Here is a 57,147-nt window from a genome sequence, read left to right as displayed (position 1 = left end):
GCACGGTCCACTCGGCGCGACCCTCGGTGATGAGCAGCAGCTTCGAACTGCGGGCGTCGCCGCCGGTGAGGATCTCGTCGTGCTCGGCGAAGTACGCGTCCAGGGCGGCATCCCAGGCGTCGGCGCCGAACTCCGGATCCAGCTCGGCGAGACCATCCACGTCTTCGCGGGCGGCGAGCTGGATCCTGCGGAACAGCTCGTTGCGCACGAGGATGCGGAAGGCGCGCACGTTCGAGGTGAGACGCTTGGGCGCAGGCGGGACGATGGGCTCGTCGTCCGGGCGATGCAGATCGACGATGCCGTTGTCCGTGCCGGCGCGCAGTTCCTCCCACTCGTCGAGCAGGCTCGAGTCGACCTGGCGGACGAGCTCCCCGAGCCACTCGATGAGATCCCGCAGATCCTCGGTCTTGAGGTCCTCGGGGATGGTCTGGGATGCCGCGCGATACGCATCAGAGAGGTAGCGCAGGACGACGCCCTCGGATCGGGCGATCTTGTACTGGGCGACGTACTCCCCGAACGACATGGCTCGCTCGTACATGTCGCGGACGACGGACTTGGGGCGCAGCTCGAAATCGCGGATCCACGGCTGTGCGGCGCTGAACGTCTTGAATGCGGCGTCCAGGAGCTCCTCGAGGGGCTTCGGGTACGTGATCTGCTCGAGCAGCTCCATGCGCTCGTCGTACTCGATGCCCTCGGCCTTCATGCTCGCCACAGCCTCGCCGCGGGCGAGGAACTCCTGCTGGCTGAGGATCGCCCGCGGATCGTCCAGCGTGGACTCGACGATCGAGATCATGTCGAGCGCGAACGTCGCGGATTCGGGGTCCAGCAGCTCGAACGCCGCGAGGGCGAAGGGTGAGAGCGGCTGGTTGAGGGCGAAGTTCGGCTGCAGGTCGACGGTCAGACGGATGCCGTCGGCGTCGTCCTCGACGATGCCGGATTCGCGCAGCGTCCGGTAGATCCCGAGAGCGCGGATCGCGAGGACCCGCTGCTTCGCCCGGGGCTCGTGATTGTCGAAGACGAGCGAGCGCACATTCGCGAACACGTCTCCGCCGCGGCCGATCACGTTGAGCATCATGGCGCTCGTGATCTGCATGTGCGAGGTCAGCGTCTCCGGTTCGGCGGCGACGAGCTTGAGGAACGACGGCTCACCCCAGGAGACGAAGCCATCCGGCGCCTTCTTGCGCACGATCTTGCGCTTCTTCTTCGGGTCGTCGCCGGCCTTCTTCACCGCGGCGACGTTCTCGGACTCGTGCTCCGGGGCCTGCGCGACGACCGTCCCCGCGGTGTCGTAGCCCGCGCGACCGGCCCGACCGGCGATCTGATGGAACTCGCGGGCGTTGAGCTGACGCATCCGCGTGCCGTCGAACTTCGTCAGCGCCGTGAGCAGTACCGTCCGGATCGGCACGTTGATGCCGACGCCGAGCGTGTCGGTGCCGCAGATGACCCGCAGGAGTCCGCGTTGGGCGAGCTGCTCGACCAGGCGGCGGTACTTCGGCAGCATCCCTGCGTGGTGCACGCCGATGCCGGCCCGCAGGAACCGGGACAGGGTCTTGCCGAACGAGGTCGTGAAACGGAACCCACCGATCAGATCGGCGATCTCGTCGCGCTGCTCGCGGGTCGCGATCTTGGTGCTCGACAGCGCCTGGGCGCGCTCCATCGCGGCGGCCTGCGAGAAGTGCACGACGTAGATCGGTGCCTGACCCGTCGACAGCAGCTCCTCGACGGTCTCGTGGATGGGTGTCGTCTCGTAGTAGAAGTGCAGCGGAACAGGGCGCTCCACACCCGTGACCGTCGCCGTCTGGCGGGAGGTGCGCCGCGTGAGGTCCTCGGCGAGCGAGGTGACATCGCCGAGCGTCGCCGACATCAGGATGAACTGCGCCTGCGGCAGCTCGAGCAGCGGCACCTGCCACGCCCAGCCCCGGTCGGGGTCGCCGTAGAAGTGGAACTCGTCCATCACGACCTGTCCGACGTCTGCGGAAGACCCTTGGCGCAGCGAGAGATTGGCGAGGATCTCCGCGGTGCAGCAGATGATCGGCGCGTCGGCGTTCACGGCCGAATCGCCGGTGACCATGCCGACGTTGTCGGGCCCGAAGATGTCGACGAGTGCGAAGAACTTCTCGCTCACGAGGGCCTTGATGGGGGCGGTGTAATAGCTGCGGCGCCCGTCGACGAGCGCGGCGAAATGCGCGCCGATCGCGACCAGGGACTTCCCTGTTCCGGTCGGCGTCGACAGGATCAGGTTGTTTCCGGACACGATCTCGATGACCGCTTCGTCCTGCGCGGGGTAGAGCGTGATGCCCGTGGACTCCGCCCATTCGACGAACGCCAGGTACACGGCATCCGCATCGGAGCCGTCCGGGAGGACGGCGGGGTTGAGCCGCGCAGAGGAAGTCATGGTCCTTCGATCATCCCCTACCCTGGCGCTGCGCTATCACGGAGCCGCGCGTGATTCAACGGCCTGTGCGCCTTCGGGATGCCGCGCGAGAGTCGCCTCATGACCACCAACGACACCTTCACCCCGGCCGCGACCACCGACGGACAGGCGATCTGCGAGCGCCTCGACGCCATCCACGCCGACCTGCAGGCACTGCTCGCACAGCAGGGCAATCAGGGCCTCGGCTGGAACGGCGCCCCGACGAGCACCGACCCGGAGCGCCGCCCGGACGGCACCCCGGTCTGACCCGCTCAGCCCTCGCGCCGTCGCACGATCTCGTCGATCCAGATCGGCGCGAACGGCGAGGTGCATCCCGGCGCGGTCGGATAGTCGGCGAGGACCTGCAGCTTCTCGCCGATGCCGCGTGCGCGTGCGCGCAGGTCCGGATGGAAGATGCCGATCTGTGCGAGGGTCTCGTTCATGGCCCACTGCAGGCGTGACGGGGCATCCCTCATGTCGCGCTCGATGATGTCGAGCAGATACTCGAGGTCGAGCCCTTCGGGGTCCTTCGCGACCCGAACGGCGGTCAGCGACCAGGCGGCCGCGGCGACGGTCGGATCGGAGTCGTCGAACCAGCGCAGCCGCAGCTCTTCGGCGTGCGGTGACTTCTTCGCGAGGTAGTTGACGAACCAGTCGTTGACCTTCGGCACCTCGGTCTCGCGCACCATCGCGTCGAGCTGGTCGACCGAGAAGTCCTTCACGCGGCCGATGAGCATGGCCAGCAGGCGCGGCGCCGTCTCGCCGGTTGCCCACAGCTCGAGAGCGAGGTCGTGGTCGGTCTTGATCTTCTTCGCGAGGGCGCGCATCTGCGACAGGTTGATCCCGTGATCGTCGCCGCGCTTCTCGTTCGCTGCGCGCATCTTCGGGTCCTCGAGAGCGGCGAGATCCGCCAGCGCCTGGTCCAGTCGGGTCATGGTCCCAGGGTACGTCGAAGCTCGGGGCGCCGTCGCAGGATGCGCGTCGGCGCCGCGCGTATGGCAGGGTGTGAGGCAGTGATCGAGGCCGGAGGGGGCGCTTGTGAACAGGATCTTCCAGCGAACGGTCGGGCTGGCCGTGATCGTCATCGTGCTGCTCGCGGCGGGGCTGCTGTGGTGGGGGATCGCGGCGACCGATCCGCCGACCCTGTGGGACCCGGCTCATCTGACGCTCGCCGGCGTGTGGCAGGTGATGTACAGCACCGAGCTTCCGAACCTCGCCGTGCTCGCGACAGCGCTCGGTATCGCGCTGCTGCTCGTCCTGTTCGTCGTGGTCAGCGAGCGCATCGTGGCGAGTCGGTACCGCCGCGCCGGAGCCGAGGTGACCAGACTCACGCTCGCACCCCGCGCCGTCATGGATCGCACCCGCGGGGTGTTCGCCGGAGAGGTGACCGTCACCGTCCTCATCCCGGCGCACAACGAGGAGGCCTCGCTTCCGGAGACACTGCGTTCCCTGCAACGCCAGACGACTCGGCCCACGCGCGTGATCGTCGTCGCCGACAACTGCACCGACGGCACCGTCGACGTCGCGCATGCGCACGGCGCCGACGTCTTCGAGACGGTCGGGAACACGCACAAGAAGGGTGGCGCGCTCAACCAGGCACTCGCCGATCTGCTGCCGCTTCTCGGCGACAACGACACCGTCATGGTGATGGACGCGGACAGTCAGATCGGCGTCGGCTACCTCACCGAGGCGGTCCGCCGCTTCACGGCCGACCGTGCGCTCATGTCGGTCGGCGGGCTCTTCGAGGGCGAGGAGGGTCACGGGCTGCTCGGACAGTTCCAGCGCAACGAGTACTTCCGATACCAGCGCGAGATCCAGCGCCGGGACGGTCGCGTGTTCGTGCTCACCGGCACCGCTTCGGTGTTCCGCGCGTCGGCATTGCGGGCCGTCGCCGAGGCGAGGGGCACCGAGCTGCCCGGCCGAACAGGCGACGTCTACGACACCTTCGCTCTCACGGAGGACAACGAGCTCACGATCGCGATCAAGTCGCTGGGCGGCTTGACGATCTCGCCGCGAGAGTGCAGCGTCGTCACCGAGCTCATGCCCTCGTGGCGGATGCTGTGGGCTCAGCGCCTGCGCTGGCAACGCGGCGCACTCGAGAACCTCGGGGCGTACGGCGTCACACCGCAGACGCTGCGCTATTGGGCGCAGCAGATCGGCATCGGATACGGTGTGCTCGCGCTGTTCTCCTACTTCGTCCTCATCGTGCTGATGATCGTGTCGATGGACACCTGGGTGTGGTTCCCGTTCTGGCTCGGCATCGGAGCGCTGTTCGCCGTCGAACGGGTCATCACGGTGTGGCGGGGCGGGTGGCGTGCCCGGATGGTCGCGGCTCTGGTGTTTCCCGAGCTCGTCTACGACTGCTTCCTCAACCTCGCGTTCCTGAGGGGCGTGTTCGAGATCGCGTTCGGTCGCAGTGCGACGTGGAAGCACGTCGAACACGGCTCGGCGAACGGGGCGATCGCATGATCGCTCAGACGACGGATGCCGTGCGCACCGGATTCCTGCTCCCCGAGTCCATCCTGTACACCGATTGGTTCAGCGTCTTCGCGACGTTCGTCGCGATCAACACCGTGATCTATGTCGTGCTCGGAGTCATCAAGGTGCTGCCGAAGGTGCGGCGGCAGAGCAAGGGGGGCGCGAGCCGGAGGTCAGAGACCCGGAGCATCCACCCCGACGCTCCGGCGTAGCGCGCGCAGCGCCTCAGCCATCTCGGTCGCGGGCACGGGCATGCCGAGGTGGAAGCCCTGGGCGAGATCCGCCCCGATCTCACGGGCGAGATCGACGTGATCGGGCTCGGACACGCCTTCCACGAGCAGGCTGGCCCGCGCGTCTCTCGCCGCGGCGACGAGCGGGCGGAGCCGTTCGCGAGCGCCCGGATCCGAGCGCAGCTCCCAGAAGAGCGCGCGGTCGATCTTGACGACGTCCGGTCGGAGAGTCGCGATGCGGGCTTCGTCGGCCTGGGCTGCCCCGGCATCGTCGACGAGCAGCTGGCCGCCCAGCCGCGTGATGAGTTCGCGGATCACGGTCAGATCTGCCGGTGTCTCGCCCTCGAACAGCTCCATCCCCCACGGGCGGTCGGAGGCGGCGAGCAGGGGCGGAAGCTGGGCGTGCAGCATCGTCGTCCCCGAGGCGTTCAGCGTGATGAACAATCCGTCCGGCAGGGGCGCGGCTTCGGCGACGGCGAGCTCGATGAGATGCAGTTCCAGCCATTCCCGACGTCCGGCGGCTTCGGCGTCGGCCAGCCGCACGAGGGGTGCCGTTCCGTCCCGGAACCGGGCCAGGGCCTCGAAGCCGACGACAGACCAGGATTCGAGATCCACGATGGGCTGGAAGACGATCTGCGCGGTCGGATCGTTCTGGGGGGACAGCGGTCTGGTCACGGTTCAGTGTAGCCCCGCGGAAAAGCCGTACTCTAGTGGGGGGAGGGGCTCTGGGGAGGGTCCTGTGAGAGGACGCCGTCATGGTCGTACAGGGCATCAAGGCCTCGGACGCCGAGGAGCTCCGCTGGTTGCGGACCGGCTGGCTGAAGCACGCACGTGAACGCACGTCGATCTATTCGGTCGTCACGGCGGGGCTCGCGCTGCTGTTCTCGCTGCTGGGCGCGCTCGAGCTCTTCGAGACGGACCTCACCGTGTTCGAGGTCGGGCTGTCGATCGGCATCCTCGTCGCCGGACTGGGTGTCACTGCGATGGTCGGCATCGGCGGGGTCGAACTGCCGAGTTGGCTCGGTCTCGCACTGGTCGGGCTCCACGCGATCGTGTCCGTCTACTATCTCGGCTTCTCCGATGAGCGGCAGAATGCGATCGCCGCATTGCAGGAGCTCCCGATCATGGCGATGTACTTCTCCTGGTTCTATGGAGCCCGCGTCGCCCGAATCGGCGAGCTCGCGATTCTCCTCGCCGTCGGCGCGGCGGCCGTGTCCGGACCGTTCACCGGTGAGATCGGCGGTCCACCAGGCCCGATCGGACCCGCGAACCTCATCGGGGCGGCCTGCTTCACCTGGCTGTGCCTCGAAGCCGGACTCTACGTCCGCCACCGCATCCGCCTGGAGTCGAACACCGACGAACTGACGGGTGTGCTCAACCGCCGTGGGTTCATGGCGAAGGCGCAGATGGAGTTCCGTCGTGCCGCGCGGCACGCGCGACCGGTGGCGATCGCGGTGCTCGATCTCGACAAGTTCAAGGAAGTGAATGACCAAGCCGGCCATGCGGCGGGCGATGACGTGCTCAGGGTGCTGACCGCGCAGTGGATGTCGCTGTCGCGGAGCACAGACATCGTCGGCCGACTCGGCGGCGACGAGTTCGCGATGGTGCTGCCGGAGACGGATGCCGAAGAGGCCGCCGCGGTGATGCGCCGCTTGCGGTCGTACGCCACTCACCCGTGGTCGTGGGGCGTGATCCTGGTCGAACCGGATGAGACCGTCGAGGCGGCGCTGCATCGGGCAGACGCCGCGATGTATGACGACAAGCGCCGCTGAGCGCTGGTCAGTCCTGCCCGACAAGCTCTCCGCGGATGCGGCGGAGATCCTCGAGCAGCGAACCGATGAGGATCCAGTGCGCGGATGCCGGAGGCGCGACCTCCAGCGGCGCCGTCAGCGCGGGAATCGCCGAGGTCAGGGCGTCCGGTTCCGTCGCGACGTCCGCGATCTGCACGGCCAGGCGCACGTCGTGGCCCGCCCTGCGCAGCTGTTCGGCGATCGCGTGCACGATCGGCTCGTCGCCCAGTGAATCGTCGTAGTGGTCGAAGTACGCCCGCGTCATCCCGATCGCCTGCGTCACGATCGGCGACAGACGGGTCAGCAGCTCACGCATCTCACGCAGTTCGTCGCGGTGCGATGACCGCCGCGGATTGAGCGTGAGCGATTCCTCGCCCGCGGTGATGGATGCCTCGGCGGACACCTGCATCGGACGCAGCAGGCGAGCCTGCACCATGAGCTCCTGCAACTGCGCGGGTGTCCGCGGTGTCGCGAGAGCATCGGCGAGTCGGTCGAGGCTCGCGGCGAGCTCGCCGCCGAGCAGTCCGAGATCGCGTCGCGCCGGGGCAACGAGCACCGGGGGGACGATCAGTGCGTTCACGATGATGCCGATCGCCACTCCGATGAGCGTCTCGACGATCCGGTCCAGCGCGTACTCCGGGCTGTCTGCGCCGAGCGCCAGCACGAGCATCGCCGAGATCGCGACCTGATTGCCCGTGCCGGGCGTCGCACGGAATGCCCAGGCGACCAGCATCGCGACCACGATCGCGAGCAGTACGACCCAGCTCTGCGGTCCCAGCAGGAGCGTGAGCGCGACCGCGATGAGCACCCCGGCGATGACTCCGATGCTGCGTTCGAGCGCCTTCGCCAAGGACTGATTGACGCTCGGCTGCACGACCAGCAGTGCGGCGATCGCGGCGAACACGGGCAGGGGTCCGGGGATCAGCCAGCCGGCGATGAGCCAGGCGGCGATCGTCGCCACGGCCGACTTCACGACCTGCAGCAGGGGTCCGCGCTTCGCGCTGCGCACCGCCGCCGTCATCCGCATGGCTCCACGCTAGTCCGCCCGGTCTGTGACATCTCGAACTGAGGCGACCCTAACCGTCTGTTAGATTAGGGCAGGCTTACCAAAGCATCCGCTTCCGAAGCCGCCACCCCGACCCGACCCGAAAGGGATACCCGTGCGCACTTCTCGACTCCTCGGCCTCGGCGCCGCAGCAGTGCTGGCCGTCGGCCTCGCCGCCTGCTCGTCCTCCGCGCCCAGCAGCACCGACGCGGATGCCGCCGCGGCATCCGACGGCACGTTCCCCGTCACGATCGAGCACGTCTACGGCGAGACGACCATCACCGAGAAGCCGGAGCGCGTCGCGACCGTCGCGTGGGCCAACCACGAGGTTCCGCTCGCCCTGGGCATCATCCCGGTCGGCATGAGCAAGGCCACCTGGGGCGACGACGACGGCGACGGCGTCCTGCCGTGGGTCGAGGACAAGCTCGAGGAGCTGGATGCCGAGACACCGGTGCTCTTCGACGAGACGGACGGGATCGACTACGAGGCCGTGGCCGACACGAAGCCCGACGTCATCCTCGCCTCGTACTCGGGCCTGACGCAGGAGCAGTACGACACGCTCTCCAAGATCGCTCCGGTGATCGCGCAGCCCGGCATCGCGTGGGGAACGTCGGTCGAGGACATGATCACCCTCAACTCCACCGCGCTCGGACTGCAAGGCGAGGGCGAGGCGCTCATCGAGGATCTGCACGCGCAGACGGATGCCGCGCTCGAGGCGCACCCCGCACTGAAGGATGCGACGCTGCTGTTCGCGTACATCGACCCGAGCGATCTCAGCCAGATCAGCTATTACACCGCCGCCGACACGCGTCCCGGCTTCCTGCACTCGCTCGGACTGCCGCTCCCGGCGATCGTCGAGGAGAACGCGGACAGCACCGAGTTCTCGCTGGACGTGAGCTCGGAGGAGGCCGATTCCTTCGCCGACGTCGATGTCTTCGTCAGCTACGGCGACGAGTCGATCATCCCCGTGCTGCAGGCCGACCCGCTGCTGTCCAAGATCCCGGCGATCGCCGCCGGTCACATCGCGGTCCTCGGTGACGCCACTCCGCTCGCCGCATCGGCCAACCCGTCGCCGCTGTCCATCCCGTGGGGCATCGACGAGTACTTCGCCGTCCTCGAGGCCCCGCTCGTCTCCGAGTGAGCTCAGCAGCCGTCACCTCGTCACCGGGCGCCGTCGATCTTCGGCGCCCGGTGGTGGTGCGCGTGCTCTGGCTGCTGGCTGGCCTCGGCGTCATCGTCGTCCTGAGCGTCCTGTCGCTCTCCTTCGGCATCCGGACCGTGACGATCGACGACCTCGCAGCGGCCCTCTCCGGCCAGGACGACACGGTCGCTCAGGCCGCGATCATCAAGCGCATGCCGCGCACGGTGCTCGCGATCCTCGTCGGCGCCGCGCTCGCGCTGTCCGGCGCCACGATGCAGGCGATCACCCGCAACCCGATCGCGGACCCCGGCATCCTCGGCGTCACCACTGGGGCCTCGCTGGCGGTCGTGATCGGGATCGCGTTCCTCGGGCTCTCGGACGCGAACGGCTACCTGATCGTCGCGATCGTCGGTGCCGCGATCGCCGCGACTTTCGTGTACACGGTCGGTTCTCTCGGACGCGGCGGCGCCACCCCGCTCAAACTCGCCCTCGCCGGAGCCGCGACGTCTGCGGCCTTCGCGTCGCTGATCAGCGCGATCATGCTGCCCCGCGTCGACCTGCTCCAGTCATTCCAGTCCTGGCAGGTCGGCGGCGTCGGCGGCGCCGAATGGCCGCGCATCGCCGTGACGGCGCCTGCTCTCGCGATCGGCGCGCTCATCTGTTTCGCCTCCGCACGCGGCATGAACTCGCTCGCGCTCGGCGACGACATGGCCGCGGGGCTCGGCGAGCACGTCTTCCGGACGCGGTTGATCTCGGCCGTCGGCGCCGTCATCCTCGCCGGAGCCGCGACGGCCATCGCCGGACCGATCGGCTTCGTCGGCCTCGTCATCCCGCACTTCTGCCGCATGCTGCTGGGCACCGACCACCGCTGGCTGCTGCCCTTCTCCGCGGTCGCCGGAGCCGTGCTGCTGCTCGCCAGCGACATCATCGGCCGGGTGATCGCACCCTCGTCGGAGGAGATCCAGGTCGGCATCATCACCGCGCTCGTCGGCGCCCCGTTCTTCATCTGGATCGTCCGCCGACAGAAGGTGCGCGAACTGTGAGCACCATGGACACCATCGTGGAGACCCCGCGGGCGGACGTCGCCGCCGTCATCGCCGGCCGCCGCGCCCGCCATCGCCGCCACGCGACGGCGACCAGCGTCCTGGCCGTGCTGCTGTTCGCGCTGGCTGCGATCGCGCTCATGGTCGGCGACACCTTCTACACGCCGAGCGAGATCATCCGCGTCATGCTCGGCGAGACGGTGCCCGGAGCATCCTTCACGGTCGGAGAACTGCGCCTGCCTCGCACGGCGCTCGCGATCCTGGCGGGTGTCGCGTTCGGCATCGCCGGTGTCTCGTTCCAGACGCTGCTGCGCAATCCGCTGGCATCCCCCGACATCATCGGCATCACCGACGGGGCCAGCGTCGCCGCCGTCATCGGCATCATCGTGCTCTCGCTCGACGGCCCCGTCGTCTCGGTGTTCGCGCTCGCCGGAGCGCTCGTCACCGCGATCGCGATCTACCTGCTCTCGAACAAGGGCGGCTTCGCCGGCACGCGCCTGATCCTCATCGGCATCGGCGTCGCCGCCATGCTGCAGAGCATCATCTCGTACCTGCTCTCCCGCGCCGCGCAGTGGGACATCCAGACCGCGATGCAGTGGCTCGCCGGCAGTCTGAACAACGCCTCGTGGGAGCGCGTGACCCCGCTCGCGATCGCGAGTCTCGTCATCCTGCCGCTGATGTTCGCACAGGCACGCTCGCTCGGGATGCTGCGGCTCGGCGACGACTCGGCCGCCGGGCTCGGCGTGCGCGTGACGGGCACGCGGATGCTCGTCATCGTCTGCGCCGTCGCGCTGCTCGCGTTCGCCACGGCCGCCACCGGACCGATCGCGTTCGTCGCCTTCATGGCCGGCCCCATCGCCGCGCGCATCACCGGCCCGGGGGCGAACCTGATGCTGCCCTCTGCGCTGATCGGCGCCCTGCTCGTGCTCGGCGGAGACCTGATCGGCCAGTTCGCGCTGCCCGGCCGCTACCCGGTCGGCGTGATCACCGGCATCCTCGGAGCGCCGTACCTCATCTATCTGCTCATCCGCACGAACCGACAGGGGGCATCGCTGTGACCGCGACCCACCAGCTGAGCGCCGAGGGCGTCACCCTCGCCTACGGCGACCGCACGATCATCGACGGGCTGGATCTGGCGGTCGCGCCGGGGAAGATCACGACGATCGTCGGCGCGAACGGATGCGGCAAATCGACGCTGCTGCGTTCGCTGGCGCGGCTGCTGTCGCCGAAGGCCGGACAGGTCGTGCTGGACGGCAGGTCCGTGCACGCCCGCCCGACCAAGGAGGTCGCCCGCGTCCTCGGTCTGCTTCCGCAGTCGCCCGTCGCGCCTGAGGGCATCGCGGTCGCCGACCTCGTCGGCCGCGGCCGGCATCCGCACCAGAAGGTGCTCGCGCGCTGGAGCGCCCGTGACTACGAGGCCGTCGCCGACGCGCTCGCCGCCACCGGAACGGCCGACCTCGCCGACCGCAGCGTGGACGAGCTCTCCGGCGGTCAGCGTCAGCGGGTCTGGATCGCGATGGCGCTCGCGCAGGAGACCGACATCCTGCTGCTGGACGAGCCGACGACCTTCCTCGATGTCGCGCACCAGGTCGAGGTGCTCGACCTGCTCACCGACCTCAGCGTCTCGCGCGGCACCACGATCGTCATGGTGCTGCACGACCTCAATCTCGCCGCCCGCTACTCCGACGAGCTCGTCGCGATGAAGAGCGGGCGCGTGCACGCCACCGGCGCGCCGGCGGACGTCGTCACCAGCGACCTCGTCGAATCCGTGTTCGGCATGGCGAACCACATCACCATCGACCCGGTCTCCGGGAAACCGATGGTCACACCGATCGGGAGGCATCATGTCCGCTGAGACCACCACCAAGCCCAAGTCGTCGTACGTCCTCGGACGCGCGGAGGTGCGTGCGGTCGAACGGGTGTCGCCGAACTTCGTCCGCATCACGTTCGGCGGCGACGAGATCGCCGAGTTCGGAACGCCGGGGGAGGTCTATGACGCGCGCATCAAGCTGATCTTCCCGCCGGCCTCCGGCATCCTGCCGCCGCTGGATCGCGACACCGACGACTGGTGGGGGTCGTACCTGGCCGTCCCGGAGGAGGAACGAGGGTCGATGCGCACCTACTCGATCCGGGAGCTGCGGGTGTCGGATGCCGGAGACACCGAGGTCGTGATCGACTTCGTGCTGCATCTGGCGCCGGGGCTCACCGGGCCGGCATCGCTGTGGGCGTCTTCGGCCGAACCGGGCAAGGAACTGTTCCTCATCGGTCCGCGCCGAGGACGAGAGGACCGCGGCGGCATCGAGTACGCACCGGGGGGCGCGTCCTCGGTGCTGTTGGCGGGGGATGAGACGGCGGCGCCGGCGATCGCACGCATTCTGGAGGACGCTCCGCGGAACCTGCGCGGGCACGCGTTCATCGAGGTGCCCGCGGCCGAGGACATCCTCGCGATCGGTGCTCCGGAGGGCGTCGAGGTGCACTGGCTGCCCCGTGGGGAGGCGCAGCACGGCCTGCGCCTGATCCCGACGGTGCTCGACTATCTCGGCGACGACGACACCGACGAGATCGTCGTCACCGACATCGACGGCGAGGACCTCGTGTGGGAGACGCCGGCGTACTCGGGCCTGGGGGAGGACGTCGAGAACGCCGGCGCATCCGCGGAGCGCTACTTCTGGATCGCCGGTGAGAGCGGCGTCGTCACCACGCTGCGTCGTCACCTCGTGAAGGACCTCGGGATCGACCGCTCGCAGGTCGCCTTCATGGGGTACTGGCGCCGCGGCGTCGCCATGCGCGGCTGACCTTCCCAGCCCTCCACCGGGTACAGATGCACGACTCGGGAACACCTGCACGATTCAATCGGTGAATCGGTCGCGCATCTGTAACCGGGTCGTGCATCTGTACCGATGGGAGCGGTCGGCTCCGCCGTCGTCGCTCGCCGCACGAGGAGGAAGTGGCGTCGGCGGGCCATGGTTCGATGGAGGCATGGACGAGGGAGAGCCGATGCTGCAGGAGACCCGCGCGATCTGGGCCACCGCCATCAGTTTCCTCGTCGGCGCGGTCGTCGGCACGATCGTGCTGTGGGGCAATCCCCGCCCGATCGCGGGCGACGGTTCTGTCGGCATCCCCGCGGCGATCATCGCGGGGCTCGTCGCGGCGGCGGCCTTCGTCGTCAGCACGTTCCTGCACCGACGGGGCGAGACGATGCCGATGCCGCGCTGGCAGGCGATCGTGTCCGATGTCTCGGCCGTCGCGCTGATGATCGCGTTCGCGGGGGTCACCGCACTCGGCGTGCTGCTCGCGGGGGAGATCCTCGGCGTCGGGCTTCAGGGGTTGGAGCTGCCGGCGATCGGCGGAGGCATCCTCACCGGAGTCGCGTCCGCCGTCAGCGGGCGGCTGGCCTTCGGGGCGGGGATCGGCCTGGACACCGGTGACCTGTCCGGCCTGCTGTTCACGTACCTGGTCATCGGGACGCTCTTCGCGATGCTGACCGCGGCGGATCCGGCGTGGTGGGAGCTGAACTTCTCGCAGCTCGGGATCGGCGCCGGCTCCTGGGCGTTCAACGGGACGCTCGTGGTCGCGGGGCTGCTCGTCGCGACCGTCGGCTCGTACATCGGACGGGATCTGCACCGCATCCTCGGCGACGACCGGCTCGGATGGATCGGGTGGGTCGTGGTGCTCTGGGCCGGGACCGGCGTCGCTCTGGCGTGCGTCGGGCTCTTCCCGATCCATCGCATCGTCGTCGCGCACAACATCGCGGCGACCGCGACGCTGGTGCTGTTCGTCGCGGCCGCCGTGGTGACGACGATCGTGATGCCCGGACCGCCTGCCCCGCTGGTGCTGACGACGGTCGTCGTCGGGGTGCTGGTCGCCGTCGCGGTCATCCTGTGCATCCCGTTCGAGCTCTATTCGGTCACGGTGCTCGAGGCGATCGTGGTGGGACTCGGGCTGCTCTGGATGACGACGCTCGTCCGGGTGCTCGCTGTGCTTTCGCCCGAGCAGTCGCGACCGTCGGCGCGTCCGCGACTGCTGAGCCGGTAGTCCCGGCATCCGGATTCCGCATCGGATGCCGGGACTCGCCTCACTTCGCGAGGAACGCGGTCAGCGCGGCGTTGACCTCGTCGGCGTGCGTCCAGAGCAGGCCGTGCGGTGCACCCTCGACCTCCACGTACTCGGCCGCCGGGACCGCCTGGTGGAAGCGGCGAGCGGTGGCGTCGATCGGAAGAATGTTGTCCTTCGTGCCGTGCAGGATCAGCGTGGGCTTGCCGGCGTCGCGGACGGCATCCACGTCGGCGCGGAAGTCCTCGATCCACGCCGGAACCACCGCGTACGCGGCGACGGGGGCGCTGGTGACCGAGAGGTTCCAGTTGGCGGTGACGACTTCCTGGCTGATGCGGCTGCCGAGGTTCTCCTCGAGGTTGTAGAAGTCGTTGTAGAACTGCGTGAACCAGGCGTAGCGGTCGCCCTTGGCCGCGGCGGCGATGCCGTCGAAGACCTCCTGCGGCACGCCCTCAGGGTTATCGTCGCGGGCGACGAGGAACGGCTCGAGCGAGGCGAGGAAGGCGAGCTTGGCGACGCGCTCGTGCCCGTAGCGGGAGACGTAGCGGGCGAGCTCGCCGGTTCCCATCGAGAAGCCGACGAGGACGACGTCGCGCAGGTCGAGCGTCTCGAGGACCGTGTTCAGGTCGGTCGCGAAGGTGTCGTAGTCGTAGCCGGTGCCGACCTTGGACGACTGCCCGAAGCCGCGGCGATCGTAGGTGATCACGCGGTAACCGGCATCCAGCAGCTCGCGGGTCTGGCGCTCCCAGCTGTGCCCGTTGAGCGGGTAGCCGTGGATGAGCACGACCGGCTGTCCGGCGCCCTGGTCCTCGTAGTACAGCTCGATCGACGTGCTGTTCTCCTGGCCGACGGTGATGTAGCCCATGATGTCTCCTCTGTCTCGGTGAGAACGATCGTTCTCGCTGCTGATGACGACATTAGAGAACGATCGTTCTCATGTCAAGTAGAATGTCGTCATGGACGAGAACGAAGCGCGCGAACGCATCCTCTCCGCTGCGGAGGAGCTGTACTACCGCAAGGGCTACGCCGCCGTCGGCATGGATGAGCTCCGCACAGCGGCCGGCGTGTCGCTGCGGCGTCTGTACGCGCTGTATCCGTCCAAGAACGAGATCGTGTCCGCCGTGCTGGAGCGCAAGCACGGCGAGTGGGAGTCGGCGCTGTCCGGAGCGGTCGCGTCCGCGGGTGCGGATCCACGCGACCGACTGCTCGCCGTGTACGGCTACCTCGAGGACTGGTTCTGCGCCGACGGGTTCCGCGGGTGCGCCTTCATCAACGCGTTCGGCGAGCTGGGAGGTACGAACCCCGAGGTCGCGCGCATCGTCCGCGAGCACAAGGCCTCGTTCCAGCGTTCGATGGCGGCGCTCGTGGCCGACGCCGGCGGGTCCGACGCGCTCGCCGCGCAGCTGTCGATCCTCGCCGAGGGCGCGCAGAGCACCGCGGCGATCTCCGGAGATCCGCAGGCCGCCGTCCAGGCCCGCCGCGCGGCCGAGGTGCTGATCGGCGCCGCCGTGGCCTGAACGCGAAACTCCCGGGCCGCATATCGGGTGGCCCTCGGCATCCCGTGCTGACAGGATCGGAAGCACTCGCCGCACAACGGAAGGGACGATGATGTCCGACCAGGTGTTCATCTACATCGCATTGGGGCTGTACTTCGCAACCATGCTCCTGATCGGGTGGGTGGCGTTCCGACGCACCACCGACCACGAGGACTACATGCTGGGCGGGCGGGATCTGCCGCCGTGGGTGGCGGCGCTCAGCGCCGGGGCATCCGACATGTCCGGTTGGCTCGTCATGGGACTGCCGGGGGCGATCTACCTCTCCGGACTCATCGAGGCGTGGATCGCCGTCGGCCTGACCGTCGGCGCCTATCTGAACTGGCTGCTCGTGGCGCCGAGGCTTCGGGCGTACACGCAGGTGTCGCGCAACTCGATCACAGTGCCGAGCTTCTTCGAGAACCGCCTGCGCGATTCGTCGCGGCTGCTGCGGATCCTCGCCGGCGTCGTGATCCTGGTGTTCTTCACGCTGTACATCTCCTCCGGGATGGTTGCCGGCGGCGTCTTCTTCGAGAGCTCGTTCAACTCGGACTACCTGCTCGGGATGGCGCTCGTCGCCGGCGTCACGCTGCTCTACACGCTGTTCGGCGGCTTCCTCGGGGCATCCTTCACCGACGTCGTGCAGGGATTGATGATGGTCGTGGCACTGATCGTCGTCCCGGTCTCGGCGGTCGTCGCCGTCGGCGGCTTCGGCGAGGTCGGCGCGTACGTCGAGGAGCTCGCCCCCGACCACATGTCGCTCCTGGGCGGCACGGCGCTGACCGGCGGCACGCTGCTCGCGATCATCTCGTCGCTCGCGTGGGGGCTCGGATACTTCGGTCAGCCGCACATCATCGTGCGCTTCATGGCTCTGCGCAGTCCTCGCGAGGCCAAGAGCGCTCGCCGGATCGGGATGACGTGGATGATCATCTCGCTGATCGGGGCCGTGTTCTCGGGCTTCGTCGGCATCGCCTACATGGCCTCGCAGGGCATCGACCTGGCGAACCCCGAAACGGTGGTGCTGGTGATGTCGCAGACACTGCTGCATCCGTTCGTCGCTGGCCTCGTGCTGGCGGCCGTCCTCGCGGCCATCATGTCGACCATCTCGAGCCAGCTGATCGTATGCTCCTCAGCGCTCGTGGAGGACCTCTACAAGGTCATGCGCAAGACGCCGCCGGACGGCAAGCGGATGGTGCTGCTCGGGCGCATGGCCGTGCTGGCCGTCGCGATCGTCGCGGCGGTCCTGGCGCTCGTGCCGGATGACACGATCCTCGGCCTCGTGTCCTTCGCGTGGGCCGGATTCGGTGCGGCGTTCGGTCCGCTGATCCTGCTGAGCCTCTTCTGGCGCAAGCTGACCAACTGGGGCGCGCTCGCCGGGATGTTCGTCGGCGCAGCGGGCGTGTTCATCTGGGATGCCGCGTGGCCGGAGATGTACGAGTTGCTGCCGGCCTTCGTCTGCGCGACCGTCGCCGCCGTCGGGGTCAGTCTGCTGACGCACCGAGCGGGATCGGAGCGTCAGCAGGAGATCCTGCAGGAGTTCAGCGACACCGGCGCGCTGCTCGTCGTCAACGGCGTCGGCCGAGGCGCAAGGGGCGACCGCATGACGCCGTGACACGGCATCCGTCCGGCTGAGCGTTCCGGGTCGCACTTTCGGCCGTCAGGCCCGCGAGCCGGGTCGTTCGGGTCGCGAATTCTGCTGTTTCGTCGCGGTCTTTCCGACGGAAAGTGCGACCCAGGATGCCTGGCCGCGGTCTTTCCGGCGGAAAGTGCGACCCAGGATGCCTGGCCGCGTCGGGCCTGGTCAGTGCACGAGTGCGCCGCCGCGGGCCGGCAGGTCGCCGTCGCGGCGCTCGATCGCCCGCAAGGATGCCGCGACGAACGCGGCGATCTTGCGTGCGCCCTCGACACGGAAGTGCGTGTCGTCGGTGAGGCCGTCCGGCCACGCCTGTGTCTCGCCGGGGGCGTAGTGCGAGAGCAGGCGAGCCGACCCCTCGTCGCCGAGGTCCTCGTACAGCCAGGTGGTGAAGACGGAGAGGTCGATCAGCGGCACGTCGAGCTCATGCGCGAGGTCGCGGACCGCGTTGGGGTAGTCGCCGTGGGTCGGGATGACGCGCCCGCCGTCGAACCAGCGCCGCGCGCACGAGGTGCACAGCACGGGGGTGGCGGCCCTGGCACGGACGTCCGCGACGAAGCGGCGCAGGCGATCCTGATAGCCGCCCCGTGAGGCCAGCAGCTCCGGCTGCTTCTGGTCGTTGTGCCCGAACTGGATGATGACCGTATCGCCGGGCTGGACATCGGCGAGCAGCGTCTCCCACGAGCCGGTCTCGAGGAACGACTCGGTGGTCGCGCCGCCGAACGCGTGGTTGCGGGTCGGGACGCCGGATGCCTCTTCGAGGAAGTGCCCCCAACCGCTCATGGGTGATTCGGCCGGCTTCATGGGGGCGACAGTCGAGTCGCCCGCGAGGTGATAGGTCGCAGAGGTCACGAAGCCAGTGTGGCATGGGAAACGTTTTCTCGCGAGTGCACCTGAGGTGGGCGGCGGCGAAGATAGGGCATTCGCCCGATGCCGCGCGGGGGCCTTAGAGCGGAGTGTGGAGACATCCCAACCGAGGAGTCACCATGTACGAGCACCCGTCCCTCACCATCAGCGCCATGCTCCACGAGCAGGAGATGCTCAACCGCGCGGTGGAACGGCGACGCGCGATCCTGGAGCGCCTCGAGACGCGCTCGGTGCCGCGTCGCAGCTGGTTCGAACGCGTCACGGCGGCGTTCCGGGGAACACGGGCGACGGCCGCCGGACATCCGGGCACGGTCGCGGAAGCATCGGAGGGCCCGGCGGCGATGCCGTCGGCCACGGCATCCGATCGCGTCGTAAGCGGAATCCTGGACGATCGCGCGCCCGTCGACGCGAGCGTCCTCCTCGTGCCGACCCGGTGACGTCTTCACCGGCCCTCTTTCCGACGTCCGCGCCGGATGTCCCTGGGCAGTGGCACGATGAAGGCATGTCACTCGCGGCGCCCACGTCGACGATGGTCGGCCGCGACGCCGATCTCGCCGACCTGGTGCGTGCCTTCGAACGGGCCGACGCCGGAGAGCCGTCCGCCGTGCTCATCGAAGGCGAGGCAGGCATCGGCAAGTCCCGGCTCGTGCGCGAGTTCGAGACATCGGTGTCGGAGAAGGCCGACGTCCATGCCGGATGGTTCCTCGACCTCGGTGCCGCCCGCACCCCGTTCGGGCCGCTGATCGGAATCCTGCGTTCGCTGGTCGCGGTGCTCGGCCCTGATGAGGCGCTGGCAGCGGTCGGAGCCGGGGGCGAAGCGCTGCGCGTGCTGCTTCCGGAACTGGCGACCGAGGCCGTGCGTCGTGATCGCACCAGCCCAGAGGCCCTGCGCGACGCGATAGCGACCCTCATCGAGGCGGCCGCCGGGAATCGTCCGCAGATCATCCTCGTCGAAGACCTGCACTGGGCCGACGACTCCACGCTCGCGCTGCTCGCCTTCCTGCTGCGCACGATCGATCACGGCCGCGTCCTCATCCTGCTCACCTGCCGGTCGGAGGACGTCCGCCGGGGCGACGCGACCAGCCGATTCATCGCGGACGTCCGCCGTGCGCGGCTGGTCGAGCGGATCGTGCTCAGCCGTCTGGATGCCGCGGGCACCCGTGCCCTCGCCGAGCAGCTGTCCGGTCGCGAGCTGAGCGACACGGCGCTGGAGCGCATGCACGAGCGCGCCGAGGGCGTGCCGTTCTTCATCGAGGAGCTCGCGTGCTGCTCGGATGCACCGCTGCCGGAGAGCCTCACCGGGCTGCTGCTCACCCGCTTCGACCGGCTCGGAGACGACGCCCGCGCGGTCGTTCGGATCGCGGCCGGCGCCGAGAGAGCCCTCTCGCATCCGCTGCTGACGCGGCTGACCGGATACGACGACGAACGGCTCGACGCCGCCATCCGTGAGGCGACGATCAGCGGCATCCTCGTGGTCGACGACGAGCACTACCGGTTCCGCCATGCGCTGCTGCGCGAGGCCGTGCACGATGACCTGCTTCCGGGGGAGCGGGCGCGCCTTCACCGCTCGTACGCGGAGGCGCTCGAAGAGCACGGGTCGCGCAACCACGCCTCGCTGGCCTATCACTGGCGGCTCGCACAGGATCGGGAACGTGCCCTATCCTCAGCGGTCGCGGCGATGTGGCAGGCGAAGGCCGGCTATGCCTTCGCGAGTGCCGCCCGCTTCGGCGAGCTTGTGCTGGAGCTGTGGGAGCAGGTTCCGGATGCCGAGGCTTCCGCCGGCATCGACCGGATCGCTCTGCTCATCACGCTCGGATCCGTTCTGCGCAACGCCGGCGACGACGAGCGCGCTCTCGCCGTCGCCCGGCTCGGACTCGACGAGCTCGACGAGCAGCGGGTCGACCCGGTGCTGCACGTCCGGCTGCTCCGTGATCACGCGCAGTTCCTGTCCAACCTCGGCAGGCCTGGGCCGCTGGAGGGGTACGAGAAGGCGCTCGCGCTGCTCGACGCGCACTCCATCGTCGACGGTCATCTGCGCGCCACTGTGCTCAACGGCATCGCCAGCCGCCACATGCTCGCCGGACGGTCCGTCGCCTCGATCCTCGCCGCGACGGCCGCTGAGCACGCCGCGCGGTCGGCCGGCGACGACGGAGAGCGTTCGATCGCCCTCAATCTGAGAGCGTGCTCGCTCATGCTGCTCGGCGAGATCGACCATGCCCAGCGCGCGTTCGACGAGGCCGAACAGCTCGCGCAGGCGGGGCGGGCGGGAGTGCAGTTCCGCGTGAACTACTCCGATTCGCTGACGCTGCGCGGCCACTATCGGGAGGCGCTTCGGGTCGCCGAAGAAGGACTGCAACGTGTGCGCGAACTCGGCGTGCTGCGCAGCTCGGGCGGTGCGCTCACGCAGAACATGATCGAGCCGCTGCTCGCTCTCGGTGAGATCGACGAGGTCGAGCGCCTGCTGGACACCGTGCCGGATCGTCACGTGGTCCAGCGATCGGGGCTGTATTTGTCCACGTCGCGCATCCGCGCGCTCGCGTGGCGCGGTCGCGTGGACGACGGCGAGCAGGTGCGCAGCGAGTGGATCCCCGCACTGACGCGGGCCGCGCCTCTCGAACGCCAGGTCTGGTACTACATCGTCGAAGCCGACTTCGCACTCGCGATCGCGCGCGGCGATTGGACGGGCGCCGTCGAGGTGATCAGCCGCATGGTCGCCGACGACGGGATCGCGCTCGCGAATCAGCGCCGGCTGCTGCTCGAGGGAGCGTGGGTCATCGCCGAAGCCCGGGCCGCCGGAACGGACACGGATGCCGCGGCCCATGCGGTTCTCGGCGCATGGCACGCGCAACCGGCCGCCCTTCAGGATGCGGCGTGGACGGTCGTGCTGGAGGGCCTGACGAATGGCGGCATCCCCGAGCTCGAGAACGCCCTGGTCGCCGGCGAAGCAGACGATATGCCGGCCGTCGTCCGTGCGGCGGCGCGACTCGAACTGACCAGGGCGCTGCTGGCGGCAGGCGATCGGATCGCGGCGGCGGGTCATCTCGCGGGCGCCGAGCGCATCGCCGCTGAGATCGGGCACGACCGGTTGCAGCGGTCCGCGGCCGAGCTCGCCGCACGAACCGGCGCGCATGCGCAGCCACGGGAGGATTCCGAGCTGACAGCGCGCGAGCGCCAGGTGCTGGAACTCGTCGCCGAGGGACTGAGCAACCGGCAGATCGGCGAGCGGCTGTTCATCAGCACCAAGACCGCGAGTGTTCACGTCTCGGCGATCCTCCGCAAGCTCGGCGTCTCGACGCGCACCGAGGCGGCGCTGCTCCTCGCGCGGCGCTGAGCCGTGGGAAGGGAAGGGCTGAGCTTGGGAAGGGAAGGGCGGTCAGTCGTCAGTCTCGATAGCGAGCGTGTTCCCATCGGGATCTTCCACCCACGCGATGCGGCCGCCACCCGCACGAGGTCCGATCCCCCGATCGTCCTGACCGAAGCCCTCGTAGCGGATGAGTTCGGCACCCGCTTCGGCCAACGCGGCGACGATCGCATCGAGGTCGTCGACATACCAGGTGGCGACCGTAGAGCGCGTTGATCCCGCGGTGGGCGTCTCGAACACGTTGAGCATGGTCCCCCGCCCACACGCGTAGAACCGGGCGCCTCCTTCGATGTCGGCGCTCGGCCCGATGCTCGCAGGGACGAGGCCCAGCACCTTCTCATAGAACGATGCCGACCGCTCGATGTCCGTCACTCCGATCGATGCCCTCACCGGGTATTCGCCTAGCGTCATGAATCAACCATGCTCTCGAAGCCTGTGTGATGGATGCGCATCTGATCGGCCCGGGTCACCGGCGAGCTTGGCGCGGGATCTGCCAATAGGTTAGGCTCTCCTAACGTGAACGCCCCCGAATCTCACGGCCCCGTCAGCGCCCTGCGCGGCGACAACCTGGCGCTCGGGTACCGCAAGGACCGCGTGGTGCACGACGTGTCGCTGCAGCTGCGCCCCGGCGCCGTCACCGCGCTCATCGGCCCGAACGGCAGCGGCAAGTCGACGGTGCTGCGTTCGCTCGCGCGACTGCATCCGATCGATGCCGGCACCGTGCACATCGGAGATTCCGAGGCCCGCGCCCTCAACGCGAAGGACTTCGCCCGCACCGTCGCGATGCTCTCGCAGTCGCGGCCGCATCCGTCTGGTCTCGAGATCCGTGACGTCGTCGCGTTCGGGCGCCACCCGCACCGCGGCCGGTTCTCCGGGATGAGCGATGCCGACCGCACCGCGATCGACAACGCCCTGACGCTCACCGGTCTCACCGAGATGGCGCACCGCGCGGTCGACGAGCTCTCCGGCGGCGAGCTGCAGCGCGTCTGGCTGGCGACCTGCCTCGCGCAAGACACCGGCATCCTGCTCCTGGACGAGCCGACCAACCATCTTGACCTGCGCTACCAGATCGAGACGCTCGAGCTCGTGCGCGACCTTGCGGACCGCGGCACGGCGCTCGGTGTGGTGCTGCACGACCTCGACCACGCGGCGTCCGTCGCCGACGAGGTCGTCCTCGTCCACCGCGGCCGTGTGCGCGCCGCTGGCACCCCTGAACACGTGCTCACTTCCGAGAACCTCTCCGAGGTCTACGGACTGCGCATCGACACCGTCGTCGACGCCGAGACAGACCACGTCCGCGTGTACCCGCGCGGGCGTCACCAAGAGCGGCGCAGCCGGGCATCCCATGCCCTGGTCGCCGCCTCGACGATCTGAACAGAGGAATGATGAAGAAGGCTCCCCTCGCCTCCCTCGCGGCGCTCGGCGTCCTCGCGCTCGCGCTGTCCGGCTGCGGAACGACCGATGTGGCCGCACAGGACACCGCGGCTCCGGAATCGGCCACCAGCGCGGAATGCTCGGCCGATGACACCGCGACGTCGACCGACCCGGTCACGCTGACCGACGACTTCGGCCGCACCGTCGAACTCGACAAGCCCGCCGAGCGGGTCGCCGTCCTCGAGTGGCAGCAGATCGAGGACGCGCTCACGCTGTGCGTCACGCCGGTCGCCGTGGCGGATGCCGAGGGCTACTCGACCTGGGACACCGCTGAGGTGCTCCCCGAGGGCGTCACCGACGTCGGAACGCGTCAGGAGCCGAACCTCGAGGCGCTGTTCGCGACCAACCCCGACCTGGTGATCGTCGAGGCATCCGGTGCGGATGACGAGATCATCGCGCAGCTCGAGGCGTACGACGTGCCCGTGCTCGCCACGATCGGCGCCGACGCCGCAGACCCGATCGCCAAGATGCTCGCGACCTTCGATCTGATCGCCCAGGCGACCGGCCGCGAGGAGCGCGCCGACGTCGTCAAGGACGAGTTCGACGCCTACCTCGCCGACGCCAAGGGCGAGCTCGCAGATGCCGACCTGGCGACCACCGACTTCATCTTCTTCGACGGCTGGGTCGATGGCGGCAACGTCGCGATCCGCCCGTTCGGCCAGGGCTCGCTCATCGGCGAGATCGGCGAAGAGCTCGGGCTCACGAACGCCTGGACCGGTGAGGTCGACCCGGCCTACGGCCTCGGCCAGACCGACATCGAAGGCATGGTCGCCGTCGGCGAGGCCAACCTGCTGCACACCGGCACGGTGGACGACACCGAGGACGACTTCGTCTCTGCGCTGGACAGCAACAGCGTCTGGGAGTCCCTCCCCGCCGTCGAGGAGGAGCGGGTCTACAGCTTCCCGGCCGGCATCTGGACCTTCGGCGGACCCCGCTCCGCACAGCAGATCATCGACGCGTACGTGTCGGCTCTGAGCAAGTGACCGTCACCGAGACGCGCGGCACGCCGGTCGAGGCGGATGCCGCGGCCGATCAGCGCGCCGCGCGCCTCGGGCCCGTGGCGGCGCTGCTGGCACTGACGGCTCTGCTCCTGCTGGTGTCGTTGTGGCACCTGACCCAGGGCACCAGTGGGGCGATCTTCGCGGATGAGACCGTGCTGTGGGGGTCGCGCATCCCGCGGCTGGCCGCCGGCATCACGGTCGGCATCGCGCTGGGCGTGGCGGGAACCCTGCTGCAGTCGCTCTCGCGCAACTCGCTCGCCTCGCCGGACACTCTCGGCGTGACCGCCGGATCGTATCTGGCCGTCACCGTCGTCGCCGCCTTCGGGATCGCGGTGCCGATCTGGGCGTCCGGAACGGTGGCGTTCGCCGGCGGACTCGTCGGCGCGGTGATCGTGCTCGGTCTCGCCGGAGGCGCGGCCTCGTCCACGACCCGCCTCGTACTCGCCGGTTCGGCGCTGGCGATGGCGTTCCAGGCCGGCACGTCGACGCTGCTCATCCTCTTCTCCGAAGAGACCAAGGGTCTGCTCGCCTGGGGCAGCGGCTCGCTGACCCAGCTCAATCTGGATGCCTTCCTGCAGGCCGCACCGGTCGTGGTGCTCGTGCTCGCAGTCGCCATTCTGATGGGTCGCCGGTTCGACGTCCTCGCGCTCGGCGACGACACGGCATCGTCGCTGGGCGTCCCGATCCGCTCGACGCGCGCCGCCGGCATCCTGTTCGCCGTCGCGCTGACCGCGATCTCGGTGACGCTCGCCGGTCCGCTCGGGTTCGTGGGTCTGTGCGCCCCGGTACTCGCGCGCCTGCTCACCCGGGTCATCCCCGGCCTCGCGCGCCACGTGATCCTGCTCCCCGCCTCTGGCCTGATCGGCGCACTCGTCGTCGTCCTCTCGGATGCCGTGCTACGCGCGCTGCTCGGAGCGGAGGCTGCCATCAGCATCCCGACCGGCGTCGCGACGACGCTGCTCGGTGCGATCATCCTCGTGCTCATGGCACGGCGGCTGCGGGATGCCGGGCCCACCAGGGAACCGCCGAAAGTACGTTTCGGCGTCCGGAGCAGCTCGCGTTTCGGGGTGGTCCTCGGGCTCTCCGTGATCGGTGTCGTCGGGATCGCGGTCGCCGGGCTGCTGCTCGGCACGAGCCTGCTGCGCACCGGTGACGTCGCGCTGTGGCTGCAGGGCGATGCCCCGCCGCAGATCGCGTTCGCCCTGTCGGAGCGCGCGCCGCGCATCACGGCGGCCATCTGCGCCGGTGCGGCTCTCGCGCTGTCCGGCACGCTGATCCAGGCCGTCAGCCGCAACCCGCTGGCCGACCCCGGCATCCTCGGCGTGACCGGCGGCGCGGGACTCGGTGCCGTGATCGTCGTCACGAGCGCCGTCGCGTCGACCGCCGGCATGATCTCGGCCGCCGTCGTGGGTGCGCTGCTGGCGTTCGCGCTCGTCTACCTGCTCGCGTGGCGGCGAGGGCTCAACGCCGATCGGTTCATCCTCATCGGCATCGGCGTCTCGTACGGAGCCATGGCGCTCACGACTTTCGTGCTGCTGCGCGCGAACCCGTGGGACACGCCCAAGATCTACACCTGGCTGTCCGGGACGACCTATGGGCGCGTGTGGGAGCAGATCATCCCGATCGCCGTCGTGCTGCTGATCGCGCTGCCGCTGGCCTTCGCACTCCGGCGTGAAGAGGATGTGCTCGCGCTCGACGAGGACACTCCGCGCCTGGTGGGCATCGGCCTCGAGCGCACCCGGCTGGTGCTGCTTGTCACCGCCGCGGTCCTGGCGGCGCTGAGCGTCACGGCGGTCGGCGTGATCGGTTTCGTCGGACTCGTCGCGCCGCACGCCGCGCGTGCGCTGGTCGGGGCGCGGCACTCGCGGGTGATCCCGGTGTCCGTGCTGCTCGGCGCGCTGCTCGTCGGCGCCGCCGACACGATCGGTCGGACGATCATCGCCCCGGAGCAGTTGCCCGCCGGGCTCGTCGTCGCTCTGCTCGGCGCCCCCTACTTCGTCTGGCTGCTCTGGCGATCCCGCGACGCGTAGGAGGCTTGCCGCGCCCTGCGGCGGCGAGGGGTCGCGTGTGGTCGCTTCGGGCGCGGTGAAGCGGCGATTTGCGACCCGTCCGGCAAGGGCGCACCACGGCTACGCGGTCCACTCCTCCGCGAGGAGGCCGTAGTTCATGCCGTCCATCCACTCGCCCGAACGGTGCAGTGCGGTCCTGCGGCTGAACTCCTCGCGCCGCATGCCCAGTCGCTCCATGAGCCGCCAGGACGATTCGTTGGCGGCGAAGCATCCGGCGTGAATGCGGCGCAGGCCGAGAGACCCGAAGCAGACGTCGATCACCGCGCGGATCGCCTCCGTCGCGTACCCGCGGCCGGTGAACGCGGGCGCCAGCACCCAGCCGAGCTCGGCCTCGACGCCGACCGCCTGATCCGCGACCTCCTGCTGCGCCCAGCCGTCGGAGATGCGGACCATCACGTCTCCGATGATCACCGGCTCGGCATCTCCGTGGGAAGCGGGCGAGATCACGAAGAGGGTCGAGAGCCGCTCGGGATCCTGCATCCGCTCGCGGAAGGTCTCGAGCGACCCCGGAATGCGGCCGAGCCACTGGTTCACTTCCGGGAGGGAGCGGTAGGCCCAGATCCCGTCCAGGTCGTCCGGCCTCGCACGCCGGATCTCCAGTCGAGCGGTGCGAACCGGCCAGGCGTCATCGGTCATCGCCTCAGGCTACGCGGGCCGCCGCAGTGGGTGTCGCATCTGGTCGCATCCGGCGCGCTGAAGCAATCGCGCCATCTCCAGGGCTGGACCGGCCTTACCGCGCACGAGAGGGGACGCGTTTGGTCGCCTCGCGACTGCGGATGCGGCGAATCGCGCCACCTCCCGCCATCCGCCACCGCGCAGGGGGAGCGGGGGCGGGCGTCACAGGACCAGGCGGTAGCCCATGCCCGACTCGGTGAGCAGGTGCGCGGGCGCGCTCGGCTCGTGCTCGAGCTTCTTGCGCAGCTGCGACATGTACAGCCGGAGATACCCGGAGTCGGCGACCTGTTCGCTTCCCCAGATCTCCTTCAACAGCTCCTGTCGGGTGACCAGTGCACCCGGATGCCGGGACAGATGCTCCAGCATCCGCCATTCGGTCGGAGTCAGATGCACCCGATCACCGCCTCGGGTCACGGTACGCGTCGACAGATCCACCAGGACGTCCCCGAACGAGACCATCGACTCGCCCGTGGATGATGTCGTCCGGCGGGACAGGGCGCGCAGACGCGCGAGCAGTTCATCCACCTGGAACGGCTTGGTGACGTAGTCGTCGGCGCCGGCATCCAGAGCGTCGACCTTGTCGGCGGAACCGGTGCGCCCGGAGACGACGATGATCGGCACGGTCGTCCATCCGCGCAGCGCCTGGATCACCTCGATGCCGTCCATCCTCGGCATCCCGAGGTCGAGGAGGACGATGTCGGGATGCGTCTGCGCGGCCATGGTGATCGCCGCGGCGCCATCCGGCGCGGCGACCACATCGTAGCCGTGTGCGGCCAGCGTGATGCGCAGCGCCCGCACCATCTGCGGATCGTCGTCGGCGATGAGCAGCTTCATCCGGCGGTTCCTCCTGGCTCGGGCTCCCCGTCGGCGAGGGGGAGCGAGACGACCATCGTCAGTCCGCCACCCGGGGTGTCCTCGGGGCTCAGGGTACCGCCCATCCCCTCGGTGAATCCGCGGGACAGGGCGAGCCCGAGGCCGAGCCCCGTGGAGTTGTCCGTATCGCCGAGCCGCTGGAACGGCTCGAACATCGTCCCCTGGCGTTCGTGCGAGACACCGGCGCCTCGGTCGACCACGCGGATCTCCGCGGTCCCTCCCAGTCGGCTCGTCGACACCAGCACCCGCTCGCCTTCGGGAGAGTGACGGAGCGCGTTCGCGAGCAGGTTGACCAGGACCCGCTGCAGCAGCACGGGGTCCGCGCGCAGCGGGGGAAGCGCGGGATCGAGGGCCAGCTCGACATCCGAGGGGCCGAGCGACAGCTCGTCCAGTGCGGCGAGGATGCTGCCGCCGGCGTCAACCGGCGTCGTCGACACCGCCAGCACTCCGGCCTGCACGCGGCTCACATCCAGCAGGTCGGTGACGAGCGAGGTCAGCGTCGCCAGGCTCTCGTCCGCCGTCGCGAGCAGCTCGGCCCGGTCCTCGGCCGACAGCGATCCGGCCCCGCGCAGACCGCCGATCGCGGCGACGGCAGAGGCCAGCGGGCGCCGGAGATCGTGGCTCACGGCCGACAGCAGGGCGCTGCGCACCTGGTCGGTCTCGGCCAGCGCTTCGGCTTCGCGCGCTGTCGCGCTGAGGTCGGTGTGCTCGATGGCGGCGGTGAGCTGCGCGATGATGACGTCGAGCAGGCGCCGCGACGGCGCATCCAGCGGGCCGCCGTGCAGCTCCAGTGTGGCGCGGGGCTCGCCGTTGGCGCCCGTGCCGACCGGATAGGTCGTCGATCGTCCGTCGCGCAGCGGTTCGCCGTCCCGCGCGATGACGTCTCCGTTGCCTGCCACCAGGCGCACACCGCTCAACCCGAACGCTTCGCGGGTGCGCGACACCAGGGCGAGTGCCGCGCTGTCGCCGCGCAGCACGTTGCCCGCCACCGAGGCGAGCAGCTCTGCCTCGGCGGTGGCGCGATTCGCATCACGGGCGCGACGGGCCGCCTGGTCCACGATGATGCTCACCAGGATCGCGATCGTGACGTACAGCAGCAGGGCGACCGCGTGCAGCGGATGCGCGATCGTCACGGTGTACAGCGGCGCGACGAACAGGACATCGAGCGTGATCCCGGACAGCACTGCGGCGAAGACCGCGGGACGGATGCCGCCGATCAGGGCGACGATCACGACGAGCAGCTGATACGCGAGCACCTCGGACGTGATCGATTCGGGACTGCGCAGCGAGAACAGCAGCCACGACAGCAGCGGCCCGCCGATCAGCGCCACGGCGAAGCCGAGCACCTGGCGACGCCAGCCCAGCGCGCCTCCGGTGATCCGGGGGAGTGCGGTCCGTCCACCCGCCGCGGCGTGCGTGACGATGTGCACATCGATGTCGCCGGAGCGGCGGATGACCTCGGTCCCGACGCTCGGACCGGTCAGCGCGGCGGCCAGTCGTCCTCGACGACTGACCCCGATGACGAGCTGGGTGGCGTCCACCGTGTGGGCGAACTCCACCAGCGCCTCGGGGACGTCGTCGGAGACGATCTGGTGATAGCTCCCGCCCAGCGACTCCACCAGCGTCCGCTGGGCCGCGAGAGCGCCGGGCAGCTCGCGACGGAGCCCGTCCTGTGCGGAGACATGCACGGCGAGCAGTTCGCCACCGGCCGACCGCGCGGCGATCCGGGCGCCGCGCCGCAGGAGCGTCTCGCCCTCCGCTCCGCCCGTGAGTGCCACGACGACCCGTTCGCGGGCCTGCCAGCTGCCCTCGATCCCCTGCTCGGCGCGGTAAGTGCGCAGGGCGCTGTCCACCTCATCCGCGAGCCACAGCAGCGCCAGCTCGCGCAGCGCGGTGAGGTTGCCGAGGCGGAAGTAGTTCGACAGCGCCGCATCGATCCGCTCCGCGGGGTACACCAGGCCGGCCGACAGGCGGTCGCGCAGGGTCTGCGGGGCGAGGTCGACGACCTCGATCTCGTCGGCACCGCGCACCACCGCATCCGGGATCGTCTCCTGTTGAGCGACCCCGGTGATCTTCTCGACGACGGCGTTGAGCGATTCGATGTGCTGCACGTTGACGGTCGTGATGACGTCGATGCCGGCATCCAGCAGCTCGTCCACGTCCTGCCAGCGCTTCGGATTGCGCGACCCTGGCGCGTTCGTATGCGCGAGCTCGTCGACCAGCGCGATCTGCGGCGCCCGGGCGAGCACGGCGGCCGCATCCATCTCGGTGAGCTCGACGCCGCGATGCTGCTCGACGCGACGCGGGACCAGCGGCAGCCCGGCCGCCTGAGCGGCGGTGGCGCTGCGGCCGTGGGTCTCGACGACCGCGATGACCACGTCGAGCCCGTCCTCGCGCAGGCGATTGCCCTCCGAGAGCATCTCGAAGGTCTTGCCCACACCGGGGGCCGCCCCGAGGAGGACTCGGAGGCGGCCCCGGCGCGACGTGCGCTCTCCGGTCATCACCCCTCCTGCCGATCGAGTGCGAGATTCAGCTCCACGACGTTGGCGCGCTCCTCGCCGAGGAATCCCAGGTCCCGCCCTTGAATCCTAGACTCCACGACGTCACGGACCACGGCCTCGTCGAGCCCCCGCTCCTGTGCGACCCGCGGTACCTGCAGCAGCGCGTATGCCGCGCTGATGTGGGGGTCGAGGCCCGAACCGGACGCCGTCACGGCGTCGGCGGGTACGGCGTCCACCGATACGCCCTCGCGCTCCGCGATGGCCGCCCGTCGCTCCTCGATCGCGGCGACGAGGTCGGGGTTCTCCGGCCCGAGGTTGCTCCCCGTGGACCCGCGGCCGTCGTACCCGGCGGCGGATGGGCGGGACTGGAAGTACTGCGGCAGCGCCTCGCCGTCGGCATTCGTAAAGGACTGGCCGATCAGCGCACTGCCGACGACGGCGCCCTTCTCGTCCGTGACGGGGGATCCGTTCGCCTGCCATGGCAGGGCGAGCTGGCCGATTGCGGTGATCACGAGGGTGTAGCCGACGCCCAGGACGAGGGTGAAGACGAGCATCGCGCGGATCGCGACGCCGACGGTGCGCACTGCGGTGCGGGACTGGGACATGGGGATGCCTTCCTGGGTTTCAGAAGCCGGGCAGCAGGCTGACGACGAGGTCGATGAGTTTGATGCCGATGAACGGGGCGACCACGCCGCCCAGGCCGTACACGAGCAGGTTGCGCTGCAGGATCTGCGCGGCGCCGGCCGGTCGGTACGCGACACCCCGCAGCGCGAGCGGGATGAGGAAGACGATCACGATCGCGTTGAAGACGATCGCGCTCGTCACAGCGGATGCCGGGGAGTGCAGCTGCATGATGTTCAGCGCTGCGAGCCCGGGGAAGACGCCCATGAACATCGCCGGGATGATCGCGAAGTACTTCGCGATGTCGTTGGCGAGGGAGAACGTCGTCAGGGCGCCGCGCGTGATGAGCAGCTGTTTGCCGATCCGGACGATGTCGATGAGCTTGGTCGGGTCCGAGTCGAGGTCGACCATGTTGCCGGCCTCCTTCGCGGCCGACGTGCCCGTGTTCATCGCGACCCCGACGTCGGCCTGCGCGAGCGCGGGCGCGTCGTTCGTGCCGTCTCCGGTCATCGCGACGAGCCGTCCGCCCTCCTGCTCGCGGCGGATCAGGGCGAGTTTGTCCTCCGGCGTCGCCTCCGCGAGGAAGTCGTCGACGCCGGCCTCCTTCGCGATCGCGGCGGCGGTGAGCGGGTTGTCGCCCGTGATCATCACGGTGCGGATGCCCATCGAGCGCAGCTCGTCGAACCGTTCGCGCAAACCCGTCTTGACGATGTCCTTGAGATGCACGACGCCGAGCACGCGCCCGGCGCCCTCTGCGTCCTTCACCGCCACGACCAGCGGCGTGCCGCCGCTGCCGGCGACGGCATCCGTGGTGCGGGTGAGCTCGGCATCCGCATCCGCGCGTCCGAGCCAGGCGCTCACGGCCGAGCCGGCGCCCTTGCGGATCTGTGTTCCGTCCGCGAGGTCCAGTCCGCTCATCCTGGTCTGCGCCGTGAACGGCACGACGACTCCGTCCGCAGGCGCATCGACGCGGATGCCGTCGGCGGCCGCGAGGTCGACGATCGATGCGCCCTCAGGGGTGGGGTCGGCGAGCGACGAGAGCGCCGCGGTGCGGAGCAGGTCGGCGGCGTCGACTCCCGCAAGTGGCAGAACCTCATCGGCGCGGCGGTTGCCATATGTGATGGTGCCGGTCTTGTCCAGAAGCAGCGTCGTGACGTCGCCCGCCGCCTCCACGGCGCGCCCGGACATCGCCAGCACGTTGCGCTGAACGAGGCGGTCCATGCCCGCGATGCCGATCGCCGACAGCAGCGCGCCGATGGTCGTCGGGATCAGGCACACCAGCAGGGCGATGAGCACGGGGATGCTGACCGGGGACGCCGCGTAGGAGGCGATCGGGTTCAGCGTCAGCACGGCGACGACGAAGACGATCGACAGGCTCGCCAGCAGGATGTTGAGCGCGATCTCGTTCGGCGTGCGCTGCCGGTTCGCGCCCTCGACGAGGGCGATCATGCGGTCGACGAAGGTCTCTCCCGGCTTCGAGGTGATGCGCACCACGATCCGGTCGGAGAGCACGCGCGTGCCGCCGGTGACGGCGCTGCGGTCGCCGCCGGACTCGCGGATGACCGGTGCGCTCTCGCCCGTGATCGCTGACTCGTCGACGGTGGCGATGCCGGCGATGATGTCGCCGTCGCCGGGAATCAGCTCACCGGCCTCGACGACGACCACATCGTCGCGCTGCAGTTCCGCCGACGCGACGTCGGCGGCCCGGGCACGGACGGCCGCGGCATCCGTCTTCGCGTCGTAGTCGACCACCCGACGGGCCAGCGTGCTGGTCCTCGTCCTGCGCAGAGTCGCGGCTTGGGCCTTGCCGCGGCCCTCGGCGACGGATTCCGCGACGTTCGCGAACAGCACCGTCAGCCACAGCCATGCCGCGATGCCCCACGTGAAGCCGGGCGGGATCGCAGTCCCGCCCGATTCGGCGGCGTCGGCCAGGAAGGGCTCGGCGATCGCGAGCACGGTCGTGAACGCGGCGCCGACCCAGACCAGCAGCATGACGGGGTTTCTGGTCAGCGAGGCGGGGTTCAGTCTGCGCACCGCTCCGGGGAGCGCCTGGACGAGCTGACGCCCGTCGAACGCGCGACGTGGGGCGGACGGTTCGGATGCCGCGGCATCCGGTTTCTCGGGGGCGGAGGTGAGCAGAGCCATGTCAGACGAGTCCTTCGGCGAGGGGGCCCAGGGTGAGGACCGGGAAGTAGGTGAGGGCGGTGATGACGACAGCGACGACCGTGAGCAGGCCGACGAACTGCGGTCGGTGGGTGGGCAGCGTGCCGGTGGTCGCCGGGATGCGCTCCTGCGCGGCGAGCGAGCCGGCCAGCGCGAGCACGAGCACGATCGGCAGGAACCGCCCGAGCAGCATCGCGATGCCGAGTGCGGTGTTGAACCACGGCGTGTTCGCGGTGAGACCCGCGAAGGCGGAGCCGTTGTTGTTCGCGGCCGACGTGAAGGCGTAGAGCACCTCGCTCATGCCGTGCACGCCCGGATTCAGGATGCTTGTCCCGGCGACGTCGTCCCGGATGCCGGGGATCGCGAAGCTCAGCGCCGTGCCGCCCAGCACCAGGATCGGCGTGACCAGGATGTAGAGGCTGGCGAGCTTGATCTCACGTGGCCCGATGCGCTTGCCGAGGTACTCCGGGGTGCGGCCGACGAGCAGGCCGCCGACGAACACCGCGATGACGGCCAGCACGAGCATGCCGTACAGGCCGGACCCTACGCCGCCCGGGGCGACCTCGCCGAGCATCATGTTGAGCATCGGCATCATGCCGCCGAGCGCGGTGTACGAGTCGTGCATCGAGTTCACCGCACCCGTCGAGGTCAGCGTGGAGGCACTTCCGAACAGGGTCGACCCGAGGATGCCGAAGCGCTGCTCCTTGCCCTCCATCGCGGCCCCAGCGAGTTCGGGAGCGCTGCCTCGCCCTGCGAGTTCGAGCGCGGAGAGCGCGAAGGTCGACACCAGGAAGATCACGCCCATGACCGCGGCGATCGCGTACCCCTGGCGGTCGTCGCCGACCATGCGCCCGAACGCCCGGGGCAGGGAGAACGGGATGGCGAGAATCAGGACGATCTCGAGCAGGTTCGTCCAGGCTGTCGGGTTCTCGAACGGGTGCGCGGAGTTGGCATTGAAGAAGCCGCCGCCGTTGGTCCCGAGGAGCTTGATGGCCTCCTGCGACGCGACGGGGCCGCCGGGAATCGCCTGCGCACCGCCCGAGAGGGAGGTCACGTCGGTGAATCCGGCGAAGTTCTGCACCACGCCGCCGGCGATCAGGGCCAGGGCGCCGATCGCGGCGATCGGGAGCAGGATGCGCCCCAGGCCACGGGTGAGGTCGACCCAGAAGTTCCCGATCGTCGTCGATCCGCGGCGCGCGAAGCCGCGGATGAGGGCGACGGCGACGGCGAGACCGACCGCGGCGGAGACGAAGTTCTGCACGGTGAGACCGGCGAGCTGGACCGTGTAGCCCATGGTCTGCTCCGGCGAGTAGGACTGCCAGTTGGTGTTCGCGACGAAGGACGCCGCGGTGTTGAAGGCCAGACCCTCCGGGACGGCGGGCAGCCCGAGCGACTGCGGAAGGAGCGCCTGTACCCGCTGCAGCGCGTAGACGAGGAGGAGCCCGGTGACGGAGAAGACCAGAACGCCCCTGGCGTAGGCCCGCCAGGTCTGCTCGGAATCCGGATCGACGCCGATCGCACGGTAGGCCCATCCCTCGACGCGCAGATGCCGCGGGGATGCGTAGGTCCTGGCGATGTAGTCGCCCAGCGGGCGGTACAGCACCACGAGCACGGCGATGAGCGTCGCGGCCTGCAGCAGGCCGAGCCAGATCGTGGCGGCCATCAGAAGCGCTCCGGGAGGACGAGGGCGATGACGAGGTACACGACGGCCGCCAGGGCGAGGCCCACGGCCGCGATCTCGAAGACGATCATCCCCTTCTCCTCTCCACCCATCGCTTCCCGCTGGGCGGAGCCTCGGGAGTGGGGCCCCGCCTCTCCACCCCCTTCGCCACGAAGGAGATGACGGCGAACAGCGCGAGTGTCAACGCGAGATAGAGAAGATCGAGCACGAGGGAGATACAACTCCGGTGCGGGGTCGTCGTGTTCGGTCCTCACGGATTCCCTACGCGTTCGCGTCGTACCCATGCACGATGCTCACGAAGCGGCTGCAATACACTTCGATCCGTGGGGGATCAGGTCTGGCTCGCGTTCATCGCCATCGCGATCGGCGTGGGGTTCGGCATCCTGCTGTTCGTCCCCTTCGTCGCGATCAGCTACCGACGTCGAGGGCGGTTGACGCTCGGCCGCACGCTGCTCTGGCTGGCCGCGCTCGTCTACTTCTGGGCGATCTGGACCTACACGCTGCTGCCGCTGCCCGATCCCGAGACGATCCGCTGCGTCGGCGCCATCACCGATCCGATGGCGGTCGTCCGAGACATCCAGAAGGCCGTCGCCGCCCCGGGGAACACGTTGACGCAGCCGGCGCTGCTGCAGCTCGTCTTCAACGTGATGCTGTTCGTTCCCCTCGGTGCGTTCCTGCGGATCCTCGGTGGCCGCGGCATCCTGGCGGCGCTGCTCGTCGGCCTCGGGCTCTCGCTGCTGATCGAGACCACCCAGCTGACCGGCGTCTGGGGGCTGTACCCGTGCGCGTACCGCTTCTTCGACGTCGGTGACCTGATGACGAACGCGCTCGGTGCGGTCATCGGGTCGGCACTCGCGCTCGTCGTGCCCCGATCGATGCGCGGCATGGCGGCGAAACCGGATGCTGCGCTGCCGCGACCCGTGACGCGTGGGCGTCGCGCCGTCGCGATGCTGTGCGACGCGCTCGGCTTCGGCTTCGTCGTCACCGGCACCAGCGTCGTCACCCAGGTCTGGTTGCAGTACGTCGTCCAGGATCGGCAGGCTGTGCTCGACGGTCGGATCGCCGAGCTCGTCAGCCTGACGGCGGCATCCGGACTCTGGCTCGTCGTGATCCTCGCCACCGGCCGATCGGTCGGCGATCTCGCCGTGCAGCTGCGCTATCGAGGAGCGCGGATGCCCGTCCCGCTCGCCCGTGCTCTGCGCTGGGCGGGTGGCATCGGCGGGATCGGTGCTCTGCAACTTCTGGGCGGAGTGTTCGACGCGCTGTCGTCCTGGCTCATGCTGCTCGCCGTCGTGCTGCTGTTCACGACCCGGCGCGGCCGAGGACTGCCGGGACTGCTGTCGGGTCAGGAGCTCACCGACGCCCGGGCGGATGCCACGTCATCGGACATCCCGTGATGCTGAGGGCGAACGCACAGCCCATTCCGATCACGAACCCGTAACGTCGATCGCATGACGACCGTTGACGTCTCCGAGGATTCGATACGCCAGACCAAGGAGCTCCGTGACGAGTTCCAGCGCTTCCTGCGCGAGTACGAGTTCGGCATGCGAGAGGTCGAGACGAAGATCTCGATCCTTCGGGACGAGTTCACCCACGACCACGCGTACAACCCGATCGAGCACGTCAAGAGCCGCTTGAAGTCGCCGGACAGCATCGTCGAGAAGATCGCCCGCAAGGGCATAGCCGAGCCGGATTTCGAACGCATCCGCACCGAGATCACCGATATCGCCGGCGTGCGCGTGACGTGCAGCTTCGTCGCCGACGTGTACCTGCTGTTCGATCTGCTCACCGCGCAGGACGACGTGACGGTCCGCGTCGTCAAGGACTACATCGCGAACCCGAAGCCCAACGGCTACAAGAGTCTGCACGCGATCCTCGAGGTGCCGGTGTTCCTGTCCACCGGTGCGCTGTCCGTCCCCGTCGAGGTGCAGTTCCGCACGATCGCCATGGATTTCTGGGCGAGCCTGGAGCACAAGATCTACTACAAGTTCTCGAACCAGGTGCCGTCGCATCTGGTGAGCAGCCTGTCGGATGCCGCGGACGCGGCCGCCGAGCTCGACGTCCGCATGGAGCGGCTGCACCGCGAAGCGCACGGATCGCCGAACCGTCAGCTCGCCCCCGCGCCGCCGCGCATCGTCCAGGTCTGAATGGGGTGGCGCCGGATACGGTCTGTCGGCATCGGCGTCCACAACTCCTCATGGATCGCCACCCGTCGACGGCTCACCCGCGTGATTGCGCGGTCACGGTGCGTCACCGACCGCGATTCTGAGGAGTTGTGAACGCTGGCTGTGCCTCAGTCCAGGAACTCCCTGGCCGCCGTCGCCAGCGCCGTCACGCCGACCTCGATGGTCGGGTGGATCTCCGGCGCGTACAGCGGAGAGTGGTTCGTCGGGATGTCGTGCGAGACCGTGTCGTTCGCCGTCGCCGCGGCGAACGTCGCCGGGTCGACTCCGCCCCAGAACCAGAACACCAGGGGGACGCCGGCATCCCTCGCGAACCACGAGACGTCCTCGCTGCCGGTGATCATGCCCGGATCCATCACCGAGGTCTCGCCCAGCTCGCGCTGGAACGCCGCGGTCACGCGAGCGACGGCATCCGCGTCATTGATCGTCGGCGGCAGCGTGTGATCGGTGCGGATCTCGGGCTCCTGCTCGGCGCCGGAAGCCAGCGCCTCGGCCCGCACGATCCGCTCGACGCTCGCGAGGACGGCGGCGCGTGATGCGTCGTCCGGGTAGCGCAGGCTGAGTTCGAGCTTGGCCTCGGTCGGGATGATGTTGTTCTTGAGCCCGGCGTGGATCGAGCCGACCGTGACGACCGCGACGCCCTGAGGGTCGGTCTCGCGGGACGCGATGGTCTGCAGGCGCATGACGGTCGCCGCCGCCATCACGACGGGATCGATCGTGGTGTGCGGGCGGGAGCCGTGCCCGCCGCGGCCGTGCAGGGTCACGGTCAGACCGTCGGATGCCGCCATCTGCGTGCCGCTTCGGACGCCGATGATGCCGGCGGGCAGCGGGGTGACGTGCTGGCCGAGCACGATGTCGGGGCGGGGGTAGCGATCCAGGATCCCGGCATCCAGCATGGCCCGTGCGCCGGCGCCGTACTCCTCGGCCGGCTGGATCAGCACCACGACCGTGCCGGACCACTCGTCGCGGGTGGCGACCAGCTGCTCGACCGCTCCGATCATCGCCGTGACATGCATGTCGTGACCGCACGCGTGCATGACCGGCACCGTCGTCCCCGACGGGTCGACGCCGGTCGCCGTGCTCGCATACGGCAGGCCGGTCTGCTCTTCGACCGGCAGGGCGTCCATATCGGCGCGCAGCCACACGGTGGGTCCATCGCCGTTCGCGAGAAGCCCGACGACACCGGTGATCCCGACGCCCTCCTCCACCTCGAGGCCGAGGTCGCGCAGGTGCTGCGCGGCGATCCCGGCCGTGCGCGTCTCCTGGAAGGACAGCTCCGGATGCCGGTGCAGATCGAGGTACAGCGCCTCGAGGTCGATGGTCATGCCCTCACCCTAGCCGCGTCGCTCAGCGCGCGGCATAGGTCGACAGTTCGGGGCCGGGGCGTACCACGGCGTTGACGATCGCGCGGATCGCGAACTCACTCGCCTCGCCGAGCGCCACGACGTCCGGATGCAGCAGCCACTGCAGCTGCAGCCCGTCCATGACCGCCAGAATCGATGCGGATGCCGCGGACACCGTCTCGGTGTCCGTCACGCCCTCCTGAGCACACAGATCGGCGAAGGCGTCCGATACGTCTTTGCGCAGCACGGTGTAGCGGTGCTCGAAGTACTCGCGCCCCGGGTGTTCGTCGGTGACGGATTCCGCGGACAGCACCGTGTACGCCTGCACGATGCCCGGGCGTTTCTCGTTCTCGAACGCCGTCTTGACCAGGTGCATGAACAACTCGGGTCCATGCGGGATGCGCTTGGACTCGAGATCCTCGACGTCGGCCTGATCGCGGTATGCGAGCACCTCCAGCAGCAGCTTCTGCTTCGACCCGAAGTGGTGCAGCACCCCCGCGTGGGTGATGCCGACCTGCTCGGCGACGTCGGCGAGCGTGCCGTTCGTCGAGCCCTTGTTGCCGAAGATCTCCACCGCCGCCTTGAGGATCTGCTCGCGCTTCGCGCGCGTTGCGGGGCGGGTGCGCACGGCATCCTCGCTATTGACCACGATCGCTCTTTCCGTTGCGGTTCTGTGACTTGCCATCGAACTTACCAATGAGTAACCTCACATCAGCTTACTTTCTCGCCAGTAAGTTTGAAATCCCTGCCGCCCATGCGGTGGTCCCCGCACACAGACCGTGCCCAAGGAGAAGCAATGAAGCTCAGAAAGTCCCTCATCGCCGCGTTCGCCGTCGCGACGCTCGGTGCGACGGTGCTCGCCGGATGCGCGTCCGGCGGTGGCACCGGAGACGACGCCGGCGGCGACCAGCCCGCCCTCACGATCGCGAAGCCGGACGGCGCGATCACCACCGAGTCCCACAATCCGTACCTGGGCGACTCGTCCGCGTCGAAGTACGGTTACGCCAAGGTCATCTTCGAGCCCCTCGCGCTTGTGAACCCCACCGGCGACCTGGGCACCACGCCGTGGCTCGCTGAATCGGTCGAGTGGAACGAGGACTACACCGAGCTCACGGTCGTACCACGCGCCGACGTCACCTGGAGCGACGGCGAGCCCTTCACGGGCGACGACATCGTCTTCACGTTCGACCAGTTCCTGAGCGGCAAGCTCACCGACTCTTCCGGGCTGAAGTACGAGGGCGCCACGGTCGACGGCGACAGGATCACCCTGAAGTTCGCCGATTCGAAGTTCACCTCGCAGGCGCGCGTCCTTCATACCCCGATCGTGCCCAAGCACATCTGGGAGAACATCGAAGACCCCAACACCGACCCGCTCACCGAGGATGGCCTCGCGGTCGGCACCGGCCCGTACACGCTGTCGAGCTGGACCACCGAGTCCGTCACCCTCGCGGCGAACGAGGACTACTGGGGCGGCGAGCTGGCCGTGCCCGAGCTGCACTACGTCTCCTATGGCGACAACGCGGCCCTCACCACGGCACTCGCCTCCGGCGACGCCGACTGGGCGCAGGCGTTCATCCCGCAGATCGAGGAGAGCTACCTCTCCGTCGACGAGGACAACCAGTTCCTCGTCTCGCCGACGGCCGGCGCCGGCACGCTGTTCTTCAACCTGCAGACCAAGCCGTTCAACGACCCGGCGCTGCGCGAGGCTCTGGCGTGGACGATCGACCGTGATGCCTACGTCGACATCGCGCGTGAAGGCGCCAGCGACCCGATCTGGAATGTGACCGGCCTCGGCACGCTCCTCGAGGACGAGATCCTCCCGGAGTACAAGGACCAGAACTACTCGATCGACGTCGACAAGGCCAAGCAGGTCCTCACGGGGGCCGGCTACACCTGGAAGGACGACAAGCTCATCGATCCCGATGGCGAGCCCGTCTCGTTCTCGATCTCCGTCCCCGCCGGGTGGAGCGACTGGAACACCGAGCAGGCGCTCCTGGCCGAGGAGCTCGACGAGGCGCTCGGCATCGAGGTCAAGGTCGACCAGCCCGACTGGGGCGGGTGGGACGCGGCCCGTCAGGAAGGCACCTTCCAGGCGATCATCCACTGGCTCGAGGACACCGGGAACGTTTACGGCCTGTACACCTCGACCATGGACCCGAAGTGGATCGTCGACGACAAGGCGCAGTTCAACTTCGGCCGCTTCGAGGACCCGGGGGTGACCGAGGCGCTGAACACCTACGCCAACGCCGCCTCCGAGGAGGACCGCGCTGCGGCATCCGCTGTGCTGCAGAAGTCCTTCGCCGAGAACGTGCCGGCGATCCCGCTGGGAGCGCACCCGCTGCTGGGCGAGTTCAACACCCGCAACTACGTCGGCTGGCCGAGCGAGGAGGACCAGTACGCGTCCGGTGACCCGACGCAGCCGGCCGTCGTGCAGGTGCTGACGAAGCTGACCGCCAAGTAATCCCTGTCCGCTCGTCGGGCGGGGCCCTCGTGGACCCCGCCCGACGAGCGAGTGGCGGAAAGGACTCCCCATGCCAGACCCTCTGCTGACCGTGCACGACTTTTCGGTCGTCTACGACGTCGACCCTCCCGTCGCAGCGGTGAAGAATGTGACCCTCGAACTCCAGCGCGGCGAGATCCTCGGCCTCGCCGGTGAATCCGGTTGCGGCAAGACGACGCTCGCCTACGGCGTCCAGCGCCTGCTCAAGGCGCCGGCCGTGATCACGAGCGGATCCGTCACCTTCCACGACGCCGGGGGTGAGGACATCGACGTCGGATCGCTGGATGCCGAGCAGATGCGCCGCTTCCGGTGGGACAAGATCTCCATGGTGTTCCAGGGGGCGATGAACGCTCTGAACCCCGTCGCGACGATCGGCTCGCAGCTGTCCGACGTGTTCGAGGTGCACCGCCCCGGTATGAACCGTCGGCAGCGTGAAGCCGCCGTCAAGGAGCTGCTCGAGATCGTCAAGGTGGGCGCGCAGCGCATGCGCTCCTATCCGCACGAACTGTCCGGCGGCATGCGTCAGCGCGTCATGATCGCGATGGCGCTCGCCCTGCGTCCCCAGCTGATGGTGATGGACGAGCCGACCACCGCGCTGGACGTCCTCGTGCAGCGCGAGATCCTCCGCCAGATCTCGCAGCTGCGGGCCGAGTTCGGGTTCTCGGTCATCTTCATCACCCACGATCTTCCGCTGCTGTTGGAGATCAGCGACCGCATCGCGATCATGCGCGAGGGGCAGATCGTCGAGCTGGATACCGCGGAGCGGATCTGGAACGCTCCTCAGGACGAGTACACCCGGACGCTGCTGTCCTCGTTCCCGCGTCTCACCGGAGAGAAGGGGGTGGTCGTCCGATGAGCGTGCTCGAGGTGCGCCACGTCACCAAGACCTACAACGTCCGCGGTGCCGGGCAGCTCACGGCGCTCGACGACGTGAACTTCGTCCTGCGGTCAGGGCAGACCATCGGACTCGTCGGCCAGTCGGGCAGCGGCAAGTCGACCATCGCGAAGATCCTCACGCAGCTCGAGACGCCGACCAGCGGCGAGGTGCTGCTCGACGGGCAGCCCATTCCGCGCCGAGGACGGGGTCTGCGGACCTATCGGCAGCAGCTGCGGATGGTCTTCCAGGACCCGTTCGCCTCGCTGAACCCCTACCACTCGATCCGCTACCACCTCGCCCGCCCCCTGCAGTTGGACCGCGTCGTCCCGAAGGCAGAGACCGAAGCCGAGGTGCGCCGGCTCCTCGAGCGCGTCCGGCTGATTCCGGATGCCGTGATCGACCGCCGTCCGCACGAGCTTTCCGGCGGTCAGCGTCAGCGCGTCGCGATCGCGCGCGCACTGGCCTCCCGTCCCTCGATCCTCGTCGCAGACGAGCCGGTGTCGATGCTCGACGTCTCCATCCGCCTCGGCGTGCTGAACCTGCTCGCCGACCTCCAGCGCGAAGAGGGACTCGGCGTGCTCTACATCACGCACGATCTCGCCACGGCTCGTCACTTCAGCGACGAGATCATGGTGCTCAACCAGGGACGCATCATCGAGCACGGGCCGGCCGACGACGTCATCCTCCGGCCGCAGGACCCCTACACGCAGGAGCTGCGTGCCGCCTCGCCCGATCCCGAACGACACTTCGCGTCGACGTCCGCACTCGGAGGTGCCTGATGACCGCCGTCGAACCCCAGCTCCGTGCCGCCGAGGATCCGCCCGCCGTCGATGCCGTGGAGGTCGGCACGACCGCGACGAAGGTCGTCGCCGGTCGTTCCCGCATCCCGTGGCGCTTCCTCGGCGGACGCGCCGCGTTCTACCTCTTCACGCTGTGGGCGGCACTGACCATCAACTTCTTCCTGCCCCGCATGATGAAGGGCGATGCGGTCAGTCAGTACCTCGCCCGCAACCGCAACGTCTCGCCCGAGGCCGCAGACGCGTTGCGCTCGCTGCTGGGCCTCGACACCGACAAGTCGTTGTGGCAGCAGTACATCGACTACTGGGTCCTGCTGTTCCAGGGCGATCTCGGCGTCTCGCTGCTGCACGGGCTCCGTCCCGTCACCGAGGTCGTCGCGCAGGCGCTGCCGTGGACGGTGGGGCTGGTCGGCTTCGCGACGATCGTCTCGTTCGCGATCGGGACGATCGGCGGTGCGATCATCGGATGGCGTCGGGGGAGCCGGCTGGACGGGCTCATCCCGATCACGACCTTCCTCAGCACGATCCCCTACTTCTGGCTCGGCCTGCTCGCCATCGCGGTCTTCTCGGTCAACCTCGGCTGGTTCCCGATCGGGAAGGCCTACGGCGTCGGGATGGTCCCGGGCTGGGACGTCGAGTTCGTCGGCCAGGTGATCCACCACGGCACGCTCCCGGCCGCGACCATCATCATCGCCTCGCTCGGAGGGTGGATGCTCGGCATGCGCAACATGATGTTGACCGTCCTCGACGAGGACTACATCACGGTCGCGCAGGCGAAGGGCATGCCGAACCAGCGTGTGCTGTGGCGGTACGCCGCACGCAACGCGGTGCTGCCGCAGATCCAGAGCTTCGCGCTGTCGATCGGCTTCATCGTCGGCGGCACGATCGTGATGGAGATGGTCTTCAGCTATCCAGGGGTCGGCAAGCTGCTCCTGGATGCCACCAACGCCAAGGACTACGCCCTCATGCAGGGAGTATTCCTCGTGATCACCCTCTCGGTGCTCGTCGCGAACATCCTCGCGGATATCGCGTACGCATTCCTCGACCCGCGTACACGCCAGACGGAGGCCTGAACCATGACCCCCACGGTGAAAGACACCGACGACCTCCGCGCGCAGACCGGCGCCGGCAGCCCGGAGACGTTCCTCATCCGCACGAGCGGCGGAGGCGACGGCGCCACGAAGCAGAGCCTGTGGACGAAGACCGTCGCGGCCTTCGCCATGTTCCGCAACGGCAAGTCCCTCACGGGGCTGGGCATCCTGGCGTTCTTCGTCCTGATCGCGGTCTTCGCTGACCTCCTGGCACCCTACTCGCCGACGCAGGTCGACAACTCCGCCCGGCTCCAGGCGCCGTCCGCCGCGCACTGGCTCGGCACCACCCACATCGGCGAGGACGTGCTCAGCCAGGTCATCCACGGCACGCGCGGCGTCATCGTCGTCGGGTTCCTCGCCGCGCTGATCGCGACCGTGATCGCGATCATCGTCGGGGTCATCGCCGGCTACCTGACGGGGTGGAAGAGCGAGGCGCTGTCGGCATTGACCAACGTGTTCCTCGTGATCCCCGGCCTCCCGCTGATCATCATCGTCGCCTCCATGTTCGAGGAGCCGCCGCTCGTGCTGATCGCCGCCGTGCTGGGACTCACGGGCTGGGCATGGGGCGCCCGCGTCCTGCGGGCGCAGACCATGTCGCTGCGCAACCGCGACTTCGTCCAGGCGGCCAGGGCGAACGGCGAACCGCTGCGGCGCATCATCACCGTCGAGATGCTCCCGAACCTCATGGCGCTGATCGCGGCGAGCTTCGTGGGCACCGTGACCGCGGCCATCCTGGGCCTGACGACCCTGTCGTACATCGGCGTGATCCCCGTGACCACGTACAACTGGGGAACGATTCTGAACTGGGCATCGGCGCAGGGCGCGTTCGGCCAGAACCAGTGGTGGTGGTACCTGCCCCCAGGGCTGTGCATCGCGGCCATCGGCGTCGCGCTTTCGCTGATCAACTTCGGCATCGACGAATACGTCAACCCTCGGCTGCGGTCGGCCGGCGAGCGCGCCCGCGCCATGAAGAAGAAGGGGCTGGACGTCAACGACGCCGTCACCGTCGTCCGCACCGACACGAAGCCTTCCGACACGAACACGAACATCGAGAAATGACGCTGCAGACTCAGACCCTTCCCTACCTCGATCCGTCCCTCACCGTCGCCGAACGCGTCGCCGACCTCCTCGGGCGCATGACGCTCGAGGAGAAGGTCGGGCAGATGCTGCAGCTGGACGCCCGTGACGACCTGGACGACCACATCCTGCGCCGCCGCGTCGGATCGATCCTGCACACGTCGCCGGAGCGCATCATCCGGGCACGCGAACTGACTCTCGAGACCCGCCTCGGCATCCCGCTGCTGGTGGGGGAGGACTGCATCCACGGGCATTCGTTCTGGCCCGGCGCCACGATCTATCCGACGCAGCTCGGCATGGCGGCGTCCTGGGACGCGGAGCTCGTCGAGAGGGTCGCCCGCGCGACGGCCGTCGAAGTCGCCGCGACCGGCATCCACTGGACGTTCTCGCCCGTGCTCTGCATCGCGCGCGATCTGCGCTGGGGGCGGGTGAACGAGACGTTCGGGGAGGACCCCTTCCTGATCGGAGAACTCGCCAGCGCGATGGTGCGCGGGTACCAGGGCGCAGGGCTCGACGATCCGACCGCGATCCTCGCGACCGCGAAGCACTTCGCGGGGTACTCCGAGACGCAGGGCGGCCGGGACGCCTCCGAGGCCGACATCTCGCCGCGCAAGCTGCGCAGCTGGTTCCTGCCGCCGTTCGAGCGCGTCGCCCGAGAGGGATGCCGCACGTTCATGCTCGGATATCAGAGCACGGACGGTGTGCCGATCACGGTGAACGAATGGCTGCTCAGCGATGTGCTGCGCGGCGAGTGGGGGTACACCGGAACGCTCATCACCGACTGGGACAACGTCGGACGCATGATCTGGGAGCAGCGCATCCAGCCCGACTACACGCACGCCGCGGCCGCCGCGGTGAGGGCGGGCAACGACATGGTGATGAACACCCCCGACTTCTTCGAGGGGGCTCTGGATGCCGTGGCGAAGGGACTCCTGACGGAGGACGCCTTCGATGCCGCGGTCGCCCGCATCCTCACCCTGAAGTTCGAGCTCGGACTGTTCGAGAACCCGCGTCTGCCCGACGGTGACTCGGCCGCTGTCGTCGGGAACGCCGCGCACGCCGAGCTCAATCTCGAGATCGCCCGGCGCTCGCTCGTGCTGCTCGAGAACGACGGCACCCTGCCCCTGCCGGCATCGGCGCCGCTGCGCGTCGCGGTCGTCGGTCCCCTCGCGGACGACGCGCAGACCCAGCTCGGCGACTGGGCGGGCGGCTCGGGACAGGCGGGGTGGCTCGACGAGCAGCCGCGCGAGATGATCACGACGGTGCTCGACGGCCTGCGCGCCGTCGATGGCTGGTCCGTGAGCGCCGTGTCGGGCGCCGACATCATCACGTACGAGAACGGGGCCGCGGCGCTCAACCCCGTGCCCTGGGACCGGGCGTTCGTCCCCGCAGCGCCCGATCCGGAGCGGATCGCCGATGCGGCCGCACTCGCCGCCGACTCCGATGTCGTCGTCGCGGTCGTGGGCGACTGCATCGAACTGCACGGCGAGGGCCGATCGACGGCGACGCTCGAGCTCGTCGGCGCGCAGATCGCCCTGCTCGACGCGGTGATCGCGACAGGCACGCCGGTGATCGTCGTGCTGCTCGCGTCGAAGCCGCTCGTGCTTCCGGCATCCGTGTCGCAGGCGGCAGCCGTGATCTGGGCGGCGAATCCGGGGATGCAGGGCGGCCGTGCGCTCGCCGAGCTGATCACCGGAGCGATGGAGCCGTCGGGGCGTCTGCCGATCTCGTTCGCGCGGCACGCGGGTCAGCAGCCGACGTACTACAACCAGATCCGCGGCCAGCACGGCGATCGCTACGCCGACCTGACGCAGGCACCGGCGTGGGCGTTCGGCGACGGACTCTCGTACACGACCGTCGAGTACTCGGAGTTGACCGCCTCGGTGGTCGGCGACGTCGTGGCCGCCGAGGTGACCGTGGCCAACACCGGTGAGCGGCCCGTGCGCGAGACCGTGCAGGTGTACGTGCGCGACGAGGTCACGTCGGTCAGCTGGGCCGACCGCGAACTGAAGGCCTACCGCCAGGTCGATCTCGCGCCGGGGGAGTCTGCCCGCGTGCGCATCGAGGTGCCGGTCGCGGACTGCACGATCGTGGATGCGAAGGGCAACCGGATCGTCGAGGCCGGCGAGTTCAGCCTGCTCGCGGGGCCCTCGTCCCGTGTGGAGACGCTGCTGGCGGCATCCTTCGTCCTGCCCTGAGCCCGGCGGGGGCGCTCGTCACACCGTGAGGACGACATGGCCGCGCTTGCGCCCGGTCTCGACATATCGGTGCGCCTCGGCGACGTCCTCCAGCGTCAGGACGCGGTCGATGACCGGGCGCAGCGCACCCCGGCCGGCGAGGTCGGCGACGTGCTTCAGATCATCGTTCGTGATGCGCGCCAGGCCGGCGTTGCGCACGTGCACCCCGCCGGGTCGCAGCACCGCTCGGCACGCGCGCGGAGACGACTGCATCACCGCGTCGTACACGACATCGAAGCGCGAGCCGAGACGGGTGAAGTCCTCGGTCGCGTAGTCGACCACGGCATCGGCGCCGAGTCTGGCGACCAGGTCGTGGTTGCGCGCACTGCAGACGGCGGTGACCTCAGCGCCGAGATGCTTCGCGAGCTGGATCGCGTACGTCCCCAGGCTCCCCGACGCGCCGTTGACGAGGATGCGTTGGCCGGCGCCCAGGCCCGCCTTCTGCAGATTCTTCAGAGCGGTCAGGGCTCCCGTCGGGAGCGCCGCCGCCTCCTCGAAGCTCAACGAGGCGGGTTTGCGCACCACCGAGCCGTGCTTCTGCGGGTCTGCACCCCCGGCGGGCAGGCAGCGGAACTCGGCGTTGCCGCCCAGGCCGAACCCGCAGAACGCCAGTACCTCGTCGCCGGGTGCGAATGCCGAGACGCCGGGACCCACGGCATCCACGGTGCCGGCCAGTTCCAGTCCGAGGATCAGACCGCGCCGCGGTCGCAGGAGGCCGAAGGCCAGGCGCGCCGCGAACGGGTCGGCCCGTCGGATGCGCGCATCGCCGACGTGGGCGGTCGCCGCGACCGTGCGGATGCGGACCTCGCCGTCGCGCGGCTCGGGGACCGGCATGTCGCGGACGGTGAGGACTTCAGGGGAGCCGTAGGCGCTCCAGGTCACCGCCCTCATTCCCGCGCCCGTCCGGTGTCGTAGGCCCACATCGCCGCCTCGACTCGGTTGCGCACACCGAGTTTCAGCAGGATCGCGCCGATGTGCGCCTTCACGGTTCCCATCGAGACGAACAGGCGCTCGCCGATCTCGGCGTTCGTGAGCCCGGCGCTCAGCAGTGCGAGCACCTCCTCCTCGCGCGAGGTGAGCGGTTCGGCCGGTGCCGTCGTGGGACGTCGAGCCGCGAAGGCGGACAGCAGCCTCGTGGTCACGCGCGGCGACACGAGGGAGTCGCCGGCGGCGGCCGCGCGGATGGCCTCGCCGATGAGCGCACCACCGGCATCCTTCAGCAGGAAGCCCTTCGCGCCGGCGCGAAGCGCGCCGTGGACGTACTCGTCCAGGTCGAAGGTCGTGATGATCACGACCGCGATCGGGTCGTCCACGCCTGGACCGGCCAGCCGCTCGGTGACCTGGATTCCGTCCAGGCCGGGCATCCGGATGTCCACGAGCGCCACATCGGGCCGCAACCGCCTGGCCGCGTGCACGGCGCTCGTGCCGTCAACCGCTTCACCCACGACGGAGATGTCCGGAAGAGTCTCGAGCAGCAGCCGCAGGCCCGTCCGGACGGACTCCTGATCGTCGGCGATCAGCACGCGGATCATGGTGTGCCCCCGGGGATCCGTGCACGCAGCATCCAGCCGCCGTCGCTGCCAGGGCCGGCGTCCATTCGACCGCCGAGGAGCGCGACCCGTTCGGCCATCCCGCGCAGTCCGTAGCCGTCCCCCTTCGCCGCGGGCGTGCGGCCGTCATCGCGCACCGTCAACACGACGTCGTCGGCCTCCGTGCGCATGTCGACGTCGATCCGGCCGACGTCCACCGCGTGCCGCCGCGCATTGGTCACCGCCTCCTGCGCGACGCGGTACAGCGTGAGCGCGACGAGCTGAGGGGGCGCGGGCGCCACGTCGATGCGCACGGTGACCGGTGGCGGGCCGTCCGTCGCGAGTGCGGCGACGTCGTCGAGTCCACGGGTGGGCGAGTACTCCGCCGGTTCGCGCAGCGTGCGGACGATCGCGCGCATCTCGCCGAGCGCCGCACTCGCCTCGCGCTCGATCACCCCCAGCGACTCCGAGACTTCGGCGGAGTGCGGCCCTCGCGCACTCGCCGCCTGCGCACGGATCGCGATCGCCGAGACATGATGGGCGACCGTGTCGTGCAGATCGCGGGCCAGCGCCGTGCGCTCCTGCACGCGGGCCATTGCGACCTCGCGTTCCAGAGAGGCGGCGCGCTCCCGGCGCAGCGCGCCGATCAGGCACGCGGTGCCGACGAACAGGATGCCGACGACGGCGCCGATGAGGCGATCCGCCGTCGAGCCGGTCGCGAGGGCGGCCGAGACGAGTACGCCGATGGCGAGGGCGATCGATCCGACGCTGCGCTCGAGACGTGTTCCCCAGCGCAGGAGCGAGTAGGGCACGAGCAGCAGCGCGAACATCGAGGCCAGACCGGACTGCGGGACGCCGGCCAGCGCCTGCGCGATCGCAAGGCCCGTCGTGACGACGGACATGGCCAGCGTCAGGATCAGGGGATGGCGGCGCCGCCACGGAAGCCCGGCCAGCAGGACGACCGTGACGCCGACGGTCGCCCAGGGCCAGGGGAGGTCGCGTCGCAGCATCCCCTCGGCGACGGCCAGTGCGATGAGCGCGACCGCGAGCACCGCATCCCGTCGGCGAGGTGCCCGCGGATCGACGCCGCTGAAGGTGTGCACGCCACGCATGCTACGCGACCCCGTGGCGGCGACGTCCGCGACGGATGATCATCTCGGCGACGACGACGTTGATCAGCCATCCGGCATCCATCTGCACCAGCCGCCAGAACTCGTCCGGCGGGCCGAACAGCGCGACGAACGGGGCGGTCGTGAGCACCTGCGTTCCCGCGCCCATGGCCAGGGCGTAGGCGCGGATCATCCAGCCACGGTGAGAGGGGATGTCACGGCGCAGCACCGCCCGGACACCGAGCACGAGGAACAGCAGCATGAGGATGCCGACGACGTAGCGGGAGAGTTGCAGCCCGAGACCGTCGATGGGCGGCACGTCGTAGAACGCCGCCATCCACAGCCCGCTCAGGGCGACCGCGGCTCCGGCCGGCACGAGCAGACAGCGTCCGGCGAAACGATGCCACCCGATGTGCCGCGAACGCAGGCCGGGGAGGAACTGGAACGCGCCGATCCCGGAGTACACGAGCGCTCCGACGATGTGCACGACGACGGGCAGCGGCATCTCCATGAACCGGGCGTTCGCCTCGGTCGCCGGCGCCCCGGCGGCGATCTCGCCGACGCGGAAGGCACCGGCGACGGAAGGGATGAGAGTGAGCGCGAGCAGGCCGGCGGCGATGGACGCGTCTCGGCTGAGGACGCGTGGCGGGCGGGTGGCGGGAGTGGTCATGCCCTCAGCGTCGCGGTCGGGCGGAGGCGCCGGCATCGGCCGATCGGCCAGAACCGGGCGGTGACGGCGTCCGGGGCCGAATCCCGGACGCCTCCCCGGCGTGCCGAATCCCGGATGCAGCGAGCATGAGCACAGGCATCCGGGATCCGGCCCCGGTCACGCGCCGGCGGCGCGCGTCATGCGGATCAGACCTGCTCCTGACGAGGGGCGAGCGGCAGGGGTTCCATGGGCTGGTCGTTCGCGGTCAGATCGATGCCGAGATCGCGCGCGTAGACGCACCGGGTCGCGATGGTGACGTCATCCCCCGACTCGGTGAGCTCGAACACGCGGCCACCGCGCATCCGGTTGCGCTGGGTGCCGGAGAGGCCGTAGGCGCCGAAGCCGGTGCCCGGCGCGTATCCGAGCATGACGCCGTAGTAGTCGCCGACGTAGTCGTTGATGTGGTCGTGACCCACGAACACGCCCTTGACGTCGCCGCGCTCGAGGATCGCGTTGTACATGCCGGAGTTGAACGGACCGGGGCACTCGTCCTCGTTGCGCTCGCCGACGATGCCGTGGCGGGCCTTGCCCCTGGCCGCATCGGCCGCGGTACGCGTGTCCACGCCTCCCCACCACATGAAACGGTGCTCCCACAGCGCGATGTGCAGGAACATGAGCCCCGGCACCTTGCGACCGCGGTGCTTCTCGAGACGCTGCGACTGCTCGCGGTACCACGCGACCTGATCCATGCGCAGCCAGTCCCAGGTCGGGTAGCCGGCGAAGTCCTGACCGTTGATCGCACCCGGGGCGTAGCGTCCGGAGTCCATCAGCCACAGCGTGAACGCGTCGCGGTTCTTCTTCGCCGTCGAGCCGATCGACACGATCGTGTTGCTGGTCCCGGTCACGCCCTCGATGTTCTCGGCGTTCATGTTGTACTCGTACGAGCGGTACATCGCCAGCATCCCCGCCTCGTCGACGCCCGATGCGGAGAACGAGTCCTCGTCGTGATTGCCGTAGGTGACGGCCCACGGGATCCCGCGGGACTCCATCGGCCATACGACGTTGTTGATCGCCTGCTTGACGGCCAGCCGCGTCTCGCATCCGCCGGTGATCACGTCGCCGTTGATGACCACGAAGTCGGGCTTCTCCTGATCGAGCACCTTCTCCATCAGCTCGACCGTCCGACGGTCGGTGCGCTCGTCGTCCTGCGTGTCGTTGAACTGGACCACCTTGAACGTCCCGTCCGCACGGAACCGCAGCTTCGGAGCCGTCGGCCTCGGGCTGCCGGATGGGGATGCCGAGGCACCGGACAGCGGGCTCGCGGCGGCCGCAGCGCCGGCACCGAGCGGCAGGGCGGCGCTGAGGGCGCCGACCGCACCAGCGGTGAGGACGGTTCGCCGGCTGATCGGCAGTCGTTCGGGCATTCGAGATCTCCTTGTCTTCGGGCGGATTTCGCCGGGGGGAGACTAGGAGTGCCAGATGGCCTCCGGCTGACGCACGGGTGAACGGATGCCGCGGATACGGACCCTCGGGTCGCGTTAGGGTTTCCTGGTGGGTGGTCTGCCCGCGGTCGCTGTCATATCGGGAGAAAGCCATGTCCGCATCCGCAGGCGTCGACCGCGAGCGATATCGCGCCAGGCCGAGCGTCGTCGAGGCGCTGAAGAGCCCTCGGCTGCTGACCCGCGAGATCCTCGCCGGTCTCGTCGTCGGGCTGGCTCTCATCCCCGAGGCGATCGCGTTCTCGGTCATCGCCGGGGTCGACCCGAAGGTCGGTCTCTTCTCGTCGTTCATCATGGCCGTCGCGATCGCCTTCCTCGGCGGGCGGCCGGCGATGGTCACGGCGGCCACCGGCGCCGTGGCGCTCGTCGTCGCTCCGGTGGCGCCGACCTACGGCCTGGACTACCTCATCGCCACGATCATCCTGGCCGGTATCTTCCAGATCCTGCTCGGCGCACTCGGCGTCGCGAAGCTCATGCGGTTCATCCCGCGCAGCGTCATGACCGGGTTCGTGAACGCGCTCGCCATCTTCGTGTTCAGCTCGCAGATCCCGCATCTGATCGGCGTGCCGTGGCTGGTGTATCCGCTCGTCGTCCTCGGCATCCTCGTCATGATCGCGATGCCGCGTCTGACGAAGGTGATCCCGGCGCCGCTGATCTCGGTCATCATCGTGACTACCGTCGTGCTGCTGCTCGCGATCACCGTGCCCACCGTGGGCGATCAGGGAGAGCTGCCGCGGAGCCTGCCCTCGCTGTTCCTCCCCGACGTGCCGCTGACGTGGGAGACGTTCACGATCATCGCGCCCTTCGCGCTCGGCGTCGCGGTGGTCGGGCTGATGGAGTCGCTCATGACGGCCAAGCTCGTCGATGAGATCACGGACACGCACTCGAACAAGACCCGCGAGAGCTGGGCCCAGGGCGCGGCGAACGTGCTGTCCGGTTTCCTGGGCGGGATGGGCGGATGCGCGGTGATCGGTCAGACCATGATCAATGTGAAGGCCTCCGGTGCGCGCACGCGCATCTCCACTTTCTTCGCAGGGATCTTCCTGTTCCTGCTCGTCGTCGTGTTCGGCGATTTCGTGGCGACGATCCCGATGGCCGCCCTCGTCGCCGTCATGATCATGGTGGCGATCGGCGCGTTCGATTGGCACAGCGTGCGTCCGTCGACGCTGAAGCGGATGCCGAAGAGCGAGACGTTCGTCATGGTCGCGACGGTCGTGCTCGTGCTCCTCACGCACAACCTCGCGATCGGCGTCGTCGGTGGCGTGTTCGTCGCCTCCGTGCTGTTCGTGCGCCGGGTCGCGCACCTCGTCACGGTCACCCGCACGGTCGGACCGGATGCCGCGCACTACGTCGTGGACGGTGCGCTGTTCTTCGCCTCGAGCAACGACCTCACGACGCAGTTCGAGTACGCGGATGATCCGGATCGCGTCGTGATCGATCTGTCGCGATCGCACGTGTGGGATGCTTCGACGGTCGCGTCGCTCGACGCGATCGAGACGAAGTACGCGCAGCACGGCAAGACCGTCGAGCTGGTGGGGCTGAACGAGGCCAGTGGCGATTTCCACGGACGGCTGTCCGGCGGGTTCCCGCCGGCGTGAGTCAGGCCTCCTCGTCGTCGAGGCGTCGAGGGCCGGCGCCCGAGGCGCCGAGGGCGTCGCCGGGGTTGAGCAGTCGGCACGCCTTCATCGACAGGCATCCGCAGCCGATGCAGCCGGTCAGCTCGCGCTCCAGGCGCTCGATGCCCTCGCGGCGTCGCTCGAGCTCGTGCTTCCAGCGCCGCGACGCGCGCTGCCAGTCCGCGTGGCTGGGCGTCTCGGTCATCGGCACGTCGGCGAAGACCTCCTGCACTTCGGACAGCGGGATGCTGAGACGCTTGGCGACGGTGATGAGCGACACCCGTCGCAGCATGTGTCTGGCGTAGCGGCGCTGATTGCCGGGGGTGCGGGTGGACGCGATGAGTCCGAGCTGCTCGTAGAAGTGGAGCGCGGACACGGCGACGCCGGTGCGCCGGCTCATCTCGCCCACCGTGAGGAGTTCGTCCGGTGCGTGCGCCCGACCGGTCTCGGACATGGTGACCCCCTCGATTTGACCTCAAGCATACTTGAGGTTTTACGGTGGAGGGGAGTGTGAAAGAGGTACCGGATGACCTATGTGATCGCGCTGCCGTGCGTGGACGTGAAGGATCGAGCCTGCATCGACGAGTGCCCCGTGGACTGCATCTACGAGGGCGAACGCTCGCTCTACATCCACCCGGATGAATGCGTCGACTGCGGTGCCTGCGAGCCGGTCTGCCCTGTCGAGGCGATCTACTACGAGGACGACGTCCCCGCGGAGTGGGCCGACTACTACCGGGCGAATGTCGAGTTCTTCGCCGAGATCGGCTCGCCGGGTGGCGCGGCCAAGGTCGGTGCGTACGAGTTCGACCACCCGCTCGTCGCGGCGCTCCCGCCGCAGGAGGGCGTCGCATGAGCGCCACGCGCACCGCTGCCGTCCCGACGCCCAGCCTCGTCGGTGAGGGGTTGAAGAAGGCGTTCCGCACGCACCCCTCCGGCGTCGCGATCATCACGGCGAACGTGGATGCCGGACCCGTCGGGCTCACGGCATCCAGTGTCTCCTCGGTGGCGGTCGACCCCGCGGCCATCATGTTCTCCGTGACGCGGGCCACCGGCAGCGCCGGCGCCCTGCTCGCCGCTGACACGTTCGTGGTGCATCTCATCGACGACGCGCATGCCGAGCTCGCTCAGGCGTTCGCGACCAGCGGCGCCGAGCGGTTCACGCCGGAACAGGGCTGGCGTGTGCTCGAGACCGGTGAGCCGCACCTGCCCACGGCCAGGGCGGCGCTGCGCAGCCGCGCGCTGCACACGGTTCCGGTCGGCTCCTCGACGGTCGTGATCGCCGAGGTGCTCGACGTCCTCGACGGGCCGCTCGGCCGCCCGGTCGTGTACTTCGACCGGCGATTCCACGCGCTCCCCGCGGCCTGAGGCGCCTCCCCGGCGTCCGCCCCGCGCGCATCTCGCAGAATCGCGTCGAACTCGCAGGAATTCCCGCAGAACCTGCGAGATGCGCGTCGTTGTGCGAGATGCGCGTCGAGCGCTCACGCCACGGTGTCACGGCGTGCCGCGACTTCGATCTCTTTCAGGATCCGCACCGCCGTGCCCGTTCCGTCCTCTGCGCGGATGCGTTCGCCGATCTCGCCCGCGCGAACGGCGTACTGCGAATCGTTGATCAGGTCGACCAGTCGCTCCGTGAACGAACCCACGCGCGCCCTCTTGAGCGCCAGCGGCCGGGGACCCACGCCGAGCGCATGCACGCGTTCACCCCAGAACGGCTGGTCGGCCAGCACCGGGCAGATCAGCGTGGGTCGGCCGGCGCGCAGACCTGCTGCCGTGGTGCCTGATCCGCCATGATGTACGACGGCGGTCACACGGGGGAACAGCAGATCGTGGGGAACCTCGTCGATGACGAGTACGTCGTCGGCAGCTTCGGCATCCAGCCCGCCCCAGCCGCGCGCGATGACGGCCCGCGCACCGGCCCTCCGGATGCCGTCGATCACCATCCGTCCGCGATCGGCGGCGTGCGTGCCGAACCCCATGCTGCCGAAGCCCGCATAGATCACGGGTCCCTCCGCATCGACGAAGGCGGACACGTCCTCGGGCAGGCCAGCGGCGGCATCCTGCCGTTCTCGGAACCAGTAGCCGGTCAGGTGCGCCGAGTCCGGGTAGTCGGCGGGGCGGGGGATGACCGCAGGGCTGACCGGATACAGCGCGGGCACGGGCACACCGTCGCGATGCAGGAAGTCGCTGAACCGGCTCGTTTTCTCGAGCCCGAGATGCTCCCGTCGGAACCGGTTGATCATGCCGCCGTAGACGATCGCCGTGAACCGGTTGAACTGGTAGGTCATCCTGTTCCATCGCGGTGAGCGGCGCCCCGTCAGGAACGGGATCGGAAAGTCGCCGGTCGGAGTGAAGAACGGCAGCGGAAGGGATGCGGCGAACGGTACGCCCAGGCGCTCGGCGATGTGGAAGCCGCCCAGCGCTTTGGGATGCGACAGGACGAGCGTCGGCCCGACCCGCTGCGCGGCATCCCATTGCTCGACGAGCGACTCACGCATCGCGGCGGTCATCTCGCGCGCCGATCGGGCGAAGTCCATGGGCCCCGAGGTCGTCGTCATGCCGTTGCGGACGAGCTCATGCATCCGCGAGCCGGCCGGTTCGAAGCCGATTCCGCTTCGTTCGGCCTCTGCGCGGTATGCCTCCGGCGCGCACAGGACGGCCTCGTGGCCCTCGGTCCGAAGGCGCTCCGCCAGCGCGAGGTAGGGCTCGACGTCGCCGCGGGTGCCGAAGGTCGTGATGAGGATGCGCATGTCCCTCACCCGGTCACCGCATCGCGGCGCCGGAAGCCCCAGAACGCGAGGGCGAAAAGCACAGCGCACACGCCCGTGACGCCGAGCACGCCCCACAGCTCGACGTCGTCGCCGAACGCCTCTGGGACCCAGTGGAACGGCGACAGCGCCTGCACCCACTCCGGAAGGTCGAAGAGCGGTCCGAAGAAGTCGGCGATGAAGATGAACGCCAGCAGCGCCCACCCGGCGCCCGTCGCGCGGGGCAGCCAGCCGTACAGTGCGGCGGTCACCGCAAGCAGCGTCAGCACGCCAGGCGCGTAGGAGACCCACACGACGGCGAAGTCGCGGAGCGTCGGGTCCTCGATGCCGACGAGCGCACCGCCCGCCCACAGGCCGAACACCGAGAGCGCGAGCAGCAGCAGTGTGCCGAGCCCGCCGACCACCAGCTGCGCGGCCAGCCAGCGTCCGCGACCGACCGGCGTCGAGAGTGTGAGCTCCAGTCGACCGGATGCCTCCTCGGCCTTGGGCCGCTGCCCGACGACGACCGCGTAGGCGGCGACCGCCAGGGCGATGAAGAGCACCATCGTGCCGAGGAAGGACGTCGTGAACGCGGACGGGTCCGAACCGAACAGGGCGGCGAGCACCGGATTGTCGTCGACGAGGTCGGCGACCATCTCGTTGAGCGTCGACATCATCGTGCCGGCGCCGAACCACATCAGGCCCATGGCGAGTCCGGTCCACAGCAGAGCGCCGCGTTGCTGCAGCCAGGCGAGTGCGACCGGCGACCACAGCAGCGCAGATGCCTCGGAGGGGCCGGGGCGCTCGGCCACGAGGCCCGCGCCGAAGTCGCGCCGGCGTGCGAGCGCGGCGGCGAGCACGAGCAGCAGCACGGTCGCGGCGACCGGCAGCAGCAGCGGCCACCACCGCAGCTCGACGAACGACCGCATCTGCTGGGCCCACGCGATCGGCGAGAACCAGGACAGCGGCGAGCCGCCCGTCTTCTGGAGATCGCCGGCGGCCCGCACCACGTAGGCGATCGCGAACACGACGAGCGCCGCCCCCGTGGCACCGCGGGCGTGCGCGGTCATCTGTGCCGTCACGAGCGCGACCGCACCGAACACGAGGGCCACCAGCGAGCAGCCGAGCATCATGGCGACGGCATCCACGACCGGGACGTCGGTGCCGACCAGCACCATCCCGGCCGCGCCCAGCCCGGCGATGACCAGCAGGTGGACGGTGAGGGTGAGCAGGGTCGCCACCGCGGTGGTGTGTCGACTGATCGGACTCGCCCTGACCAGCTCCGCGGTCCC

52 protein-coding genes (2 of these 52 cut by a window edge) are annotated in these 57,147 nt (G+C 69.3%); 28 read left to right on the top strand and 24 right to left on the bottom strand.

Annotation, left to right across the window (positions count from 1 at the left end; all coding sequences use genetic code 11):
- On the bottom strand, window positions 1-2,395 hold the 5' portion of the coding sequence (locus OED01_RS14770; RefSeq protein ID WP_264156038.1) for a DEAD/DEAH box helicase. Its footprint begins 122 nt before the window's first position; 2,395 of the gene's 2,517 nt are visible here — the first part of the coding sequence; it begins with the start codon at window positions 2,393-2,395; its stop codon lies off the left edge, out of view.
- 99 nt (window positions 2,396-2,494) lie between these two features.
- Between OED01_RS14770 and OED01_RS14765 the strand changes: the two genes are divergently transcribed.
- A complete protein-coding gene (locus OED01_RS14765; protein WP_264156037.1) occupies window positions 2,495-2,680 on the top strand; it encodes a hypothetical protein in 186 nt (61 codons plus the stop codon).
- Window positions 2,681-2,685: 5 nt separating this feature from the next.
- Here the strand turns inward: OED01_RS14765 and OED01_RS14760 are convergent, their stop codons facing one another.
- Window positions 2,686-3,348 (bottom strand): DNA alkylation repair protein, encoded by a 663-nt coding sequence (locus OED01_RS14760; RefSeq protein ID WP_264156036.1) that lies wholly within the window; start codon window positions 3,346-3,348, stop codon window positions 2,686-2,688.
- A gap of 103 nt (window positions 3,349-3,451) precedes the next feature.
- Here OED01_RS14760 and OED01_RS14755 point away from each other — a divergent pair, with 103 nt between their 5' ends.
- Together OED01_RS14755 and OED01_RS14750 are read left to right on the top strand one after the other, a co-directional pair.
- Window positions 3,452-4,882 (top strand): glycosyltransferase family 2 protein, encoded by a 1,431-nt coding sequence (locus OED01_RS14755; RefSeq protein ID WP_264156035.1) that lies wholly within the window; start codon window positions 3,452-3,454, stop codon window positions 4,880-4,882.
- Window positions 4,879-5,103 carry a hypothetical protein gene (locus OED01_RS14750; protein ID WP_264156034.1) on the top strand — a complete coding sequence of 75 codons (225 nt, stop codon included), beginning with the start codon at window positions 4,879-4,881 and terminating at the stop codon, window positions 5,101-5,103. Before OED01_RS14755 ends, OED01_RS14750 begins: the two co-directional genes overlap by 4 nt.
- Here the strand turns inward: OED01_RS14750 and OED01_RS14745 are convergent.
- Window positions 5,065-5,796 (bottom strand): EAL domain-containing protein, encoded by a 732-nt coding sequence (locus OED01_RS14745; protein WP_264156033.1) that lies wholly within the window; start codon window positions 5,794-5,796, stop codon window positions 5,065-5,067. The genes OED01_RS14750 and OED01_RS14745 overlap by 39 nt on opposite strands.
- An 80-nt stretch (window positions 5,797-5,876) precedes the next feature.
- Between OED01_RS14745 and OED01_RS14740 the strand changes: the two genes are divergently transcribed.
- The gene (locus tag OED01_RS14740; RefSeq protein WP_264156032.1) at window positions 5,877-6,893 is read left to right on the top strand and encodes a GGDEF domain-containing protein; all 1,017 of its coding nucleotides are present in this window, start codon (window positions 5,877-5,879) and stop codon (window positions 6,891-6,893) included.
- A gap of 7 nt (window positions 6,894-6,900) precedes the next feature.
- On the opposite strand, the gene OED01_RS14735 is transcribed toward OED01_RS14740, so the two are convergent.
- Window positions 6,901-7,938, bottom strand: a complete 1,038-nt coding sequence (locus OED01_RS14735) for an FUSC family protein (protein WP_264156031.1) — start codon at window positions 7,936-7,938, stop codon at window positions 6,901-6,903.
- Between the two features lie 133 nt (window positions 7,939-8,071).
- Here OED01_RS14735 and OED01_RS14730 point away from each other — a divergent pair, with 133 nt between their 5' ends.
- The 6 genes from OED01_RS14730 to OED01_RS14705 all read left to right on the top strand — a co-directional run bounded on the left by OED01_RS14730 (window position 8,072) and on the right by OED01_RS14705 (window position 14,175).
- Complete coding sequence (locus OED01_RS14730) at window positions 8,072-9,097, top strand: iron-siderophore ABC transporter substrate-binding protein (protein ID WP_264156030.1); 1,026 nt, start codon at window positions 8,072-8,074, stop codon at window positions 9,095-9,097.
- A complete protein-coding gene (locus OED01_RS14725) occupies window positions 9,094-10,140 on the top strand; it encodes a FecCD family ABC transporter permease (RefSeq protein ID WP_264156029.1) in 1,047 nt (348 codons plus the stop codon). Before OED01_RS14730 ends, OED01_RS14725 begins: the two co-directional genes overlap by 4 nt.
- A 5-nt stretch (window positions 10,141-10,145) precedes the next feature.
- A complete protein-coding gene (locus tag OED01_RS14720) occupies window positions 10,146-11,198 on the top strand; it encodes a FecCD family ABC transporter permease (RefSeq protein WP_264156028.1) in 1,053 nt (350 codons plus the stop codon).
- Entirely contained in the window at window positions 11,195-11,995 is an 801-nt protein-coding gene (locus OED01_RS14715) for an ABC transporter ATP-binding protein (RefSeq protein WP_264156027.1), read from the top strand. Before OED01_RS14720 ends, OED01_RS14715 begins: the two co-directional genes overlap by 4 nt.
- Entirely contained in the window at window positions 11,985-12,935 is a 951-nt protein-coding gene (locus OED01_RS14710) for a siderophore-interacting protein (protein WP_264156026.1), read from the top strand. The genes OED01_RS14715 and OED01_RS14710 overlap by 11 nt, the downstream gene beginning before the upstream one ends.
- Window positions 12,936-13,119: 184 nt before the next feature.
- Window positions 13,120-14,175: a DUF998 domain-containing protein gene (locus OED01_RS14705; RefSeq protein WP_264156025.1), complete on the top strand. Its 1,056-nt coding sequence runs from the start codon at window positions 13,120-13,122 to the stop codon at window positions 14,173-14,175.
- Between the two features lie 40 nt (window positions 14,176-14,215).
- On the opposite strand, the gene OED01_RS14700 is transcribed toward OED01_RS14705, so the two are convergent.
- Window positions 14,216-15,058 (bottom strand): alpha/beta fold hydrolase, encoded by an 843-nt coding sequence (locus tag OED01_RS14700; RefSeq protein WP_264156024.1) that lies wholly within the window; start codon window positions 15,056-15,058, stop codon window positions 14,216-14,218.
- Between the two features lie 91 nt (window positions 15,059-15,149).
- Here OED01_RS14700 and OED01_RS14695 point away from each other — a divergent pair, with 91 nt between their 5' ends.
- Window positions 15,150-15,710 carry a TetR/AcrR family transcriptional regulator gene (locus OED01_RS14695; protein ID WP_264156023.1) on the top strand — a complete coding sequence of 187 codons (561 nt, stop codon included), beginning with the start codon at window positions 15,150-15,152 and terminating at the stop codon, window positions 15,708-15,710.
- 91 nt (window positions 15,711-15,801) lie between these two features.
- Window positions 15,802-17,337 carry a sodium/proline symporter PutP gene (gene putP / locus OED01_RS14690; RefSeq protein WP_264157983.1) on the top strand — a complete coding sequence of 512 codons (1,536 nt, stop codon included), beginning with the start codon at window positions 15,802-15,804 and terminating at the stop codon, window positions 17,335-17,337.
- 189 nt (window positions 17,338-17,526) lie between these two features.
- Here the strand turns inward: putP and OED01_RS14685 are convergent, their stop codons facing one another.
- Entirely contained in the window at window positions 17,527-18,210 is a 684-nt protein-coding gene (locus OED01_RS14685; RefSeq protein WP_264156022.1) for a rhamnogalacturonan acetylesterase, read from the bottom strand.
- A gap of 134 nt (window positions 18,211-18,344) precedes the next feature.
- Here OED01_RS14685 and OED01_RS14680 point away from each other — a divergent pair, with 134 nt between their 5' ends.
- Together OED01_RS14680 and OED01_RS16445 are read left to right on the top strand one after the other, a co-directional pair.
- Window positions 18,345-18,662 carry a hypothetical protein gene (locus OED01_RS14680; RefSeq protein ID WP_264156021.1) on the top strand — a complete coding sequence of 106 codons (318 nt, stop codon included), beginning with the start codon at window positions 18,345-18,347 and terminating at the stop codon, window positions 18,660-18,662.
- Window positions 18,663-18,727: 65 nt separating this feature from the next.
- On the top strand, window positions 18,728-21,556 hold the full coding sequence (locus OED01_RS16445) for an ATP-binding protein (protein WP_318841110.1): 2,829 nt from the start codon (window positions 18,728-18,730) through the stop codon (window positions 21,554-21,556).
- Window positions 21,557-21,598: 42 nt separating this feature from the next.
- Here OED01_RS16445 and OED01_RS14665 read toward each other — a convergent pair whose 3' ends face one another.
- Window positions 21,599-21,997 (bottom strand): VOC family protein, encoded by a 399-nt coding sequence (locus tag OED01_RS14665; protein WP_264156020.1) that lies wholly within the window; start codon window positions 21,995-21,997, stop codon window positions 21,599-21,601.
- 105 nt (window positions 21,998-22,102) lie between these two features.
- On the opposite strand from OED01_RS14665, the gene OED01_RS14660 reads away from it, so the two are divergent.
- From OED01_RS14660 to OED01_RS14650, 3 genes are read left to right on the top strand one after another with little or no spacing between them, the layout of a single operon-like run.
- Window positions 22,103-22,960 (top strand): ABC transporter ATP-binding protein, encoded by an 858-nt coding sequence (locus OED01_RS14660; protein WP_264156019.1) that lies wholly within the window; start codon window positions 22,103-22,105, stop codon window positions 22,958-22,960.
- An 8-nt stretch (window positions 22,961-22,968) separates the two neighbouring features.
- A complete protein-coding gene (locus OED01_RS14655) occupies window positions 22,969-24,003 on the top strand; it encodes an iron-siderophore ABC transporter substrate-binding protein (RefSeq protein ID WP_264156018.1) in 1,035 nt (344 codons plus the stop codon).
- On the top strand, window positions 24,000-26,051 hold the full coding sequence (locus OED01_RS14650; RefSeq protein ID WP_264156017.1) for an iron ABC transporter permease: 2,052 nt from the start codon (window positions 24,000-24,002) through the stop codon (window positions 26,049-26,051). The genes OED01_RS14655 and OED01_RS14650 overlap by 4 nt, the downstream gene beginning before the upstream one ends.
- 99 nt (window positions 26,052-26,150) lie before the next feature.
- On the opposite strand, the gene OED01_RS14645 is transcribed toward OED01_RS14650, so the two are convergent.
- From OED01_RS14645 to OED01_RS14615, 7 genes are all read right to left on the bottom strand, one after another.
- Window positions 26,151-26,726, bottom strand: a complete 576-nt coding sequence (locus OED01_RS14645; protein WP_264156016.1) for a GNAT family N-acetyltransferase — start codon at window positions 26,724-26,726, stop codon at window positions 26,151-26,153.
- 201 nt (window positions 26,727-26,927) lie between these two features.
- The gene (locus OED01_RS14640; RefSeq protein WP_264156015.1) at window positions 26,928-27,599 is read right to left on the bottom strand and encodes a response regulator; all 672 of its coding nucleotides are present in this window, start codon (window positions 27,597-27,599) and stop codon (window positions 26,928-26,930) included.
- Entirely contained in the window at window positions 27,596-30,139 is a 2,544-nt protein-coding gene (locus tag OED01_RS14635; RefSeq protein ID WP_264156014.1) for an ATP-binding protein, read from the bottom strand. The genes OED01_RS14640 and OED01_RS14635 overlap by 4 nt, the downstream gene beginning before the upstream one ends.
- Window positions 30,139-30,744 carry a potassium-transporting ATPase subunit KdpC gene (kdpC, locus tag OED01_RS14630; RefSeq protein ID WP_264156013.1) on the bottom strand — a complete coding sequence of 202 codons (606 nt, stop codon included), beginning with the start codon at window positions 30,742-30,744 and terminating at the stop codon, window positions 30,139-30,141. The genes OED01_RS14635 and kdpC overlap by 1 nt, the downstream gene beginning before the upstream one ends.
- A gap of 19 nt (window positions 30,745-30,763) precedes the next feature.
- Window positions 30,764-32,905, bottom strand: a complete 2,142-nt coding sequence (gene kdpB, locus OED01_RS14625) for a potassium-transporting ATPase subunit KdpB (RefSeq protein ID WP_264156012.1) — start codon at window positions 32,903-32,905, stop codon at window positions 30,764-30,766.
- 1 nt (window position 32,906) lies between these two features.
- The gene (kdpA, locus tag OED01_RS14620; protein ID WP_264156011.1) at window positions 32,907-34,586 is read right to left on the bottom strand and encodes a potassium-transporting ATPase subunit KdpA; all 1,680 of its coding nucleotides are present in this window, start codon (window positions 34,584-34,586) and stop codon (window positions 32,907-32,909) included.
- Window positions 34,586-34,675, bottom strand: coding sequence for a potassium-transporting ATPase subunit F (locus OED01_RS14615; RefSeq protein WP_264156010.1), 90 nt, complete (start codon window positions 34,673-34,675; stop codon window positions 34,586-34,588). The genes kdpA and OED01_RS14615 overlap by 1 nt, the downstream gene beginning before the upstream one ends.
- A 252-nt stretch (window positions 34,676-34,927) precedes the next feature.
- Here OED01_RS14615 and OED01_RS14610 point away from each other — a divergent pair, with 252 nt between their 5' ends.
- Entirely contained in the window at window positions 34,928-36,001 is a 1,074-nt protein-coding gene (locus OED01_RS14610) for a VanZ family protein (protein WP_264156009.1), read from the top strand.
- A 54-nt stretch (window positions 36,002-36,055) separates the two neighbouring features.
- Complete coding sequence (locus tag OED01_RS14605; RefSeq protein ID WP_264156008.1) at window positions 36,056-36,751, top strand: GTP pyrophosphokinase; 696 nt, start codon at window positions 36,056-36,058, stop codon at window positions 36,749-36,751.
- Window positions 36,752-36,897: 146 nt separating this feature from the next.
- On the opposite strand, the gene OED01_RS14600 is transcribed toward OED01_RS14605, so the two are convergent.
- Window positions 36,898-38,112, bottom strand: a complete 1,215-nt coding sequence (locus OED01_RS14600; RefSeq protein ID WP_264156007.1) for an amidohydrolase — start codon at window positions 38,110-38,112, stop codon at window positions 36,898-36,900.
- Window positions 38,113-38,134: 22 nt separating this feature from the next.
- Window positions 38,135-38,779 (bottom strand): TetR/AcrR family transcriptional regulator, encoded by a 645-nt coding sequence (locus OED01_RS14595; protein WP_264156006.1) that lies wholly within the window; start codon window positions 38,777-38,779, stop codon window positions 38,135-38,137.
- 147 nt (window positions 38,780-38,926) lie between these two features.
- On the opposite strand from OED01_RS14595, the gene OED01_RS14590 reads away from it, so the two are divergent.
- The 6 genes from OED01_RS14590 (at window position 38,927) to OED01_RS14565 (ending at window position 46,670) form a co-directional block, all read left to right on the top strand.
- Window positions 38,927-40,591 carry an ABC transporter substrate-binding protein gene (locus OED01_RS14590; protein ID WP_264156005.1) on the top strand — a complete coding sequence of 555 codons (1,665 nt, stop codon included), beginning with the start codon at window positions 38,927-38,929 and terminating at the stop codon, window positions 40,589-40,591.
- 70 nt (window positions 40,592-40,661) lie between these two features.
- On the top strand, window positions 40,662-41,486 hold the full coding sequence (locus tag OED01_RS14585) for an ABC transporter ATP-binding protein (RefSeq protein WP_264156004.1): 825 nt from the start codon (window positions 40,662-40,664) through the stop codon (window positions 41,484-41,486).
- On the top strand, window positions 41,483-42,286 hold the full coding sequence (locus OED01_RS14580) for an ABC transporter ATP-binding protein (protein ID WP_264156003.1): 804 nt from the start codon (window positions 41,483-41,485) through the stop codon (window positions 42,284-42,286). The genes OED01_RS14585 and OED01_RS14580 overlap by 4 nt, the downstream gene beginning before the upstream one ends.
- The gene (locus OED01_RS14575; protein ID WP_264156002.1) at window positions 42,286-43,377 is read left to right on the top strand and encodes an ABC transporter permease; all 1,092 of its coding nucleotides are present in this window, start codon (window positions 42,286-42,288) and stop codon (window positions 43,375-43,377) included. The genes OED01_RS14580 and OED01_RS14575 overlap by 1 nt, the downstream gene beginning before the upstream one ends.
- 3 nt (window positions 43,378-43,380) lie before the next feature.
- Window positions 43,381-44,454 carry an ABC transporter permease gene (locus OED01_RS14570; RefSeq protein WP_413231590.1) on the top strand — a complete coding sequence of 358 codons (1,074 nt, stop codon included), beginning with the start codon at window positions 43,381-43,383 and terminating at the stop codon, window positions 44,452-44,454.
- The gene (locus OED01_RS14565) at window positions 44,451-46,670 is read left to right on the top strand and encodes a glycoside hydrolase family 3 N-terminal domain-containing protein (RefSeq protein ID WP_264156001.1); all 2,220 of its coding nucleotides are present in this window, start codon (window positions 44,451-44,453) and stop codon (window positions 46,668-46,670) included. Before OED01_RS14570 ends, OED01_RS14565 begins: the two co-directional genes overlap by 4 nt.
- An 18-nt stretch (window positions 46,671-46,688) precedes the next feature.
- Here the strand turns inward: OED01_RS14565 and OED01_RS14560 are convergent, their stop codons facing one another.
- From OED01_RS14560 to OED01_RS14540, 5 genes are all read right to left on the bottom strand, one after another.
- A complete protein-coding gene (locus OED01_RS14560; RefSeq protein ID WP_264156000.1) occupies window positions 46,689-47,591 on the bottom strand; it encodes an NAD(P)-dependent alcohol dehydrogenase in 903 nt (300 codons plus the stop codon).
- A 5-nt stretch (window positions 47,592-47,596) separates the two neighbouring features.
- Window positions 47,597-48,241 (bottom strand): response regulator, encoded by a 645-nt coding sequence (locus OED01_RS14555; protein ID WP_264155999.1) that lies wholly within the window; start codon window positions 48,239-48,241, stop codon window positions 47,597-47,599.
- The gene (locus tag OED01_RS14550; RefSeq protein WP_264155998.1) at window positions 48,238-49,341 is read right to left on the bottom strand and encodes a sensor histidine kinase; all 1,104 of its coding nucleotides are present in this window, start codon (window positions 49,339-49,341) and stop codon (window positions 48,238-48,240) included. Before OED01_RS14550 ends, OED01_RS14555 begins: the two co-directional genes overlap by 4 nt.
- Window positions 49,342-49,351: 10 nt before the next feature.
- A complete protein-coding gene (locus OED01_RS14545) occupies window positions 49,352-50,017 on the bottom strand; it encodes a DUF2306 domain-containing protein (RefSeq protein WP_264155997.1) in 666 nt (221 codons plus the stop codon).
- Between the two features lie 185 nt (window positions 50,018-50,202).
- Window positions 50,203-51,420 carry a metallophosphoesterase family protein gene (locus OED01_RS14540; RefSeq protein ID WP_264155996.1) on the bottom strand — a complete coding sequence of 406 codons (1,218 nt, stop codon included), beginning with the start codon at window positions 51,418-51,420 and terminating at the stop codon, window positions 50,203-50,205.
- A 170-nt stretch (window positions 51,421-51,590) separates the two neighbouring features.
- Between OED01_RS14540 and OED01_RS14535 the strand changes: the two genes are divergently transcribed.
- Window positions 51,591-53,093 (top strand): SulP family inorganic anion transporter, encoded by a 1,503-nt coding sequence (locus OED01_RS14535; RefSeq protein WP_264155995.1) that lies wholly within the window; start codon window positions 51,591-51,593, stop codon window positions 53,091-53,093.
- Window position 53,094: 1 nt separating this feature from the next.
- On the opposite strand, the gene soxR is transcribed toward OED01_RS14535, so the two are convergent.
- A complete protein-coding gene (gene soxR, locus OED01_RS14530; RefSeq protein WP_264155994.1) occupies window positions 53,095-53,565 on the bottom strand; it encodes a redox-sensitive transcriptional activator SoxR in 471 nt (156 codons plus the stop codon).
- A 72-nt stretch (window positions 53,566-53,637) separates the two neighbouring features.
- Between soxR and fdxA the strand changes: the two genes are divergently transcribed.
- On the top strand, window positions 53,638-53,964 hold the full coding sequence (fdxA, locus tag OED01_RS14525) for a ferredoxin (RefSeq protein ID WP_264155993.1): 327 nt from the start codon (window positions 53,638-53,640) through the stop codon (window positions 53,962-53,964).
- A complete protein-coding gene (locus OED01_RS14520; RefSeq protein ID WP_264155992.1) occupies window positions 53,961-54,476 on the top strand; it encodes a flavin reductase family protein in 516 nt (171 codons plus the stop codon). The genes fdxA and OED01_RS14520 overlap by 4 nt, the downstream gene beginning before the upstream one ends.
- Before the next feature lie 113 nt (window positions 54,477-54,589).
- On the opposite strand, the gene OED01_RS14515 is transcribed toward OED01_RS14520, so the two are convergent.
- A complete protein-coding gene (locus tag OED01_RS14515) occupies window positions 54,590-55,858 on the bottom strand; it encodes a glycosyltransferase (RefSeq protein ID WP_264155991.1) in 1,269 nt (422 codons plus the stop codon).
- Window positions 55,859-55,863: 5 nt separating this feature from the next.
- A protein-coding gene (locus OED01_RS14510) for an ABC transporter permease (protein ID WP_264155990.1) crosses the window boundary here: on the bottom strand, window positions 55,864-57,147 show its 3' portion. Its footprint extends 267 nt past the window's final position; 1,284 of the gene's 1,551 nt are visible here — the last part of the coding sequence; its start codon lies beyond the right edge, outside the window; its stop codon occupies window positions 55,864-55,866.

This window comes from Microbacterium sp. M28 (assembly GCF_025836995.1).
GTDB lineage: Bacteria > Actinomycetota > Actinomycetes > Actinomycetales > Microbacteriaceae > Microbacterium.
This window is presented reverse-complemented; position numbering and strand designations above follow the sequence as displayed.

Bases quoted from the DNA above. Each gene is read 5' to 3' on its own strand.
- OED01_RS14765 (WP_264156037.1), top strand. From the start codon at position 2,495: ATGACCACCAACGACACCTTCACCCCGGCCGCGACCACCGACGGACAG.
- OED01_RS14760 (WP_264156036.1), bottom strand. From the start codon at position 3,348: ATGACCCGACTGGACCAGGCGCTGGCGGATCTCGCCGCTCTCGAGGAC.
- OED01_RS14750 (WP_264156034.1), top strand. From the start codon at position 4,879: ATGATCGCTCAGACGACGGATGCCGTGCGCACCGGATTCCTGCTCCCC.
- OED01_RS14740 (WP_264156032.1), top strand. From the start codon at position 5,877: ATGGTCGTACAGGGCATCAAGGCCTCGGACGCCGAGGAGCTCCGCTGG.
- OED01_RS14735 (WP_264156031.1), bottom strand. From the start codon at position 7,938: ATGCGGATGACGGCGGCGGTGCGCAGCGCGAAGCGCGGACCCCTGCTG.
- OED01_RS14720 (WP_264156028.1), top strand. From the start codon at position 10,146: ATGGACACCATCGTGGAGACCCCGCGGGCGGACGTCGCCGCCGTCATC.
- OED01_RS14710 (WP_264156026.1), top strand. From the start codon at position 11,985: ATGTCCGCTGAGACCACCACCAAGCCCAAGTCGTCGTACGTCCTCGGA.
- OED01_RS14705 (WP_264156025.1), top strand. From the start codon at position 13,120: ATGGACGAGGGAGAGCCGATGCTGCAGGAGACCCGCGCGATCTGGGCC.
- OED01_RS14700 (WP_264156024.1), bottom strand. From the start codon at position 15,058: ATGGGCTACATCACCGTCGGCCAGGAGAACAGCACGTCGATCGAGCTG.
- OED01_RS14695 (WP_264156023.1), top strand. From the start codon at position 15,150: ATGGACGAGAACGAAGCGCGCGAACGCATCCTCTCCGCTGCGGAGGAG.
- putP (WP_264157983.1), top strand. From the start codon at position 15,802: ATGTCCGACCAGGTGTTCATCTACATCGCATTGGGGCTGTACTTCGCA.
- OED01_RS14680 (WP_264156021.1), top strand. From the start codon at position 18,345: ATGTACGAGCACCCGTCCCTCACCATCAGCGCCATGCTCCACGAGCAG.
- OED01_RS16445 (WP_318841110.1), top strand. From the start codon at position 18,728: ATGTCACTCGCGGCGCCCACGTCGACGATGGTCGGCCGCGACGCCGAT.
- OED01_RS14665 (WP_264156020.1), bottom strand. From the start codon at position 21,997: ATGACGCTAGGCGAATACCCGGTGAGGGCATCGATCGGAGTGACGGAC.
- OED01_RS14655 (WP_264156018.1), top strand. From the start codon at position 22,969: ATGATGAAGAAGGCTCCCCTCGCCTCCCTCGCGGCGCTCGGCGTCCTC.
- OED01_RS14645 (WP_264156016.1), bottom strand. From the start codon at position 26,726: ATGACCGATGACGCCTGGCCGGTTCGCACCGCTCGACTGGAGATCCGG.
- OED01_RS14640 (WP_264156015.1), bottom strand. From the start codon at position 27,599: ATGAAGCTGCTCATCGCCGACGACGATCCGCAGATGGTGCGGGCGCTG.
- OED01_RS14635 (WP_264156014.1), bottom strand. From the start codon at position 30,139: ATGACCGGAGAGCGCACGTCGCGCCGGGGCCGCCTCCGAGTCCTCCTC.
- kdpC (WP_264156013.1), bottom strand. From the start codon at position 30,744: ATGTCCCAGTCCCGCACCGCAGTGCGCACCGTCGGCGTCGCGATCCGC.
- kdpB (WP_264156012.1), bottom strand. From the start codon at position 32,905: ATGGCTCTGCTCACCTCCGCCCCCGAGAAACCGGATGCCGCGGCATCC.
- kdpA (WP_264156011.1), bottom strand. From the start codon at position 34,586: ATGGCCGCCACGATCTGGCTCGGCCTGCTGCAGGCCGCGACGCTCATC.
- OED01_RS14615 (WP_264156010.1), bottom strand. From the start codon at position 34,675: ATGATCGTCTTCGAGATCGCGGCCGTGGGCCTCGCCCTGGCGGCCGTC.
- OED01_RS14605 (WP_264156008.1), top strand. From the start codon at position 36,056: ATGACGACCGTTGACGTCTCCGAGGATTCGATACGCCAGACCAAGGAG.
- OED01_RS14600 (WP_264156007.1), bottom strand. From the start codon at position 38,112: ATGACCATCGACCTCGAGGCGCTGTACCTCGATCTGCACCGGCATCCG.
- OED01_RS14590 (WP_264156005.1), top strand. From the start codon at position 38,927: ATGAAGCTCAGAAAGTCCCTCATCGCCGCGTTCGCCGTCGCGACGCTC.
- OED01_RS14585 (WP_264156004.1), top strand. From the start codon at position 40,662: ATGCCAGACCCTCTGCTGACCGTGCACGACTTTTCGGTCGTCTACGAC.
- OED01_RS14580 (WP_264156003.1), top strand. From the start codon at position 41,483: ATGAGCGTGCTCGAGGTGCGCCACGTCACCAAGACCTACAACGTCCGC.
- OED01_RS14575 (WP_264156002.1), top strand. From the start codon at position 42,286: ATGACCGCCGTCGAACCCCAGCTCCGTGCCGCCGAGGATCCGCCCGCC.
- OED01_RS14570 (WP_413231590.1), top strand. From the start codon at position 43,381: ATGACCCCCACGGTGAAAGACACCGACGACCTCCGCGCGCAGACCGGC.
- OED01_RS14565 (WP_264156001.1), top strand. From the start codon at position 44,451: ATGACGCTGCAGACTCAGACCCTTCCCTACCTCGATCCGTCCCTCACC.
- OED01_RS14555 (WP_264155999.1), bottom strand. From the start codon at position 48,241: ATGATCCGCGTGCTGATCGCCGACGATCAGGAGTCCGTCCGGACGGGC.
- OED01_RS14545 (WP_264155997.1), bottom strand. From the start codon at position 50,017: ATGACCACTCCCGCCACCCGCCCGCCACGCGTCCTCAGCCGAGACGCG.
- OED01_RS14540 (WP_264155996.1), bottom strand. From the start codon at position 51,420: ATGCCCGAACGACTGCCGATCAGCCGGCGAACCGTCCTCACCGCTGGT.
- OED01_RS14535 (WP_264155995.1), top strand. From the start codon at position 51,591: ATGTCCGCATCCGCAGGCGTCGACCGCGAGCGATATCGCGCCAGGCCG.
- soxR (WP_264155994.1), bottom strand. From the start codon at position 53,565: ATGTCCGAGACCGGTCGGGCGCACGCACCGGACGAACTCCTCACGGTG.
- fdxA (WP_264155993.1), top strand. From the start codon at position 53,638: ATGACCTATGTGATCGCGCTGCCGTGCGTGGACGTGAAGGATCGAGCC.
- OED01_RS14520 (WP_264155992.1), top strand. From the start codon at position 53,961: ATGAGCGCCACGCGCACCGCTGCCGTCCCGACGCCCAGCCTCGTCGGT.
- OED01_RS14515 (WP_264155991.1), bottom strand. From the start codon at position 55,858: ATGCGCATCCTCATCACGACCTTCGGCACCCGCGGCGACGTCGAGCCC.